Source organism: Pollutimonas bauzanensis, from assembly GCF_900129885.1.
Taxonomy (GTDB): Bacteria; Pseudomonadota; Gammaproteobacteria; order Burkholderiales; family Burkholderiaceae_B; genus Pollutimonas; species Pollutimonas bauzanensis.
In genome coordinates, this window is the sequence record NZ_FQXE01000012.1 from 55,438 (window position 1) to 112,115 (window position 56,678).

56 protein-coding genes (2 of these 56 only partly in view) are annotated in these 56,678 nt (G+C 63.0%); 19 read left to right on the forward strand and 37 right to left on the reverse strand.

From position 1 onward, the window contains the following. Positions 1–58: the 5' portion of a flagellar hook-basal body complex protein FliE gene (gene fliE, locus BUB23_RS19140; protein WP_073106313.1), read on the reverse strand. Its footprint begins 275 nt before the window's first position; only the first 58 of its 333 coding nucleotides appear in the window; its start codon is at positions 56–58; its stop codon lies off the left edge, out of view. 359 nt (positions 59–417) lie between these two features. Here fliE and fliF point away from each other — a divergent pair, with 359 nt between their 5' ends. The 13 genes from fliF (at position 418) to fliR (ending at position 11,659) form a co-directional block, all read left to right on the forward strand. Beyond that, positions 418–2,094, forward strand: a complete 1,677-nt coding sequence (gene fliF / locus BUB23_RS19145; RefSeq protein ID WP_073106316.1) for a flagellar basal-body MS-ring/collar protein FliF — start codon at positions 418–420, stop codon at positions 2,092–2,094. Next, positions 2,081–3,082, forward strand: a complete 1,002-nt coding sequence (gene fliG, locus BUB23_RS19150; protein ID WP_073106318.1) for a flagellar motor switch protein FliG — start codon at positions 2,081–2,083, stop codon at positions 3,080–3,082. Before fliF ends, fliG begins: the two co-directional genes overlap by 14 nt. Next, a complete protein-coding gene (fliH, locus tag BUB23_RS19155) occupies positions 3,075–3,815 on the forward strand; it encodes a flagellar assembly protein FliH (protein ID WP_073106320.1) in 741 nt (246 codons plus the stop codon). The genes fliG and fliH overlap by 8 nt, the downstream gene beginning before the upstream one ends. Further along, on the forward strand, positions 3,815–5,305 hold the full coding sequence (fliI, locus tag BUB23_RS19160; RefSeq protein ID WP_073106322.1) for a flagellar protein export ATPase FliI: 1,491 nt from the start codon (positions 3,815–3,817) through the stop codon (positions 5,303–5,305). Before fliH ends, fliI begins: the two co-directional genes overlap by 1 nt. Then, positions 5,298–5,747, forward strand: coding sequence for a flagellar export protein FliJ (gene fliJ, locus BUB23_RS19165; protein ID WP_073106325.1), 450 nt, complete (start codon positions 5,298–5,300; stop codon positions 5,745–5,747). The genes fliI and fliJ overlap by 8 nt, the downstream gene beginning before the upstream one ends. Before the next feature lie 12 nt (positions 5,748–5,759). After that, positions 5,760–7,160: a flagellar hook-length control protein FliK gene (locus tag BUB23_RS19170; RefSeq protein ID WP_084136133.1), complete on the forward strand. Its 1,401-nt coding sequence runs from the start codon at positions 5,760–5,762 to the stop codon at positions 7,158–7,160. Positions 7,161–7,335: 175 nt separating this feature from the next. Continuing rightward, entirely contained in the window at positions 7,336–7,836 is a 501-nt protein-coding gene (locus BUB23_RS19175) for a flagellar basal body-associated FliL family protein (protein ID WP_073106330.1), read from the forward strand. Then, positions 7,837–8,847, forward strand: a complete 1,011-nt coding sequence (gene fliM / locus BUB23_RS19180; RefSeq protein WP_073106332.1) for a flagellar motor switch protein FliM — start codon at positions 7,837–7,839, stop codon at positions 8,845–8,847. Next, positions 8,840–9,397, forward strand: a complete 558-nt coding sequence (gene fliN, locus BUB23_RS19185; protein WP_073106335.1) for a flagellar motor switch protein FliN — start codon at positions 8,840–8,842, stop codon at positions 9,395–9,397. The genes fliM and fliN overlap by 8 nt, the downstream gene beginning before the upstream one ends. 7 nt (positions 9,398–9,404) lie before the next feature. Continuing rightward, positions 9,405–9,737, forward strand: coding sequence for a flagellar biosynthetic protein FliO (gene fliO / locus BUB23_RS19190; RefSeq protein ID WP_073106338.1), 333 nt, complete (start codon positions 9,405–9,407; stop codon positions 9,735–9,737). A gap of 72 nt (positions 9,738–9,809) precedes the next feature. Then, a complete protein-coding gene (fliP, locus tag BUB23_RS19195) occupies positions 9,810–10,553 on the forward strand; it encodes a flagellar type III secretion system pore protein FliP (protein WP_073106604.1) in 744 nt (247 codons plus the stop codon). Between the two features lie 9 nt (positions 10,554–10,562). Next, complete coding sequence (gene fliQ / locus BUB23_RS19200) at positions 10,563–10,832, forward strand: flagellar biosynthesis protein FliQ (protein WP_073106341.1); 270 nt, start codon at positions 10,563–10,565, stop codon at positions 10,830–10,832. Positions 10,833–10,870: 38 nt separating this feature from the next. Continuing rightward, entirely contained in the window at positions 10,871–11,659 is a 789-nt protein-coding gene (gene fliR, locus BUB23_RS19205; protein WP_073106344.1) for a flagellar biosynthetic protein FliR, read from the forward strand. A gap of 99 nt (positions 11,660–11,758) precedes the next feature. Here fliR and BUB23_RS19210 read toward each other — a convergent pair whose 3' ends face one another. The 14 genes from BUB23_RS19210 to flgB all read right to left on the reverse strand — a co-directional run bounded on the left by BUB23_RS19210 (position 11,759) and on the right by flgB (position 26,661). Further along, the gene (locus BUB23_RS19210) at positions 11,759–13,486 is read right to left on the reverse strand and encodes a methyl-accepting chemotaxis protein (RefSeq protein WP_073106347.1); all 1,728 of its coding nucleotides are present in this window, start codon (positions 13,484–13,486) and stop codon (positions 11,759–11,761) included. Between the two features lie 74 nt (positions 13,487–13,560). Continuing rightward, a complete protein-coding gene (locus BUB23_RS19215; protein WP_073106350.1) occupies positions 13,561–14,112 on the reverse strand; it encodes a hypothetical protein in 552 nt (183 codons plus the stop codon). A gap of 1 nt (position 14,113) precedes the next feature. After that, a complete protein-coding gene (locus tag BUB23_RS19220) occupies positions 14,114–15,607 on the reverse strand; it encodes a methyl-accepting chemotaxis protein (protein WP_084136134.1) in 1,494 nt (497 codons plus the stop codon). 129 nt (positions 15,608–15,736) lie between these two features. Next, the gene (gene flgL / locus BUB23_RS27440) at positions 15,737–17,278 is read right to left on the reverse strand and encodes a flagellar hook-associated protein FlgL (RefSeq protein WP_073106352.1); all 1,542 of its coding nucleotides are present in this window, start codon (positions 17,276–17,278) and stop codon (positions 15,737–15,739) included. Positions 17,279–17,341: 63 nt separating this feature from the next. Then, a complete protein-coding gene (flgK, locus tag BUB23_RS19230) occupies positions 17,342–18,994 on the reverse strand; it encodes a flagellar hook-associated protein FlgK (RefSeq protein WP_073106354.1) in 1,653 nt (550 codons plus the stop codon). 104 nt (positions 18,995–19,098) lie between these two features. Beyond that, positions 19,099–20,082 carry a flagellar assembly peptidoglycan hydrolase FlgJ gene (gene flgJ / locus BUB23_RS19235; protein ID WP_073106357.1) on the reverse strand — a complete coding sequence of 328 codons (984 nt, stop codon included), beginning with the start codon at positions 20,080–20,082 and terminating at the stop codon, positions 19,099–19,101. Positions 20,083–20,091: 9 nt separating this feature from the next. Then, positions 20,092–21,159, reverse strand: coding sequence for a flagellar basal body P-ring protein FlgI (locus tag BUB23_RS19240; RefSeq protein ID WP_084136135.1), 1,068 nt, complete (start codon positions 21,157–21,159; stop codon positions 20,092–20,094). A gap of 78 nt (positions 21,160–21,237) precedes the next feature. Further along, positions 21,238–21,924 carry a flagellar basal body L-ring protein FlgH gene (locus BUB23_RS19245; protein WP_073106359.1) on the reverse strand — a complete coding sequence of 229 codons (687 nt, stop codon included), beginning with the start codon at positions 21,922–21,924 and terminating at the stop codon, positions 21,238–21,240. A 2-nt stretch (positions 21,925–21,926) separates the two neighbouring features. Next, a complete protein-coding gene (flgG, locus tag BUB23_RS19250) occupies positions 21,927–22,712 on the reverse strand; it encodes a flagellar basal-body rod protein FlgG (protein ID WP_073106361.1) in 786 nt (261 codons plus the stop codon). Between the two features lie 46 nt (positions 22,713–22,758). Next, entirely contained in the window at positions 22,759–23,505 is a 747-nt protein-coding gene (gene flgF, locus BUB23_RS19255) for a flagellar basal-body rod protein FlgF (protein ID WP_073106363.1), read from the reverse strand. 12 nt (positions 23,506–23,517) lie between these two features. Continuing rightward, positions 23,518–24,999, reverse strand: coding sequence for a flagellar hook-basal body complex protein (locus BUB23_RS19260; RefSeq protein ID WP_073106365.1), 1,482 nt, complete (start codon positions 24,997–24,999; stop codon positions 23,518–23,520). A gap of 73 nt (positions 25,000–25,072) precedes the next feature. Further along, positions 25,073–25,762, reverse strand: a complete 690-nt coding sequence (locus BUB23_RS19265) for a flagellar hook capping FlgD N-terminal domain-containing protein (protein WP_073106366.1) — start codon at positions 25,760–25,762, stop codon at positions 25,073–25,075. 42 nt (positions 25,763–25,804) lie between these two features. Next, positions 25,805–26,221 (reverse strand): flagellar basal body rod protein FlgC, encoded by a 417-nt coding sequence (gene flgC, locus BUB23_RS19270; protein ID WP_073106368.1) that lies wholly within the window; start codon positions 26,219–26,221, stop codon positions 25,805–25,807. A 32-nt stretch (positions 26,222–26,253) separates the two neighbouring features. Then, positions 26,254–26,661, reverse strand: a complete 408-nt coding sequence (gene flgB, locus BUB23_RS19275; RefSeq protein ID WP_073106369.1) for a flagellar basal body rod protein FlgB — start codon at positions 26,659–26,661, stop codon at positions 26,254–26,256. Positions 26,662–26,848: 187 nt separating this feature from the next. Between flgB and flgA the strand changes: the two genes are divergently transcribed. From flgA to BUB23_RS19290, 3 genes are all read left to right on the forward strand, one after another. Beyond that, entirely contained in the window at positions 26,849–27,559 is a 711-nt protein-coding gene (gene flgA, locus BUB23_RS19280; RefSeq protein ID WP_073106614.1) for a flagellar basal body P-ring formation chaperone FlgA, read from the forward strand. Between the two features lie 124 nt (positions 27,560–27,683). Next, on the forward strand, positions 27,684–27,974 hold the full coding sequence (gene flgM / locus BUB23_RS19285; protein WP_073106371.1) for a flagellar biosynthesis anti-sigma factor FlgM: 291 nt from the start codon (positions 27,684–27,686) through the stop codon (positions 27,972–27,974). 90 nt (positions 27,975–28,064) lie between these two features. Beyond that, on the forward strand, positions 28,065–28,541 hold the full coding sequence (locus BUB23_RS19290; RefSeq protein WP_073106374.1) for a flagella synthesis protein FlgN: 477 nt from the start codon (positions 28,065–28,067) through the stop codon (positions 28,539–28,541). 37 nt (positions 28,542–28,578) lie between these two features. On the opposite strand, the gene flhF is transcribed toward BUB23_RS19290, so the two are convergent. From flhF to flhD, 15 genes are all read right to left on the reverse strand, one after another. Continuing rightward, entirely contained in the window at positions 28,579–30,966 is a 2,388-nt protein-coding gene (gene flhF, locus BUB23_RS19295; RefSeq protein ID WP_073106376.1) for a flagellar biosynthesis GTPase FlhF, read from the reverse strand. After that, positions 30,963–33,077 carry a flagellar biosynthesis protein FlhA gene (gene flhA / locus BUB23_RS19300; RefSeq protein WP_073106378.1) on the reverse strand — a complete coding sequence of 705 codons (2,115 nt, stop codon included), beginning with the start codon at positions 33,075–33,077 and terminating at the stop codon, positions 30,963–30,965. The genes flhF and flhA overlap by 4 nt, the downstream gene beginning before the upstream one ends. Continuing rightward, a complete protein-coding gene (gene flhB, locus BUB23_RS19305; RefSeq protein ID WP_073106382.1) occupies positions 33,077–34,234 on the reverse strand; it encodes a flagellar biosynthesis protein FlhB in 1,158 nt (385 codons plus the stop codon). The genes flhA and flhB overlap by 1 nt, the downstream gene beginning before the upstream one ends. Before the next feature lie 121 nt (positions 34,235–34,355). Beyond that, positions 34,356–35,891: a methyl-accepting chemotaxis protein gene (locus BUB23_RS19310; protein WP_073106386.1), complete on the reverse strand. Its 1,536-nt coding sequence runs from the start codon at positions 35,889–35,891 to the stop codon at positions 34,356–34,358. A gap of 145 nt (positions 35,892–36,036) precedes the next feature. Then, positions 36,037–36,681, reverse strand: coding sequence for a protein phosphatase CheZ (gene cheZ / locus BUB23_RS19315; RefSeq protein WP_073106618.1), 645 nt, complete (start codon positions 36,679–36,681; stop codon positions 36,037–36,039). A gap of 11 nt (positions 36,682–36,692) precedes the next feature. Then, positions 36,693–37,082, reverse strand: coding sequence for a chemotaxis response regulator CheY (gene cheY, locus BUB23_RS19320; protein WP_073106390.1), 390 nt, complete (start codon positions 37,080–37,082; stop codon positions 36,693–36,695). Positions 37,083–37,127: 45 nt separating this feature from the next. Beyond that, the gene (locus BUB23_RS19325; RefSeq protein WP_073106394.1) at positions 37,128–38,180 is read right to left on the reverse strand and encodes a protein-glutamate methylesterase/protein-glutamine glutaminase; all 1,053 of its coding nucleotides are present in this window, start codon (positions 38,178–38,180) and stop codon (positions 37,128–37,130) included. A gap of 39 nt (positions 38,181–38,219) precedes the next feature. Next, positions 38,220–39,068, reverse strand: a complete 849-nt coding sequence (locus tag BUB23_RS19330) for a CheR family methyltransferase (protein ID WP_073106396.1) — start codon at positions 39,066–39,068, stop codon at positions 38,220–38,222. Positions 39,069–39,072: 4 nt separating this feature from the next. Next, the gene (locus tag BUB23_RS19335) at positions 39,073–40,812 is read right to left on the reverse strand and encodes a methyl-accepting chemotaxis protein (RefSeq protein ID WP_073106622.1); all 1,740 of its coding nucleotides are present in this window, start codon (positions 40,810–40,812) and stop codon (positions 39,073–39,075) included. Between the two features lie 55 nt (positions 40,813–40,867). Then, positions 40,868–41,368 carry a chemotaxis protein CheW gene (locus BUB23_RS19340; protein ID WP_073106399.1) on the reverse strand — a complete coding sequence of 167 codons (501 nt, stop codon included), beginning with the start codon at positions 41,366–41,368 and terminating at the stop codon, positions 40,868–40,870. Positions 41,369–41,395: 27 nt separating this feature from the next. Further along, complete coding sequence (gene cheA, locus BUB23_RS19345; protein WP_073106404.1) at positions 41,396–43,552, reverse strand: chemotaxis protein CheA; 2,157 nt, start codon at positions 43,550–43,552, stop codon at positions 41,396–41,398. A gap of 144 nt (positions 43,553–43,696) precedes the next feature. Further along, complete coding sequence (motB, locus tag BUB23_RS19350) at positions 43,697–44,635, reverse strand: flagellar motor protein MotB (protein ID WP_073106408.1); 939 nt, start codon at positions 44,633–44,635, stop codon at positions 43,697–43,699. Positions 44,636–44,646: 11 nt separating this feature from the next. Next, entirely contained in the window at positions 44,647–45,519 is an 873-nt protein-coding gene (gene motA / locus BUB23_RS19355; RefSeq protein WP_073106411.1) for a flagellar motor stator protein MotA, read from the reverse strand. 164 nt (positions 45,520–45,683) lie between these two features. Next, positions 45,684–46,355: a flagellar transcriptional regulator FlhC gene (gene flhC, locus BUB23_RS19360; protein ID WP_084136136.1), complete on the reverse strand. Its 672-nt coding sequence runs from the start codon at positions 46,353–46,355 to the stop codon at positions 45,684–45,686. A gap of 24 nt (positions 46,356–46,379) precedes the next feature. Then, on the reverse strand, positions 46,380–46,703 hold the full coding sequence (gene flhD / locus BUB23_RS19365) for a flagellar transcriptional regulator FlhD (RefSeq protein ID WP_073106415.1): 324 nt from the start codon (positions 46,701–46,703) through the stop codon (positions 46,380–46,382). 422 nt (positions 46,704–47,125) lie between these two features. Between flhD and BUB23_RS19370 the strand changes: the two genes are divergently transcribed. Beyond that, a complete protein-coding gene (locus BUB23_RS19370; protein ID WP_245801324.1) occupies positions 47,126–47,695 on the forward strand; it encodes a C40 family peptidase in 570 nt (189 codons plus the stop codon). Positions 47,696–47,725: 30 nt separating this feature from the next. Here BUB23_RS19370 and BUB23_RS19375 read toward each other — a convergent pair whose 3' ends face one another. From BUB23_RS19375 to BUB23_RS19405, 7 genes are all read right to left on the reverse strand, one after another. After that, positions 47,726–49,321 carry a glycerol-3-phosphate dehydrogenase/oxidase gene (locus BUB23_RS19375; protein ID WP_073106418.1) on the reverse strand — a complete coding sequence of 532 codons (1,596 nt, stop codon included), beginning with the start codon at positions 49,319–49,321 and terminating at the stop codon, positions 47,726–47,728. Positions 49,322–49,403: 82 nt separating this feature from the next. Then, positions 49,404–51,134 (reverse strand): ABC transporter substrate-binding protein, encoded by a 1,731-nt coding sequence (locus BUB23_RS19380; protein ID WP_073106423.1) that lies wholly within the window; start codon positions 51,132–51,134, stop codon positions 49,404–49,406. A gap of 95 nt (positions 51,135–51,229) precedes the next feature. Then, positions 51,230–51,538: a DUF2160 domain-containing protein gene (locus BUB23_RS19385; protein ID WP_073106427.1), complete on the reverse strand. Its 309-nt coding sequence runs from the start codon at positions 51,536–51,538 to the stop codon at positions 51,230–51,232. A 10-nt stretch (positions 51,539–51,548) separates the two neighbouring features. Then, on the reverse strand, positions 51,549–52,364 hold the full coding sequence (locus BUB23_RS19390) for a carbohydrate ABC transporter permease (protein ID WP_073106432.1): 816 nt from the start codon (positions 52,362–52,364) through the stop codon (positions 51,549–51,551). After that, positions 52,357–53,250 carry a carbohydrate ABC transporter permease gene (locus BUB23_RS19395; RefSeq protein WP_073106436.1) on the reverse strand — a complete coding sequence of 298 codons (894 nt, stop codon included), beginning with the start codon at positions 53,248–53,250 and terminating at the stop codon, positions 52,357–52,359. The genes BUB23_RS19390 and BUB23_RS19395 overlap by 8 nt, the downstream gene beginning before the upstream one ends. Before the next feature lie 61 nt (positions 53,251–53,311). After that, entirely contained in the window at positions 53,312–54,388 is a 1,077-nt protein-coding gene (locus BUB23_RS19400) for an ABC transporter ATP-binding protein (protein ID WP_073106438.1), read from the reverse strand. A gap of 1 nt (position 54,389) precedes the next feature. After that, positions 54,390–55,472, reverse strand: a complete 1,083-nt coding sequence (locus BUB23_RS19405) for an ABC transporter ATP-binding protein (protein ID WP_073106440.1) — start codon at positions 55,470–55,472, stop codon at positions 54,390–54,392. Positions 55,473–55,610: 138 nt separating this feature from the next. Here BUB23_RS19405 and BUB23_RS19410 point away from each other — a divergent pair, with 138 nt between their 5' ends. Together BUB23_RS19410 and glpK are read left to right on the forward strand one after the other, a co-directional pair. Further along, positions 55,611–56,375: a DeoR/GlpR family DNA-binding transcription regulator gene (locus BUB23_RS19410; protein ID WP_073106631.1), complete on the forward strand. Its 765-nt coding sequence runs from the start codon at positions 55,611–55,613 to the stop codon at positions 56,373–56,375. A gap of 30 nt (positions 56,376–56,405) precedes the next feature. Next, a protein-coding gene (glpK, locus tag BUB23_RS19415; protein ID WP_073106443.1) for a glycerol kinase GlpK crosses the window boundary here: on the forward strand, positions 56,406–56,678 show its 5' end (the start). Its footprint extends 1,221 nt past the window's final position; 273 of the gene's 1,494 nt are visible here — the first part of the coding sequence; its start codon is at positions 56,406–56,408; its stop codon lies beyond the right edge, outside the window.

A 56,678-nucleotide genomic window follows, 5' to 3' on the forward strand; every position in this document is an offset into this window, starting at 1 on the left:
CGACGGCCCGCATCTGCGACAGCATGCTTTCGATTGCAGATAGATTTTGTATAGCCATATGTATAGATCCAAACGCCTGGGATTTTCACGCCTGCCTAATGTAGCGAAAATCGCGCAGCGGCAAGCGCCGCATCAAGGCCCAAAACACCGGTCTTTTCCCGCAATAGCGCCACCGGGCTCAAAGGCTATAGTCACCGCTCGGGACCCACTGAAGGCGCGCCGTGGCGCGTCTTGTCCGCCACGCATTCCATAAGAGCTAAATAACACCCAAAAGCAGTGTTTTTCGACGCTTGCCTGTTTGGCTTTCCACGCAATAATTCACACTCCCTTATTTTTGTCTTGCCGCATGTACACCTTGCCAACTACCAGCTCGACGTTCTCGCCACGCCAGAACCATTACAGCGCTAGAGGTCGTCAATGAGCCAACCGGCTGATTTGTTGGCCCGCTTTCCGGCACTTGCAAAAATAGGCACCTGGTCCAAGCCCGTACAACTGGGCCTCGCCGCGGCGGCCGTGGCCATCGTTGCCGTGCTGTTGCTGTGGAGCCGGGCGCCGGACTATAAAGTCCTGTTCTCGAATCTCGAAGATCGCGATGGCGGCGCCATTGTCGCGGCGCTCACGCAGATGAACGTGCCCTACCAGCTGGCCTCCACGGGCAACGCCATACTGGTGCCCGCCGACAAGGTCCATGAGGCGCGCCTGCAACTGGCCCAGCAGGGCCTGCCGCGCAGCGGCGAAGCCGGTTTCGACCTGCTCGACAAAACCCGCTTCGGCGCCAGCCAGTTCACCGAACAAATCAACTACCAGCGGGCGCTGGAAGGCGAGATCGTCAGTTCGATCCAGGCCTTGCACGCCGTGCAGAGCGCCCGCCTGCACTTGGCCATACCGCGCGAATCCTTGTTCGTGCGCGATCGCCAGGCGCCCACCGCGTCCGTGCTGCTCACCCTCTACCCCGGCCGCAGCCTGAGCGACGCCCAGGTCGGCGCCATTACCTGGCTGGTCTCGTCCAGCGTTCCCAACCTGACGGCCGACAAGGTATCGGTCGTGGACCAGAATGGCCGCCTGCTGACGTCCCCCAGCGGCGAAGCCGGCGCCGACAGCAGCCGGCGCAACCTGGTCAACGATATCGAATCGCGCACCGTCCAGCGCATCCTGACATTGCTCAACCCCCTGGTCGGGTCGGGCAATGTGCGCGCGCAAGTCAGCGCCGATATGGACTTCTCGCAGCGTGAACAGACGTCGGAAGTCTACCGCCCCAACCAGAAGCCTGGCGACGCGGCGGTGCGCAGCGAGCAGACCAGCGCATCGGTGCAGAACAATGTATTGCCGCCGGAGGGCGTGCCAGGCGCATTGACCAACCAGCCTCCCGCCAATGCCACGGCGCCTATCGTCACCGCGCCGCCGGCGCCGGCGGCGAATCAGAATCCAGCCAATGCGGGCGCCAATGGCGCGCCCGGCAACCTGGCCACCGCTCCCGCCGGCACTAACGCGGCACAGAACGGCTCGGCCAGTTCCCGCAACGACGCCACGATCAACTATGAAGTAGACCGCACCATCAACCACGTCAAGGAACCGCTGGGCAAGCTGCGGCGCCTGTCGGCCGCGGTCGTGGTCAATTACCGCAGCAACGACGGCAAGCCTGAAGCCTTGCCGCCGGAAGAGCTCGCAAAACTCAACGATCTGGTCAAGCAGGCCATGGGCTATTCGGCCGAACGCGGCGATACCCTGAGCGTCGTCAACAGCGCCTTCAGCGACGACACGCCGCCTTCTCCGCCGGTCTGGGAAAACCCGGTCTACCTCGATTACGCCGTGCAGCTGGCCAAGTACCTGTTTATCGCTCTGCTGGTCTTGCTGGTGTGGCGCAAGCTCGTGCGGCCGATGATGGAAACAGCCGCCGAGGCGAAGGTCCAGACCGACGCCGAGGCCGCCGAGATCGCCACCAACCGCGAGCAGATGGCCGCGGCGGAACGGCGCGCATCGGAAATCAGCCGCTACGAAGACAATATGACTACGGCCCGCACCATGGCCGAAAAAGACCCGCGCGCCGTCGCCATGGTGCTGCGTTCATGGATGGAAAAAAATGGCAACCGCTGATCCCAACCTGGACCGCTGCGCAATCCTCATGATGTCACTGGGCGAGGACGCCGCGGCCGAAGTCTTCAAATACCTGAGCGCCCGCGAAGTGCAGATGGTGGGGTCGGCCATGGCCAACCTCAAGCAGGTCACGCGCGCCGACGTGGACGCCGTTCTGGAAGAGTTCCGCCAGGAAGCCGACCAGTTCATGGCCGTCACCCTGGGTTCGGACGAGTACATACGTTCCGTGCTCACCAAGGCCTTGGGCAACGACCGCGCCGCCGGCCTGATCGAGGACATACTGGAAGCCGGCGACAACGCCAATGGCATAGACGCGCTGAACTGGCTGGACGCCACCAGCGTGGCCGAACTGATCGCCGACGAACATCCCCAAATCATCGCCACGATACTGGTGCACCTGGAGCGCGACCGCGCCTCGGGCGTCCTGGCCCTGCTTACCGAGCGCCTGCGCAACGACGTCATGCTGCGCATCGCCACCTTCGGCGGCGTGCAGCCGGCCGCCCTGCATGAACTGACCGACGTGCTCAACAACATGCTGTCGGGCCAAGGCGCCAAGCGCAGCAAGATGGGCGGCGTGCGCACGGCCGCCGAAATACTCAACTTCATGAATTCGACGGAAGAAGAGGCCGTGGTGAGCAGCCTGCGCGAACTGGACGCCGACCTGGCGCAGCGCATCGTCGACGAAATGTTCGTCTTCGAGAATCTGGCCGAGATCGAAGACACCGCCATCCAGCTCATTCTCAAAGAAATCGACACCACCTCGCTGACTATCGCCCTGAAGGGAGCGCCCGAAGAGCTGCGCGAGAAGTTCTTCAAGAATATGTCCAACCGGGCCGCCGAAATGCTGCGCGACGATCTCGATGCGCAAGGGCCGGTGCGCATGTCCAAGGTCGAGGAAGAACAGAAGAACATTGTCCAGGTCGCCCGCAAACTGGCCGAGGCGGGTCAATTCACCCTGGGCAGTCTTGGAAACGACGAATATGTCTGACAAGCAGATTGGCAACTACCAGGAAGCCGATATGTGGAAGCGCTGGGAAATGACGTCGTTTGACGCTCCCGCGGCGCCTGTCAGGCAGGCGCCGGCGCAAAAGCCCGCGCCCAAGGCGGCCGATTTGTATGCCGAAGTCAAACGCCTGCGCAGCGCCGCGCAATTGAGCGGCCACGCCGAAGGCTATGCCCGCGGCCATGAGCAGGGTCTGGCGGCGGGCACCGAAGAAGGCCTCACGGCCGGGCATGAGCAAGGATACAAGGCCGGCTATGACGCGGGCCATGCCGCCGGACGCGAACGCGCCGAGCAGGAAGCCGGGCAGCTGCAATCCCTGGCCCGGGCCTGCGCCGACTCGCTCGCCTCGATAGAGGCGGAAATGGGCCAGGCCTTGATTTCCCTGTCCATCCGGATCGCCGAACAGGTTCTGCGCAGCACGCTGGATGCGCATCCTGAAAAAATACTGGACCTGGTGCGCGACATCACCCATCTGGACAGCAGCAAGGAAGCCATGCTCAAGCTGCGCGTCAATCCCGCCGACCTGGACCTGGTCGACCAGTACCTGCAGCATGACATCGGCGTCAACCATTGGCGGCTGCTGGCCGATGAATCCATCGAGCGCGGCGGCTGCCTGGCCGAAACCGTCCTGGGCAACATCGATGCGACGCTGCAGACCCGCTGGCAGCGCGTGACCTCGACGCTGGGGCATAAGCTTGCCGGCGCCAAGAAGGCCTGATGTCCAAGACGACCGAGCTCCTGGCCACCTCCACCGCCCGCTGGCAGGCCCAGCTTGAAGCGGGAGCGAGACGGGTCGCCGCGACCGAGTCCTGGCATGTCAGCGGCCGCATCACGCGGGCCACCGGTCTGGTCCTGGAAGCCACCGGCCTGCGCCTGGCCGTGGGCGCCGCCTGCAAAATAGAAATTTCTCCCGGCCGGGATTACTGGGCCGATGCCGAGGTGGTCGGCTTCCACGGCGATACCTTGTACCTGATGCCGCAAAGCGATATTTCAGGCCTGCCTCCGGGCGCCAGGGTGGTCCCCATCGAACCGGGCATCCAGAGCCATGTTCCGCTGCCCCGGCAGGCGCTCGACGAACTGGGGCCTCCGCCCATACTGTCGCGCCATCTGCCGGTCGGCGACGCGCTGCTGGGCCGCGTGCTGGACGGCGCGGGACGTCCGCTGGACGATCTGGGCCCCCTGACCCACATCGGCTCGGCGCCGCTGGGAGCGCAAATCATCAACCCCCTCTCTCGCGCGCCGGTGGACACCGTGCTGGACGTGGGCGTGCGCGCCATCAATGGCTTGCTCACGGTGGGGCGCGGCCAGCGCATGGGCCTGTTTGCCGGCTCCGGCGTCGGCAAAAGCGTGCTGCTGGGCATGATGGCCCGCTACACCAAGGCGGATGTGATCGTCGTCGGGCTCATCGGCGAACGGGGCCGCGAGGTCAAGGAATTCATCGAACACAACCTGGGCCCCGAGGGCCTCAAGCGCTCGGTCGTGGTCGCCGCCCCGGCCGATGTATCGCCGCTGCTGCGGCTGCAGGGCGCGGTATACGCCACCAAACTGGCGGAATACTTTCGCGACCAGGGCAGGCATGTGCTGTTGATCATGGACTCGCTGACCCGCTACGCCATGGCCCAACGGGAGATCGCCTTGGCGATAGGCGAGCCGCCCGCCACCAAAGGCTATCCGCCTTCGGTGTTCGCCAAGCTGCCGGCGCTGGTCGAACGCGCGGGCAATGGCGCCCCGATAGGCGACAAGCCCGCCGGATCGATTACCGCGTTCTATACGGTGCTGACCGAAGGCGACGACCAGCAGGACCCGATCGCCGACGCGGCGCGCGCCATCCTCGACGGCCACATCGTGCTGTCGCGCAGCCTGGCCGAATCGGGCCACTACCCTGCCATCGACATCGAGGCCTCGATTTCGCGTGTCATGTCCGCCATTGTGCCCAAAGAGCAGTTTGCCCTGGTGCACAAATTCAAGCAGATGCTGTCGCGCTATCAGCGCAACCACGACCTGATCGCGGTGGGCGCCTATACGCCGGGCAATGATCCGCAGATCGATCAGGCCATCGAAAAATACCCATGGCTGGAAGCCTATTTGCAGCAAGGCATTGAAATGCACGTCGATTACGCGGCGGCGACCGGCGAATTGCAGACACTACTGGGCCAGGGCGGCGAACCATCGCAAGCGTCCGCGCCGCAAGGAATGAACCATGGCTAGCGCATCTTCGCTGAACACCTTGATCGGGCTGTCCAAGGACGGCGCCGACAAGGCCGGCAAACAGCTTCAGTTGCTGACGGCCGAGCGCCAAAAGGCTGAAGCCCAGCTCTCGACCTTGCAGGTTTACCGCCAGGATTACGCGCAGCGCCTGCAGAAAGCCACCGAATCCGGGCTCTCGGCGTCGAACTACCACAACTTTAGGCAGTTTATCGCCACTTTGGATGAGGCGATTTTGCAGCAAAATAGAGTCGTCGTACAGATGGACGCCAAAATCGAGCAGGAGCGCCAGCAATGGTATGCCGAGAAGCGCCGCTTGAGCTCTTTTGAAGCGCTGCAAACGCGCCAGGCGCGCCAGCAGACTCTGCGCGACAACCGTAGCGAACAACTCGCCAGCGATGAAATCTCGGCGAATTTGTACCGCCGGGCACACCACTCTCACTGATCAGGGCCAGCCATGAACACACCGACGATTTCTGCTGCCTTGCCGGCTGCTCCCAGCAATCCGGGGCGCGCCCAAACGGGCGCCAGTGCCGAGGCCGATGCCGCCAGCCCGAGTTTTTCCACTGTATTGACGCGCCGGCAGGGCCAGCAGCCGGCGCAGGACGCCGCCGCGCCCGCCAAAGGCGCCGCAGCGGCAGGAGTCAAAGGCCAGTCCGACGCCAAACCCGGTGCCAAGCCGGGCGCCAAACCAGGCGCCGCTGACAGCGCCGACGAAGAGGCGCTGGCCCAATTGGCCGGCGAGCAAGGCTTGAGCCTGCCGCAAATCGCCTTGAATATAGCCGCCGAAGCCGCCCTCGCGGTAGCGGCGCAGCGGCCTGGCGCAGGCCGCGCCGCAGCGCCCGCCGCCGCGCCGGCGGCGGGCGCTGCCGGCGCCCCGCAGGGGCGCGACCTGCCCGGCGGTGATTTGCGCGCCGCGCTGGCCCGCGGCGCCGATGCCGGCCCGGCGCAGACCAAGGCCAGGACCGCGCCCGCGCAGGCGGGCAAAGATAGCCGGCCCCAGGCAGCCCCGCAGGCGCCCGATACCGCGGCTGCCGCCGGCGACAAGGCGGCGCCCCTGCCTTTGCCCGCGGGTTTTGTTCCGGTACAGTCCGCCGCGGCGCCGCATCAGACCGAACTCAACGCCCGCAAGACGGGCAGCCCGACCGGCGCAAGGCAAACCCAGCTTGCCGCCCAGGCTCAGCTGCGCGCAGCCGATGGCAATCCCGGCAAAGCGCCGGCGGCCGAATTCTCGGCCATCATGGCCGATGTCGCCGCCAGCAAGGCAAGCGCGTCGAGCGCCGCGCCCCAGGCCGACCTCAGCGCCGCCCAGGCCGGCTCCATCAGCGCCGCCGCCGGCGCGCCCGCAAACTCCACCCCGCTCCCGGGCAATATGGGCCCGGCCGTCAACAGCGGCGCGCAGCCGGCCCTGCCAGGCATCGCGACGCCCCTGCAAAGCCCGCAGTGGGCTTCCGACTTTGGACGCCAGTTTGTCTCCCTTACCCAGGGCGGCCACAATATGCCGCACACTGCGGAGCTGCGCCTGGATCCGCCCGAATTGGGGCCTCTGCGCATTTCCATCAATATCAGCGACAATGTGGCCCATGCCATTTTCACGTCGCCCCACGCCGCGGTGCGCCAGACGGTGGAAAACGCCCTGCCGCAGCTGCAGCAGTTGCTGGCCCAAGCGGGCATATCGCTGGGGCAAACCAGCGTCAGCGACCAGGGCCAGCCGGAACAGGCCTTCAACGAGTCGTTTGGCGCCAGCCGCAAATCCTCGATAGCCGCCACGGGCGGCGCGGCGGGAGCCGCCGACCTGTCGGCGCGTCCGGCGGCGCGGGGCCGCGCGCCCGACGCGCTGGTCGATACCTTTGCCTGACCAGGCCGGGCGCCCGCCCAAACCCCGGAGCTAACGAGTATTCATGGTCTTATTCGTCGCGATCACAAGTGTTGCGCTCGGGCACAATGGGATACTTTGAACAATAGTGCCCATCGGCACGCCCGCGCAGCGCACAATGGCAACTTCCTACAACCGATCCACTAGCCGACCGGCCATGGCAAAATCAGAACCCAATAAAATCCTCAAAGCGATCAAGACCCTGTTCCTGGTCGCGCTCATCATTGCCGCCAGCGTAGGCGCGACCTTTCTGTATTACCAGCAAACCGGTTTCGGGCTGGCCAACGCCGAGATCCCCGAAGAAGCCATCCCCGCGGCCAGGAAAGCGGCCGTGCAATTGCCCGCGCCTATCTTCACGCCGCTGGAGCCGTTTACCGTCACGGTGCGCAATGAGCAAACGCAACGCATCCTGTATGTGGCCATCACCTTGCGCATGACCGACGAAGCCTCGCGCCGCATGGTCACCGAATACATGCCGGAAGTGCGCGACCGGGTGCTGAGAAAGCTGGCCGAGCAGCAGCCCGACCGCGTGCAGACCCCGGAAGGGCGCCAGGCCCTGGTGCAGAGCCTCAGCGCCTCGCTGCAGGAGCCTTACCTGCCGCACAACAAGGGTCCCGATATCACCAGTGTGCTGTTTACCGCGTTCGTGGTTCAATAAATGTCATATCAAAGCCTTCTCTCGCAAGACGAAGTCGATGCACTGCTGGCCGGCGTAACCGGCGAAAGCAATGAAAAGACTCGCGAGGTCGAAGACCTGAGCGGCGTACGGCCTTACGACCTGAGTTCGCCCGACCGCGTGGTGCGCCACCGGATGCAGACGCTGGAGCTCATCAATGAGCGCTTCGCCCGCCGCCTGCGCTCGGTACTGCTGAGCTTCATGCGGCGCAATGCCGACATCACCGTCGGCACCATACGCATACAGAAATATTCCGAATTCGAACGCAATCTGCCGGTGCCCAGCAACCTGAACATGGTCACCATGAAGCCCTTGCGCGGGGCGGCGCTGTTCACCTTCGACCCCAACCTGGTATTCCTGGTCATCGACAGCCTGTTCGGCGGCCATGGCCGCTACAACACCCGGGTGGAAGGACGCGACTTCACCACCACCGAGCAGCGCATTATCCGGCGCCTGCTCAACCTGACGCTGGAAAGCTACGGCAGCGCGTGGGAACAGGTCTATCCGATCGAGTTCGAGTACATACGCTCGGAAATGCACACCAAGTTCGCCAGCATCAGCAGCGGCAATGAAATTGTCGTGGTGTCCTCATTCAATATAGAACTGGGCTCGTCCGGCGGCAACCTGAACATCTGCCTGCCCTATTCCATGATAGAGCCGGTGCGCGACCTGCTCACCCGGCCGCTGCAGGAAGCCAATGTCGGCGCCATCGATCAGCGCTGGATGCAGCAGTTGTCGCGCCAGGTGCGCAGCGCCGACGTAGAACTGGCTGCCGATTTCGCCCACATCCAGACCAGTATCGCCGAACTCATGAGGCTGCAGGTCAATGATATTCTGCCCGTTGAAATTTCGCCGGCCATCACCGCGCATGTGGGCGGCGTACCGGTAATGGAATGCAGCTATGGCACATTCAATGGCCGCTATGCCCTGCGCGTGAACAAGATACTGGCGAATTCCGAAACCGAACTCACACAAGCAAGAAAACATGACTGATCCCAACAAAGATCCCGCCCAAGACAAGGCCGCGTCCGACAGCGGCGACATCGACTGGGCGGCCGCGCTGTCCGAACAGGCCGCTCATACGGCGAGCTCGTCGACCCAGGCCGACGGCCTGGCCCAGGAGGTCGACGACTGGGCCAGCGCCCTGGCCGAACAGACCGCGACGCAAAACGCCGCCCCCGCCGCCGCGCCAGGGGCGCAGCCGGCCGCGCCCCTGGCCGCGAGCCCCGCGGCGCATGTGTTCCAGCCGCTGATCAATGCCGATATCGAAGGCAGCAGCGACATCGACATGATCATGGACATCCCCGTGCAATTGACGGTGGAACTCGGGCGCACGCGGCTGACCATCAAGAATATTCTGCAGCTTGGCCAGGGCTCGGTCGTGGAGCTGGACGGCCTGGCCGGAGAGCCGATGGATATCTTCGTCAACGGCTACCTCATCGCCCAGGGCGAGGTCGTGGTGGTTGATGAAAAATACGGCATACGGGTCACCGACATCGTGACTCCATCGGACCGCATCAGCCGGCTCAACAGCCGCCGTTGAACCGATCATGCACGAAGCCGACGTACTTCGCCTTGTCGTCAGCCTGACTTTCATCGTCATGCTGATACTGGCCGGCGCGTGGCTGACGCGCAGGGCCGGCTGGCTGCGCACCGGCGGCAACCAGTCCATCAGGGTGCTGGGCTCGCAGAGCCTGGGCGCCAAGGCGTATGTGGCGCTGGTCGAAGTCGAGGACGCCCGCTTGGTGCTGGGCATAACCAGCGGTCAGATATCCTTGCTGCATACTCTGCCGCCCGCGGATCCCGGCGCCTCTCCCCCGCAGGCCGGCGCTCCGGCGCGCGGTTTCGCCGCCATGCTGGGCAACGTCATGAAAGGCCGCTGAGTGCGCCTGCCTGTTGCCACCGCCATGAACCGCTTTCTTGCCCTGGCCCGCCGCGTCCTGGATGCGCCGGCCATGCAGGTGTGGATATTGCTGGGCATCTTCCTGCTGACCCTGTGCCTGCCCTCGGTCAGTTTTTCCCAGACGCTGCCCGCCATTACCTCCACCACGGGCGCCAACGGCAGCCAGACCTGGTCCTTGAGCATACAGACGCTGGTCATGCTGACCATGATGTCCTTCCTGCCCGCCATGCTCTTGATGATGACCGGCTTCACCCGCATCATCATTGTGCTGGGCCTGCTGCGCAACGCCATGGGAACCGGCGCCTCGCCTCCCAATTCGGTGCTGATCGGGCTGACGATGTTCCTGACCTTCTTTGCCATGGCGCCGGTCTTCGACCAGATATACGAGCAGGCCTACCAGCCGCTGAGCGCCGGGACCATTTCCTTCGAGCAGGCGCTGGACCGCGGCGTCAAGCCTTTGCATACTTTCATGCTGCGCCAGACGCGCGAAGCGGACCTGTCGCTGTTCGCCAATATGGCCAATGTGCCGGAAATGCAGGGCCCGGAAGAAGTGCCCTTGCGCATCCTCGTGCCGGCCTTTGTCACCAGCGAATTGAAGACGGCGTTCCAGATCGGCTTTACCATCTTCATTCCCTTCCTGATCATCGACCTCGTGATCGCCAGCGTGCTCATGGCATTGGGGATGATGATGGTGCCGCCGGTAACCATATCGCTGCCGTTCAAGCTGATGCTCTTTGTGCTGGCCGATGGCTGGCATTTGCTGCTGGGATCGCTGGCGAGAAGTTTTTATCAGTAAGGGGAAGGCATGAATTCCGAAACCGTCATGTCGATGACATATCTGGCCATGAAAGTGGCGCTGAGCATGGCCGGCCCCCTGCTGCTGGTGACCCTGGCGGTAGGCCTGCTCATCAGCATTTTCCAGGCCGCCACGCAGATCAATGAAATGACCTTGTCCTTCATTCCCAAGCTTCTGGCGGTGGGGGCGACACTGGTATTGCTAGGGCCCTGGCTCATCAGCACCATGGTCGACTACATGCGGAACCTGCTCTCGCAGATACCCGGCCTGGCGTCATAGCTCCCCGCAACCGGGACGACAGACGCCGATGAAACATCATGATTTCCGTTGACATCGACCAGCTCTACACCTGGATCAACGCCTTCCTGTGGCCTTTTTTCCGTATCCTCGCCCTGCTGGGCACGGCGCCGCTGCTGGGCGAGTCGTCCATCCCCACGCGCGTCAAGGTCGGTTTCGCCGCCATCATCGCCGTGGCGATCGCCCCCACCCTGGCACCCATGCCCGCCGTGCCTACTGCTTCTTTCGCGGGCATATGGATAGCCGTGCAGCAGGTCTTTATCGGCATGGCGCTGGGGCTGACCATGCGCATAGTGTTTGCCGCGGTGCAAACCGCGGGGGAATTCATCGGCCTGCAAATGGGTTTGTCGTTCGCTTCCTTCTTCGACCCGGCGACCGGCGCCAACACGGCCGTGCTGTCGCGCCTCATGAATGTGGTGGCGATGCTGGTCTTCATGGCGCTCAATGGCCACCTGCTGATGCTGGGCACTTTCGCGCACAGCTTCGACATCCTGCCCATAAGGATGGGAGCGCTGGACCCCAATGGCTGGGGCGTGCTGTTCGAATGGAGCTCGCAAGTCATGGTGTCGGGCATGCTGCTGGCGCTGCCCCTGATTATTGTGCTGCTCACCATCAATCTATCGCTGGGCATCCTGAACCGCACGGCGCAGCAATTATCCGTTTTCGCGGTCGGCTTTCCCATCAGCCTTCTGGTGGGGCTAACCTTGCTGGCGATAGTGCTGCCCCAGACCACCCCCTTCCTGTCGCGGCTGTTCGACGCGGGCTATGCCAGCATGGCCCGGCTGGTGCAGGCCCTGGCCGGCGCCTAGAATCATTGCGCGGCGGCGCTCGATTAAAAAGCTTCGGCGTCCGATATCGGACGCCGAAGCTTTTTTCATATGCCCGCCTGCGCGGGTGCAATCAGAGGATCAGGAATACGACCCTTGCAGGGCGTTGTAGCCCGCCGGGCCCGACACACCCGCGGCCTGCGCCGGCATGTCTATGACTTCATTGGCATTGATCTTGAAGACGGCCACGGCCTCGGTCAGACGCGTGGCCTGTTCCTGCAGGGAACCAGCGGCCGCCGCGGCCTCTTCCACCAGCGCGGCGTTTTGCTGCACGGCGCTATCCATTTCGGACACGGCCCGGTTCACTTGCTCGATGCCGTCCGACTGCTCGGTCGAGGCCGATGAAATTTCGCCCATGATGGTAGTGACGCCCTGGACCGAACCCACCACTTCCTGCATGATGTCGCCGGCCTGGCTGGCCTGCTTGGCACCGGATTGCACCTTGAGCAGCGATTCTTCGATCAAGACCTTGATTTCCTTGGCCGCCTGGGCGCTGCGCTGGGCCAGCGAGCGCACTTCGCCCGCCACCACGGCAAAGCCCTTGCCCTGCTCGCCCGCGCGAGCCGCTTCGACCGCGGCATTCAGGGCCAGGATATTGGTCTGGAAGGCGATGCCGTCGATGACGCTGACGATCTCCGACATCTTGGCCGAGCTGGTGGAGATTTCGTCCATGGTGGTAACCACCGCCGACACGGCCTTGCCGCCGCGCAGCGCCACTTCCGAAGCGCCCTTGGCGAGCTTGTCGGCCTGTGTGGCGTTGTCGGTGTTCTGGCGCACGGTGCTGGACAGCTCTTCCATGCTGGCCGCCGTTTCCTGCAAGGCCGCGGCCTGCTGCTCGGTGCGGCTGCTCAGGTCGGTGTTTCCCATGAAAATCTCACGCGAACCCAGGTTGATCTCCTCGACGCCCTGGCGCACGATGCTGACGGTGCGGGTCAGGCTTTCCTGCATGCGCCGCAAGGCCTCGTACAGCACGCCGATCTCGTTGCGCGACTTGACTTCTATGCGCTGGGTCAGGTCGCCGCCGGCGATGCGGTCGAAATGCGAGCCCGCCTGGACCAATTGCTTGACGACGACGCGGCCGAACACGATGCGCATGACTATCATCATCACGAAGCCTATCAGTATCGCGATGCCTATGGCCACCATGGCCTGCCGGAATTCGACCTCGGCCTGCACGAAGAACTCTTGCTGAAACTTGTCTATGTAATCGGTAAAGGTATTGATGGACGCTTGAAACGCTTCGCTGCGCGCGATGCCGAATTCGCTGTTCACGAAGTAGAAGGTCGTATAGTCGTTGCTGTCGAGCGCCTGCACCATGGGGTCGATGCCGTCATCCAGATAAGGCTGATAGGTGCTGACGATGCGGGTCGCCAGGCGGCGGCCGTCCACGGTCTCGGGCGTATTCTTGCGGAACTCGTTGAAGTCCATCTTCACGGACGCCAGTTGCCGGTTCGCCTCGTCCAGCATGGCCCGCGCGCTGGCCTGCAGCTTGGGGTCGTTATTGACCGCGGCCTCTTGCTGGAAGCGCGCGGCGCTCAATAGCGAAACCCGGGCGGCCATCATGTCGCTGCCGAGCCCGGCCACCCTGCGGCCGCGCTCATTCTGGCGTTCCATGCTGCGCACGCCTTCATAATTCTCGGACAGGAACCATGCCGCCATGCCGCCTACCGCAATGATCAGGACCATGAAGGTGGCCAGCACCAGCATCAGGATGGTGCTTACCTTGGCGTCGGCGAACCGGAAGCGGCCGCGGCTGGCGCGCTTCTTGCTCTTTTTATCGTTGGATGAGGACTGCATGGAATCAGACATAATTAGACCTGGATAGCGTTATGGATCTCGGCTCGGGAGACACGAGAGCGGCGAACATATGAAGCAAAGCGAAACTACTGCAGCAAGGGGTAGGACACCGCGGGTTTATACAGGGCGCCAGGGGTGGCGGCGCCTCGTGCCGGAACGGCATGTGGGCCGTCCGCGGGTATAGCGGCGGCGGCCGGGTATTGCACAGCGGCGCCCGCGGGCGCTGCGCCGCCGGACAGGGCGTTTGCCTGCGCCGCGGGAGTATCCACACGGTTTCCGGCGTCGAACATATCGGCGCGCGGAATATTGTCGCTCTTGACTATCCGTTCAAACCGGCCGTCCGGCCCGAAGGCCAGCCAGAGCTCCTGATTGAAGTAGACGGCATCGGTCACCAGGCTGGCCTTGTGCGACCAGCGCGCCATGGCGGAGCCGTCCTGCTGGCGGTAAGTGTCGGTGGGGTCGGATTTCAGCAGGCTGCTGGCCTCGGCCAGCGTGGTCCGGCCCGGCTCGATAAGGCGCAGCGCCGACGAATCAAAGGAACTGCCTGTCGTGCTGCAGGCCGCGAGGCCAAGACCGCAGGCAGCGGCGACCAATACGCCGCTGGATAATCTGCGCAACACGGCAAGAAAAGCCTTCATTTTAGAATTCGACCCAATCATCGTCGGTGGCCTGCATGCGTCCCGGCGCGTTGCCGGCTGGCTTGACCTTTATCGCATCCAGGCTGTCGCCGTTGGCGTTTACCGCCCCCGGCCGGGCGGCGCCCGGGCCTTTGGCGGCGGCCGGCGCCGTGCGCTGCTGCGCCTGTTTGCCAGGCGCGGCATTGCCGGTAGCGCCGCCGTGGCCGAGAGCGGCCGGCCGCGCGGCTGGCGCCTTGCCCTGGGCGGGCCGGCCGCCGGCCGGCGCATGGGACATGGCGGGGCGCTTGAGCGTGGATTTGATTTGCGTGGCGGCCACATCGATGACCTGGTTGTCCAGCGTCTTGAACACCGCCAGGACGCCGGTCACATTGGATACCTGCTCGCCCAGGCCGCTGGCCGACGACGCCGCTTCTTCGACCAGGACGGCGTTCTGCTGGGTGACCCGGTCCATCTGGTTTACCGCATGGTTGATCTGGTCTATGCCGGAGGCCTGCTCGGTCGTGGCGGCGGAAATCTCGCCCATGATGTCCGTGACGCGCGCCACGGACGAGACGATTTCCTGCATGGTGGAGCCGGCCCGTTCCACCTGGGTGGAGCCTTCGGTGACCTTTTTGACCGAATCCTCGATCAGGCCCTTGATTTCCTTGGCGGCCTGCGCGCTGCGCTGGGCCAGAGCGCGCACTTCGGACGCTACCACCGCGAAGCCTTTGCCCTGCTCGCCCGCGCGGGCCGCTTCCACCGCGGCGTTCAAGGCCAGGATATTGGTCTGGAAGGCAATGCTGTCGATCACGCCGACGATATCGGAGATTTTCCGCGAACTGGCGGAAATGGCCTGCATGGTGGTGACCACTTCACCCACCGCCTGGCCGCCGCGCTGGGCCACGTCCGAGGCGCTGGCGGCCAGCTGGTTGGCCTGCCTGGCGTTATCGGCATTCTGCTTCACCGTGCTGGCAAGCTGCTCCATGCTGGCTGCGGTCTGCTGCAAGGCGGCCGCCTGCTCTTCGGTGCGGCTGCTCAAATCGGTGTTGCCGGCCACGATATTCTGCGAGCCCGCGCTGATCTCGTTCATGCCGTAGCGCACCGTGCCCACGATGCGCCCCAGGCTGTCCTGCAGGCGCTTGAGCGCCACGTAAAGCACGCCGATCTCGTTCTCCGACGATACATCGATGCGCTGGGTCAAGTCGCCCGAAGCGATGTGGTCGAAGTAGGCGCCCACTTCTTTCAAGGGGCGCAGCACCGTGCGCGACAGCGTGAGATAGGCCCACAGCGCCAGCACGATGGCCAGCACGACCAGGCCGATGAGGACATAGCGCGACCGGTCTATGCCTTGCGTTACCGCGGCGCTGACGGCGTTCTTGTCGCCGGCCCCGGCGAGCTGGGAAAGGATGTCCTGCTGGCCGTACCAGCCCACCGCCACCGCCGCCAGCGTCAGCAGCGACAGCAACAGCACGACGATAAAAAGACTGGTCTTAAGTTGTAATTGCCTGAATAGCATTGCTGGTTCTCGCTTGTTGTCTCGGGCCGCGCGGACCATGAGCCTGGTATCCGCTGGCGGCGCTTATCTGTATACGTGTTGACTGTGACAGGAGGCGCCATCGAAAGACGCCCCCGCTGTTTTCTTGCATTAATTCGATGACATATTGAACAGGCCTATGCTCTGGATCTTCTTGAACGCCAGCGAGGCCGCTTCCAGCGCCGAAGTGCGCAATTGCAGCTGGGTGGTGGCGGTGTAGTAATCCACCTCTTCCAGCTTCGAGAGCTGCGAGCTGTAGCTCAAGGCGCGCATGCTGCCATTGGCGTCCAGCGCCTCGATTTCGTTGAGCCGCGAACCGACCGACGCGCGCACGGTAAGGACGTTGTTGTAGTTGACGTCCAGGCGCTGCATCGCGCTGGCCAGGATGTTCTGGAACTTGGCGGCGGCTACGGGATCGTCCTCCATAGGCGTCGCCAGGGCCGCGATGATGCTGTCCAGCGTGTCGAAAATATTCAGGTCGGTCTGGTTGCTGGAGTCCGCGGCGCGGACTTCGAACGTGTCCCCGTCCGCGGGGGTTCCGGCGACCTTGACCTGCATGCCGTAGGGAAGCTTGAGCACCCCGTTGGCATCGGCGCTGTACGATGGGTCGGTAGGCAGCACATTGCCGCCTGCGTCCTTCACTTCGACTTCGTAGCTGTCGGTGGCTTCGACATACTTGATGGTGAACACATTGCCGCTGTCGGCCAGCGCCGGGTCGACGGCTATGGGCGAGCTCATGGTGGCGGCATTGCTGTTGCCGGGAAGCGCCGTCGCCGCGTAAGCGGGCAGGCTTATCGGGTCCACCGTGAAGCTGTCGCCGGCTTCGGGCGCGCCGGAAAACTTGACCTGCACCCCGCCGGGCAGCGTCAATGACGTGTCCGTGCCCGGCGTATAGGTGCCGGTGACAGCCGGCAGCACGGCTGCGCCCGCCGGGTTTCTTACCTCGATCGTGTACTCGGTGGGGGACGTGAAGGTAATCTTGAAGGCATTGCCGATATTCACACCCTTGGCGTCGGTGATCGTCGCCGTGCTGATGAGGCCTGTTCCTATATTGCCTGCCGTATCGGCCTTGGTCAGATAGCCGCTGGTGCCCGGCGCGGGCCGGTTGAAAATGTCCGAACCCACGTCGCTGCCTGGTATCTGGCGGGTCTGGTCGGCCTGTATCTTGCGCTGCCCCGTGTCCCCCATGTAGACGATCCTGCCGCCCACTTCCTGGAAGGCGGCGGTGCCGCCCTGGGCGCCGGAGAAAAGATACTGGCCGCTGCCATCGGTGCTGTTGGCCAGTCCCAGCAGGTTGCTGCGCGCGCTGATCAGCACATTGCTCAAGGTCGCGCGGTCGGCGTCGGACAGCGTGCCATTGCCCGCCTCCACCAGCCGCGTCTTCACATCCTGCATCAGGGTGGTCACCGAATTCAGGGCGTTCTCCGCCGTCCCCAGATTGGTCTTGGCGACATCGCGGTTGGCGGCGAAGCGCGCGTTCAGCGACTGCGACTGGCTGATGTTGATGGCCTGCGCCGCGGCCAGAGGGTCATCGGCCGGCGTCACCATGCGCTGCCCGCTGGCCACCTGCTGATACAAATGCATCAGGTCGGATTGCTGAGCATTGATGGAATTAAGTCCCGTCTGGAAAAACAGGGTGGAACTAATACGCATGGCGAAAATCCTGAAAAATGGAGCTCAAACTAAAGGGTTGCTTGCACCAGCCGCACGAGCAGCTTAAGTGCGCAGGCCCAGCAAGGTGTCGAACAAGTTCGAACTGACTTCGATCAGCCTGGCCGCAGCGCTGTACTGCTCCGTGTAGCGGGTCAGGTTGACATATTCCTCGTCCAGGTTCACGCCTGACACCGCCTGCTGCGCCGCAAAATTCTGCTGGATCAGCGCCGCCTGCGCCTTGGCCGCCGTGGCATTCTGCTGCGTCTGCACACCGACCTTGTTGACGATCTGCGAGTAGGCTTCGTTCAGGCTCATGGTGCCGTTGCCCAATACCTTGTCGGTCTGCAGCTTGGCCAGCGCGAGCGCGACGTCGCCGTTGGCGGTGCCGGTATCCACGCCCGCCGCGGCTATCTTGGCGGGATCGTTGATGGCCAGCGACAATCCGCCGGCCGCCGCGCGCGTGGGCTGGACCAGCCAGGAATCGCCCTGGGCCGCGGCGCCCGCCGACAGGTCGAACGTGAGCCCGTCAAGAGTGGCCTTGCCGTCGGCATTAGGCTTGAGCGCGGTGATCGTGCCATTCGGTATGCTGGTGGCAATGTAGTTCGCGCCGTCGTATTCGATACGGTAATCCTGGCCGCTCAGTTGATTGACGTCCTGGAATTCCACTCCGATCACCGCCGAGCCGGCATTTTTCGCGCCGGGTATGGGCGTGATCGGCCGCAGCGCGAAAAAGGCGCCGCCGGGAACGCCGTTCAGGTCTTCGCCGGTCGCATGGATGCCGTTGACCGCCGTGGCCAAGCCCGCGGCCAGGCGCCCCAGGCTGTTCTGCACCGCATCCAGCGAGTCGCGGCGATAGGTGATCAAGCCGCCTAGGGTCCCTCCCTTGATGGAGGACTCGCTCATTTCCACCGTCAGCTTCTTGCCGCCGCTGCCTACCGCGGTGTAGGAGATCACCGTGCGGGAAGGGTCGGCCGCCGATGGCTGGGCGACCAGGGGGAACACCGTGTCGCCGCCCAGCAAGACCTGGCCGTTACCCACGGTGAGGTTGAAATTGCCGTTTTGTTCGAGGACCTTGACATCCACCAGTTGGCTCAATTCGGACACCAGTTGGTCGCGTTGATCGAGCAGATCGTTGGGTTCGTGATTGGAGCTGGTGGCGCGCGCCGTGGTGATCTGATTGTTGAGGTCGCGCACGCGCTCTACATAGCTGTTGATCTGCGTGACGGTCGTCGTGATTTGCGTATTGATATTGCTGCGCTGGCTGTCCAGGAAGGCATTGGCGTCGTTGATTTGCGACACCAGACTGGAGGCGCGGCCCAGCAATTCCTGGCGCGCGGCGCTATCGGCCGGGGCCGTGGCCACCGCTTGTACGCCATCGAAAAACTTTTGCAGGGCGGGCGTGATGCCCACGGTGCGATCGGCGAACAGATTGTTGACCTGCGAAATCTCATTGCCGTAGGAAACCAGCGCCGCGCCGTTGGACTGGGCGTTGACCAGTTGCCTGGCCAGGAAGCCATCATAGGACCGCTGCACCGTGACCGCCTGGACCCCGCGGCCGATATACCCCACGCCCGTGCTGGTGGCGCCGGCGGTCTGCACCAGGACCGACTGGCGGTTGAAGCCGTCGGTGGCGGCGTTGTTGATGTTGTGGCCGGCTGTCTGCAAGCGGTTCTGCGCCGCGTTCAAGCCAGATAGACCCAGGTTGGCTAAATTCATGAAGGATTCCGCTTTTAGTCAGGCTGATGCAAGCATCCACCCGTATATCAAGACTATGTACCGCATTAACGACAGCAAACCCGAAAGGTTTAGCCCTTCAGGTTTCAAATTCCCCGCTTGGGCCCCGTGTCGAAATAGCTCATAATGGAAATCAGTTTTTCCGCGTAAGCCGGATCCGTGGCATAGCCGGCCGCCTGAATCTTGTGGGCGGCTTCCTCGGCGGACGGCGCGGCCACTACATCGCTATAGCGCTTGTTCTGTCCGATCAGGCGCGCATAGTCGGCAAAGGATTCGGCGTATGACTCATAGGCGCGAAATGGCTGCACTACCTTGCGCGCGACGCCGTCTTCGTATTCGGTCGTCGTGATGTTGGCCACCTTGCCTTTCCAGTTGGGGCTGGCCTTGATGCCGAACAGGTTATAGGTGTTCGTGCCGTCCTCGCGCAGGATTTCACGCCGGCCCCAACCCGATTCGAGCGCCGCCTGGCTCAGTATCAGCTTGGCCGGCACGCCACTTTCGCCGGCGGCCAGTTTGGCGGCGTCGGACATCTTCGCCACGAAATCCTGTATATGCCCGGGCGCGCCCCGGATGGCGGAATAAATCTTTTCGCCCAGCGGGTTCCTGGTCAGCAGGTCTATCAGGCCGGAAATCGACGAGGCGTCGTTGCGGCGGTCTTCGCCTATGCGCGAACGCAGGCCCGGCAGACGCGAGGCGGCCAGTTCGGGCATGCCGGCCTTGCCGTCCGGCGCGTCGCCGCCACCGCCCTGATTGCCCCGGATCTGGTTGAGCAAGGCTTGCGCCAGGCCGATACCGGGATCGGCCAACTGCAAGGACATTTGTTCGTCGCCCATGCTTTGCGCCAGGCGCGTCTGCTGGCTGTCGAATACCGTCGGGCTGGCCGACTGGCGCGCCTGCTTGAGCATTTGCTGTATGAACAAGGCCTCGAATTGGCGCGCGACCTCTTTCTGCTTTTCGACCGGCGCATCGGCGCCGGCGCTCACGCCCCGCTTCAGGCTGTTCAGGCCGCTGAAATCCAGCGATGACGCGGTGGTGTTGCCGGGGCGGGGGGTATAGTGCACGAGAGACATGATCGACCCCTAGATGATTTCCAGGTCGGCGCGCAAGGCGCCGGCGCTCTTCAGGTTCTGGAGGATGGACAACAAGTCTTGCGGCGTGGCGCCCAGGGCGTTCAGCGCCTTGACGACATCGGCCAGGTTGGCGCTGGTGCGCACGCGCTGCACGCCGCCCTTGTCCGATTTCATTTCGATCTGGGTGTTCTGGGTGACGACGGTCTGGCCGCCGCCGAATGGGGTGTCGGGCTGGTTGACCTGCGCTTCCTGGCTGATGACGACGGACAGATTGCCGTAGGCAATGGCCGCCTCGTCTATCGTGACGGTGCGATTCATCACCACCGAGCCGGTGCGGGCGTTGATGACGACCTTGGCGCGGGCCGGCGGCAGGCTGACCTGGAGGTTCTCGACCTGCGACAGAAACGCCGCCTGGGCGGCCGGATCCTGCGGGCCGCGCAGTTGCACCACGCGGCCGTCCAGCGCCGTCGCGGTATTCGCGCCGAATCGCGTGTTCAGGGCCGCGACCATGCTCTGCGCGGCGCCGAAGTCGGTGGTGTTCAATTCCAGGTTGACGATGCCGTCGCGCGCGTAAGTGGTGGGCACGCTGCGCTCGATGATGGCGCCATTGGAGATGATGCCGCCGTTGAGCTGGTTGACCTGCACGCTGGAGCCGCCGGCCGAGGCGCCCGCCCCGCCGACCAGCAGATTGCCCTGGGCGATGGCATATACCTGGCCATTGGCGCCCTTCATGGGCGTCATCAGCAGGGTGCCGCCGCGCAGGCTCTTGGCATTGCCCATGGACGACACCACCACATCGACGGTCTGGCCCGGCTGGGCGAAGGCCGGCAGCCTGGCGGTCACCATCGCGGCGGCCACGTTCTTGACCTGCATATTGGTGCCCTGCGGCACGGTCACGCCCAGCTGCGACAGCATATTGGTCAGGCTTTGCTGGGTGAAAGGCGTCTGGCGGACCTGATCGCCGCTGCCGTCCAGGCCCACGACCAGGCCATAGCCGATCAACTGGTTGGCGCGCACGCCCTGTATGGAAGCCAGGTCCTTGATTCTTTCGGCTTGCGCAGTGCTTAAAGCCAACATGCACAGCGCGCCAAATACCAGCCGTCGGCCTGGCCTGCCCAGTACGCTGAAAAGAGAGAGAATCAAACCGGTACCCTGTTAGAACGGAGAAACATTCAGGAAGAAACGTTGCAGCCAGCCCATGGTCTGCACTTCATCCATGGTGCCTTTGCTGCGGAATTCGATGCGGGCGTCCGCCACCTGGGTGGAAGAAACGGTGTTCGATCCAGTGACCGAACGGGGATCGACCACGCCCGAAAAACGGATGTGCTCGCTGCCGCGATTGATGGCTATCTGCTTGTCGCCGGCGATCTGGAGATTGCCGTTGGGCAACACGCCCACGACGGTGGTCGTCAAGGTGCCCGAGAAGGTATTGTCGGCCCGGGTCGAACCCTTGCCGTCGGACGCGTTGGCGCCGGTGATATCGAAGTTCTGCTTGGCGCCCACTTCCGAGGGCAATATGGCGGGGGCCAGCCCTACGCCGAACGAACCGCTGCCGCTGCGGTCCGTCGTGGTCTGGACATTCTTGGCCGCATTGGTCTTTTCCTGTATGACGACGGTGACGATGTCGCCCACATTGCGCGGACGCCGGTCCTCGAACAGCGGATAGTTGCCATAGGCGGTCGGCTGGTAAATGGAACCGTTGGCCTGCGCCGCGGGCATGGGCGCGGGCGGCGGCGCCGCGGTCAAGGGGCCGGTCACGATGGGCTCGGGCGGCACCAGCGCGCAGCCCGACACCAGGGCCGCGGACAGGCAAAGCAAAAAATGGCTGAAGCGTTTCAACATTGTCAAAGCTGGGTCAGGCGCGCCAGCATCTGGTCGGAGGTCTGGATGGCCTTGCTGTTCATTTCATAGGCGCGCTGCGTGGTGATCATGTTGACCAGTTCTTCGGCGACGTTGACGTTGGAGGTTTCCGTGTACTGCTGCAGGACCAGGCCAGCGCCATCCAGCCCGGGCTGGGCGAAATTGGCCGGGCCCGAGGCGTCGGTTTCCACATACAGGTTCTCGCCGGCGCTTTGCAGGCCGGTGGGGTTGACGAAGGTGCTCAACTGCAGCTGGCCGATCTGAACATTCGTGCCGGCCGCGCCGGGCTGGGTAACCGATACCGTGCCGTCGCGGGCTATCGTGATGGTCAGCGCGTTGTCCGGAATATTGATGGGCGGCTGGATGGGATAGCCGCCGGCGGTGACCAGTTGGCCGTTCTGGTCGACCTGCATGCTGCCGTCGCGCGTGTAGGCAAAAGTGCCGTCAGGCATTTCGACCTGCAGAAAGCCCTTGCCCTGGATCGCGATATCCAGGTCGGTGCCGGTGTTCTTCAGGTCGCCCTGGGTATGAATGCGCTCGGTCGCCACAGTGCGCACGCCCGTGCCGATCTGCAGCCCCGAAGGCAGCTGGTTGGCGGCGCCCACCTGCGCGCCCGGCTGGCGTATGGTCTGGTACATCAGGTCCTCGAACACGGCGCGGCCGCGCTTGAAGCCCGTGGTATTGACGTTGGCCAGGTTGTTGGAAATCACATCCATATTGGTCTGTTGCGATTCCAGACCGGTTTTGGCTATCCACAGGGAACGAATCATTTTATTTCCTTGACGCGCAGGCCCGGGCCTGCGTCGAATTCAGGCCTTAGCCGTTGGACGATAGTATGGAATTGGCGCGCTCGGCATTGGTGCTGGCGTCTTGAATGACCTTCATTTGCATCTCGAAGCGGCGCGCATTGGCGATCATGCCTACCATGGCTTCCGCCGGATTGACATTGCTTTTCTCGACGAAGCCCGAGATCATGCGCACTTGCGGATCGGCCTGCGCCGCCTCGCCGCCGGCCGTCCGGAACAAGCCGTCGTCGCCGCGCACCATCGTCGCGGCGGGCGGATTCACCAGCTTGAGCTGACCCAGCAACTGGATGTCGCTCGGCCGGTCGCCCGCGCCCAGCGCGGTGATTTGCCCGTCGCCGGAAAACGTCACGCTGCCGCGGTCGGGGATCTCCACCGGCGCCCCGTCGGTCGACAGGACCGGCAAACCCTGTTGCGTAACCAGCAGGCCCTGCTGGTTGACGGCCAGTTCGCCGGCGCGCGTATAGGCTTCGCCCTGCGGCGTCTGCACGCTGAACCAGCCTTCGCCCGTCACGGCAAGGTCGAGCGCATGGCCGGTCTCGGCCATGACGCCCTGCCCGAAGTTGCTGCCCGGCGTCGTGGCCACCGTGGCCACGCGCGTGGGCAGGCCAACCTGGCTCACCAGCGGCACCGATCGGTACATCGCCATCTGCTCGCGAAAACCGGTGGTGCCGACATTGGCCATGTTGTTGCTGATGACGGCCTGCTGCTCCAGCACCCGCGCGGCGCCGCCGGCGGCGGTATAGATGATGCGGTCCATTTACGCGTCGGCCTAGCGCAGGTTGATCAAGGTCTGCAAGACCTGATCCTGGGTCTTGATGGTTTGCGCATTGGCCTGGTAGGTGCGCTGCGCGATGATCATGTTCACCAGTTCCTGGCTCATGTCGACGTTGGAATCCTCCACCGACTGGCCCTTGATGGAAGCCAGGCCGTTGCTGCCGGGGCGGCCCACGATGGGCTGGCCGGAAGCCGAGGTTTCCGCCCAGGCATTGCCGCCCACGGGCTGCAGGCCTTGCAGATTATTGAAGTCGGCCAGGGCCAGATAGCCCATCTGCAGGGTTTCGCCGTTGCTGTAGCTGGCGACCATCGCGCCGTCGGCGGCGATCGACATGCTGGCGTATTCGCCCGTGGCATAGCCGTTGGGCAGGCGGCTGGCCGAGAAATCGCCGCCGAACTGCGTGGTGCCGGCATAATTGATGGCGATCTGCAGTGGATCCGCCGGCGTATTGAAACCGCCGGGCTTGGCATAGCCCAGGGTGACCGGCCCCGTGGGCGACGTGAGCCGGCCGCTGGAGTCGAAAGTCATATTGATGGCGCTGCCGGCCGGATCGGTGTCCACCACTTCGCCGTCGAGGCGGTAGTGGACCTCCCAGGAACTGTCGGTTCCGGTGGTCCCTTCGCGCTTGACGAAATATTGCGTCAGTTGATGCGCATTGCCCAGGGAGTCGTAGACCGTCGTGGGAAGCTGGTGCGTATAGCTGCCGGGGACGTCCGGATCGAAGGCTACGGCGGTGACGGGGGCGACATACCCAATATTATCCGGCCCTGCGGCAAACGCCGTGGTGCTGGGCGCGCCGTCCGCGCCGATAGTCACAGCCTGACCGGAGGTTCCGGTCGTATAGGAACCGGCAGGAGGAAAGTCCGCCGGATCTGCAGGATCCCCCGCAGCATCCGTCCAGACGACATCTCCTGCAACTATCTTATAGTGATAATTGACAGTTGCGGGGGTGGTATCCGTCAATGCCACGACACCTATTGTTTCGGGTACATCGGTACCCGGTATCACATCCGAATTCGCATTGACGTTGGCCACCATTCCTATGGAACTCGTCGCTTGCGGCGCGATGTTGCCCACCGGCACCTTGATGGGCACCAGGGTATTGCCGCCGTCGGCGTAGCCGGTCAGGCGCTGGCCCTGCGCATTGACCACGTAATTGTCCTTGTCCGGGAAGAACTGGCCGTTGCGCGTATAGAGCACATTGCCGCTGGTATCGACCACCCGGAACAGGCCCTTGGCGCCGTCGACGGCGATGTCGAACTGGTTGCCCGTGGTGGAAACCGTGCCTATGGTGAAGCGCTGGTTGATGCCCGACACGCTGACGCCCAGGCCGACGCGCGAATTGGCGTAGACGTCGGCGAACGTGGCCGTGCCGGCCTTGAAGCCCACCGTGCCGGAGTTGGCGATATTGTTGCCGATGACATCCAGATTCTGCGATGCGGCGTTCAAGCCGCTCAAACCCTGTCCGAAACCCATGATTAACCTCGTTTGCTTTTAACTGTGTGAGTGATGCGGCGCGCCGAATCGCTGCCGCGCAAAGCTGCCGCAACTACATGATCTTGCGCAGGTCCAGCAGGGAATACTTGCCCGCCAGGCCCAGGTCCAGCACCAGCCCGTTCGATGTGTACGCCACGCTGCCGACCTTGCCGTAGGTCAGCGCATCGGCCGAAACCGGCGCGCCCTTGGCGTCGCTGGCCGCGACCGATATGGTGTAGGAGCCGTCGGGCATCGGGACGCCCAGGTCGTCCTTGCCGTCCCACTCGACCGATATGACGCCGACTTCCTGGGAGCCCAGGTCTATCTTGCGCACGGCCTTGCCGGTGGAATCCAGGACGCTGACGATCACGCTGGGAGCGGGCGAAATGACATCCACGCCGAAAGGCGTGGCCACCTTGCCGCCGGACTCGTCCGTGCCCAGCTTGATCTTGGTGCCGGGCACCAGCACTTCCTTGCCGATCAGGCCGGCGGCCTGCATGGACTGCGACACATCCATCTGCCCCGACAAGGCCAGCAGCGTATTGTTCAGCTGCGTGATGCCATTGACCGTGGAAAGCTGCGCCATCTGCGACGTCACCTCGGCGTTGTCCATGGGATTGAGGGGATCCTGATTCTGCAGCTGGGTGACCAGCAGCGTCAGGAACCTGTCCTGGGTATCGCTCATCAGGTTGTTGGTATTGGCGCTGGCGTTGGCCAGGGCCGCCGCCGAGGCGCTGTCGGTCGAGTTGTTGACTGTTGTCACGCTGGAACTCCGTAAAGGATGTTAGCCATGGGCCGCGAGGCCTTATTGGCCTATCGACAAGGTACGCATCATCAGGCTCTTGGCCGTATTGATGACTTCCACATTGGCCTGGTAGGACCGCGAAGCCGAGATCATGTTGACGGTCTCCGCCACCACGTCCACATTGGGCATCGTCACATAGCCGTCGGCATTGGCTAGCGGGTTCTTCGGGTCGTACTGCAGGCGCGCGGGCGCGCTGCTTTCCACGACCCCCGCCACCTTCACGCCGCCCACCGACTGCGAATACGCCTGGCCCGGAGCCGGATTCATCTGGAATATCACCTGGCGGGCGCGATACGGCTGGCTATCCGGGCCGGCAACGCTATCGGCATTGGCCAGATTGCTTGCCGTCACGTTCATGCGCTGGGACTGCGCCGTAAGCGCCGAGCCGGCAATCTCGAAAATACTCATCGTGGACATGGACTTTCCTGTTTATTTATGATGGCCGCGGTTTATTGCTGCAATGCCGCCATCATGGATTTGATGCGCGATGAAATGATGGTCAGGTCGGTCTGGTAATGCATGGTGTTGTCGGCGAACTGCACGCGCTCGACGTCCATGTCGACCGTATTGCCGTCCATGCTGGGCTGCAGCGGCTGGCGGTACAGCAATGTGGCAGGGTCGGGCGTGACGGCCTTGGCCGGAATGTGCCGCGCCGAGGTCAGCGCAAGCTGCGTATCGGGCAGGCGCATGGCCTCGCCCATAGCGTCTTTCAAGGCCGAGCTAAAATCAAAGTCGCGCGACTTGTAGTTGGGCGTATCGGCATTGGCGATATTGGCGGCCAATACTTCCTGCCTATGCTGGCGCAAATTAATCGCTTTTTGATAAAAGCCCAAGTCTTCGCCGATCCGATCGATCATCTGCCATTCACCAGGTAATAATGAGGCCTGCTATGGATGTCCGCAGGCACTGGACCAACATGGCGGGCTCTCCGCTCACATAGCAGCATAGTAATGTGGGGCCCCATGGCCTAAAGTATGAAATAAGCCACTATTTATCATCCAATTCCCGGGATGCCGCGACACCGCCTTCTATAGAATGTGGCCTATGCTCAAGTTTTCCGCCATCCCTACCCTGCTCGCCGCCGGCCTGCTGGCAGGCGCCGCGTGCGCCGCCCCGGCCGGCGCCGCCCTGCCGGCGCAGGACCCCGCGCAGGTCGCCGACGTGGTCGAACGCTTTCTGGCCGGACAGGCCGGCAGCTACCCTGGCGCCGCCCATATTATCGTCGAAGCTCCCCGCATCGACCGGCAGGCCGCCTGCGACCAACTGCAGGCTTTCCTGCCCAGCGGCCAGCGGCTGCGGTCGCGGATGACGGTCGGCGTGCGCTGCATGGCGCCCGAGGCCTGGACCAGCTATGTGCAGGCGAACCTGAGCATCCAGGGTTTTTATTATGTCGCCAACCACAATATTCAGGCCGGCGACACGCTGACGCTCAGCGATCTGACAGGCCGCGAAGGCGATTTGCTGCGTTTGAACGGCGGGGTGGTGTTCGATCCCAGTCAGGCCATAGGCTACATCGCCGCGCAGCGCATTCCGGCGGGCGGCATCGTCAAATCCAGCGCGCTGCGCAACCCCGATTCCATACAGCGCGGGCAGAAGGTGCGCACTGAAGCGCGCGGCCCGGGTTTCGTGGCGACCGGCGAAGGCCAGGCCATGCAGGGCGGCGCGCCGGGCACGCAAATACAGGTAAAATCCAGTTCGGGGCAAATCGTGAGCGGGACGGTGCTCAACTCGAATACCGTGCAAGTCATGATGTAACAAGGCGCGGGCCAGCGCAAGATTCCGTAAAATTGGGCGATAAAGCTAAAGTTTCCGGAAGCGCGGCCGTAAAAAGATACACGAAGGCCGTACACTATTTGCCAGGCTTTACCCGGAGACCCCCTTGAAAATCACCTCACCCCCTATAAATAGTCCCGCTAGAAGCAGCGTTGCCGGCTCGCGGACTGACGGCGTGAACAGTGCAAGCGCGCCGGCGGCCTCCGCGGGCGGCAAGGGCGCCGTCGACCTCAGCGCCACGGCCCGCCATTTATCCAATTTGCAGAACAGCGACAACGATGTCAATGTCGCCCGCGTCAACGAAATTCGCGACGCCCTGGCCTCGGGACAGCTGAAAATCGATCCCAGCCGCATCGCCGACGGGCTGATTGCCAGTGTGCGCGATTTGCTGAAGTAAGCAAGCGCCGCCTGCGCCCGCAGAAGCGCCGTGGTCCAGTCAGCCGGCTCATGCATCCATAGCGCCGCGCCTAATGAAGATTATTGCCATATGAACAACGCCGTCTTGCAATTGCAGAAGTGTCTGGACCATGAAGTGGATCTGATCCAGGGATTTATTTCCGTGCTGGAAGCCGAAGCCCACGCGCTGATCGAGGCGGGCGACACCGACGCCTTGAGCGCGTCCACCGAAAACAAAAACCGGTATGCCGACCAGTTGATGTCGGTGGCCGACGAGCGCCAGGGCCTGCTGGCTCAACTGGGCTACAGCGATGACAGGGCCGGCCTGGACGCGGCCGCGCATGACCACCCCGCGCTGCTGTCGTCCAGCGAGGCCTTGCTGGAAAAGGCGCGGGCGGCTGCCGAATTGAATGCGTCCAACGGTGTCGTCATCGACACTTTCCTCGCGCATAACCAGCAGGCGCTCGACGCCTTGCGCAGCCTTGCCGGCGCCAGCAGTCTGTACGATGCCAGCGGCCGCACGCCGCGGGGCGGCAAAGGCGTCTCGAAGAATTTCAAGGCGGGTTGAGGGCGGGAGGCGGCTTGTCCGCCGACATCGTTTCCTGCTATGCCGCCACCATCTCTTTCAGCGCAAACAGCTTCAGCAGGGCCGGCATGGCCGCCACCGACGGCAGGCCGGGCTTGCCCGTGAGGCTGGCGCCCACCTTGCGGCCCAGCTCGGCCTTGGGATCCTGCTTGTATTGCCATGCCGCCATGCCCAGCTGCGCGGCGGCCAACGCCTTCTTTTGCAACGACTGCGCATCATCGCGCGCGGCCAATAACTGCCATGCCCGCGCCGCATAACGCAATCCTTGCCTGGCTTCCGAGCGCGCCACCAGCCAGGCGGCCAGCGCCTCGGACGCGACCGTCAGATCAAACATATTGCTCAGGCCATGCAAAGTCTTTACCGTTGCGCCATCCGCGCGATTCACGATACGCACGGAAATCAACTGCAGCATCAGCGTATCCTGCTGCCTCGCAACGACTTCGACCGTCGCGCTGGCCATCCACAACACCACGTCCTCGGCCGCCAGGCCGGCGACTTCAGCCAAGGCCTCGGCATAGGCCGGTTTGACCACAGGGCGGTGGTTCAGCGTCTTGGCAAGCGCGCCGACCGTCGTCGCGCAGGAATCGAACTCGATGCGGGTAGTGGCCGCGCATTGCGCCAGCCATGCCACGTCCAGCTCGGATATCCTGCGCCACAAGGCCTGGCTGCCGCCTTCGAACAAATGGACCAAAGGCAGCCTGGACTGATGCTCCTCCAGCCATTGAATCTGCCGGAGCAAGGCCTCGCCGGCCGTCGGGGCCGCCTGGGCGCTTGCGCCGCAGGAAGACTGCCAGCCATCGGCGAAGCTCAAGTGCTGCACCGGCGAAGTCAAGGCCACGGCATTGTCGGCAAACAACAGGCTGGCCCGCATATGCCCGCGACCATCGGCCGCGGATTTCAGCGCCACCTGGTCGTGCATCGCCAATACGTGCTTATAGCCCTTGTCTGACAAATCGCTCTGGGCGGTGCGCAGCATGTGGTCGATGGTAGCGGCAAGCGAAGCCTCATCCTGCTTTGCCGCCGTATAGCCGCGCCACAGATCGTAAGCCTCGGAACTGGCCGTTTGATCATCCACATAGGCGCAGGCCGCATCCAGGTCCTGCATGGACAAGCCGGCGCCGGCTTCGGGAGCCATCGACAGCAGGCCCGGCAGCAGGCGCTTGCGCCGGCTTTCAGCCGCGGCCGCCAGGGTGTCGTCCTGCGGGGCCTTGGACAGCGACATCAGCGCCGCGAAATCCGCCTCGGTGGGCGCATACAGCGCGCGGCTCTGCTGATTGTGCACCAGGGCCTGGTCGACCAGTTCCGCGGCCGGCAAAAAGACCAGGTTCTCCGGCACTTTCTGGCCGTTGGATACATAGTGGATGGGCAACTGATAGCGTATGGCCGTATCCAGCGCCGCGCCCAGGCGGCTGGCTTCGTCGACCTTGGTGATGATGCAGCCTTTCAAGGGCGAGCCGCCGTCGTTGCAATACGTGCGGGCCACTTCATCGAGCGTATCGCCATGGCTGGACGCATTCAGCACCAGCAGCCGGTTCACCTGCCGCCCCGCGCCGGCCAGCATGGCCGCCTGCTCGGAGATATAGCGGTCGCGCTGGCTGATGCCCACATTGTCGACAAGTATGGTCTGATCGGCGCGTATCCCCTGCATGACCTGCCGCAGCTCGACGACATCCTGCACGACATGCACGGGCACGCGCATGATCTCGCCGTAGATTTTCAACTGCTCGTGCGCGCCGATACGGTAGGTGTCGGTGGTCAGCAGCACCAGGCTATCGGGGCCGGCGCGCTTTACGCAGCGCGCCGCAAGCTTGGCGATGGTGGTGGTTTTCCCCACGCCGGTGGGGCCTACCAGTGCCAGCGCCAGGCCCGGCGCCCACAATTCGTCTTCGCTGGCCAGCACCGGCAAATGCGTCGTCAGCTCGTTGCGCGCCCACTGGAAAGCCGCCTTTGCGGACAGATGTTCGGGCAGGCGCTTGAGCATGGCGCGCAGCAGCGCGGTGCTGAATCCATAGCCCAGCAGGGTCTGGAACAGCGAGACCGCCTGCGGCGCCTTGCGCAGCTGATTGCCCCACAGCAATTCGTCGATACGGGTTTCCAGCGCGCCGCGCATCGCGCCTATGGCGCTCATGACGTCCGTGCCGGGTTCCGGCGCGGCCAGGCCCGCGGGCGCCGGCTGAGCCGCATGCTGCACGCGTGGCGCCGCCGGCCTGGCGCCGGGCGCGGCGGGGAAGCCGTCGGGCATGGCGGGCAGGCCCGCGGCCGGAACGGACGTCGGGTCGGTGGCGAGGATCTCCACGCCGCCATTGACGCGCCGATTCGACACGATCAGGGCGTCGGGCCCCAGTGCCAGGCGCACCTGCCGCAATGCTTCGCGATTGGTGCTGCCAAAAAATCGGCTTATATTCACGCCGCGGCCCCTCCTATTACAGCTGTTACGCGCAAGATGCGCTCATCGGGTATTTCAGCATTGGAAAGCACGCCGATCTGCGGGAAGTGGTGCCGCAAGAACCGGGACAAGGAAGCCCGCAGCATCGGCGGCACCACCAGCACGGTCGCATCGCCATTGGCTTCCTGGATCTGCACGGCCCGCTGAGCGTCATTCAGGACGCTTTCGGCCAGGCCGGGCTCCAGCGCGCCGCTGGTGCTCAAGGCCTGCGTCAATACCCGTTCAAGCCTGGGTTCCAGGCCGATGACGCGCAGCTCGGTATCCCCTGGGAACCATTGCTGGGTAATCGCGCGGCCCAGGCCCACCCGGGTAAAGGCCAGCAGTTCGCTGGCGTCGGGACCCGTGCCGCCGGGATTCAGCGCGGCCAGGCGCGGGGCGTGCTCGGACAAGGTTTCGATTATGCTGCGCATATCGCGTATGGGCACTTCCTCGGCAAGCAGGCCGCGCAGCAGCTTCTGCAAAAGCGTGAGGCTGACCGTCTTGGGCACCAGGTCTTCGACCAGCTTGGGCGCTTCGCGGCCCACATGGTCGAGCAGCGCCTGGACTTCCTGGCGGCCCAGCAACTGGCCGCCATAGCGATGCATCAGGTGATTCAGGTGCGTGGCGATGACGGTGCCCGCGTCGACCACGGTGTAGCCGGCGATCTGCGCCTGCTCGCGCAAGGCCACGTCTATCCACACCGCGGGCAGCCCGAAGGCCGGATCGGTGGTGATCGTGCCGGGCAGCTTCATGGTGACGCCGCCCGGGTCTATGGCCAGCCACTGCCCCGGGGTGGCCACGCCGCGGCCCACTTCCACGCCCGAGAGCAGAATGCGGTAATCATTGGGCTTGAGCTCCAGATTGTCGCGGATATGCACGACCGGCGGCAGGAAGCCCACGTCCTGCGCGAATTTCTTGCGCAGGCTGCGGATACGGTGCAGCAATTCCCCGTTCTGCGCATGATCCACCAGGGATATCAGGCGATAGCCCACTTCCAGGCCCAGGGGATCGACCAGGGCCACGTCCTCCCAGGTCGCCTCGGCGGCGGCCGCCTCGACGGCCGCCTGGACTTTCTGCGGCTCCTGGGCCTGAGCGGCTTTTTCAGCCTGCTGGCGCTTGAGCACTATCCAGCCGCCGCCGGCCAGCGCCGCCGCCAGCAACAGGAAGGCGACGTGCGGCATATTGGGGATGAGCCCCATGGCGGCCATGATGCCGGCCGTGATGAACAGCACATTCGGATTGGCGAACAGCTGGCTGACCATTTGCTGGCCGACATCCTGGTCGGTCGCCACGCGCGACACCACCACGCCGGCGGCGGTCGATATCACCAGCGCGGGGATCTGCGCCACCAGGCCGTCGCCTATGGTAAGCAGGGTATACACCCGGCCGGCTTCGCCGAAGGCCAGATCGTGCTGTCCCACCCCGATGATCAGGCCGCCGATGATGTTGATGATCATGATCAGCAGGCCCGCCACGGCATCGCCGCGCACGAATTTGCTGGCGCCATCCATGGAGCCGTAGAACTCGGCTTCCTGCGCGACTTCCAGGCGCCGGCGGCGGGCTTCTTCCTCGCCCACCAGGCCGGCGTTCAGGTCGGCGTCGATCGCCATCTGCTTGCCCGGCATGGCGTCCAGCGTAAAGCGCGCGCCCACTTCGGCGATACGCCCGGCGCCTTTGGTGATCACCACGAAGTTGATGATGACCAGGATCACGAACACGATGATGCCGACGGTGAAATTGCCGCCGACCAGGAAGTGGCCGAAAGCCTCGATGACCTGGCCCGCCGCGTCGGGGCCTTTGTGGCCATGCAGCAGCACGACCCGGGTCGATGCCACGTTCAGCGACAGGCGCAGCAGCGTCGCGAACAGCAGCACCGCCGGAAAGGCGGCAAAGTCCAGCGGCTTCTTGGTGAACATGGCCACCAGCAATATCATCACCGACAGCGAGATATTGAAAGTGAACAGCAAATCCAGGATGAATGGCGGCAGCGGCAGGATCATCATGCCGAGCACCATGAGGATCAGCACCGGGCCGGCCATCAAGCGGGCATGCTGCGCGCCGTTGTTTTTGAGTAAAGCTAGAAAACTGTTCATTATGCGTTTGTCGCAACCTTATGTTTGCCCTCGGGATCCAGCTCTGGCGGGACCGCCAAGCGGGAAGGCTTCTGCGGTTCGCTCCCCGTTCCCATATTCCAGCTGCGCAATTGAAACACCCATGCCAGCACTTCGGCCACGGCCGAATACAGCTCGGCCGGAATTTCGTGGCCCAGTTCCACGTTGTGGTACAGGGCGCGCGCCAGGGGCGGCGCGCTAAGCATGGGTATCTTGTGTTCCGCCGCGATACTGCGCACCCTGGCCGCCACCAGGCCGGAACCTTTGGCCACCACCCGCGGCGCCCCGCCCTGCCCGTCCTTGTATGCCAGGGCCACCGCGTAATGCGTCGGGTTGGTGACGATGACGTCGGCGTTCGGCACTTCGGCCATCATGCGCCGGCGCGACATGGCGCGCTGTTGCTGGCGTATGCGCCCCTTAACATGGGGATCGCCGTCGCTTTCCTTGTGCTCCTGCTTGACGTCCTGCTTGGACATGCGCATTTTCTTGAAATGGCTGAACAGTTGCCAGGGCGCATCGATTATCACGATCAGGAACAAGGCCGACACAATCAGGGAACAGCACAGGGCCACCAGGCCCAGGCCCGCCGCCAGGGCTTCGGTGGGCGTGGCATGCATCAGCGACAGCATCTGGTCGCGATAATGCCAGATGACCATGCCGCCCACGGTGCCTATCACTCCCGCCTTGGCCAGCGTCTTGATGAGCTCCACAACGGTCTGGGCGGAAAACATCCGCTTCACGCCCTTGAGCACGTTGAGCCTTTCGAACTTGGGCTCCAGCGCCTTGGTGGAAAACATGAAGCCGCCCAGCAGCGCGGATGAAAAAATCGCCACCGCCACCAGCAGGGTGAATAGCGGCGCCAGGAGCAACAGGGCCTGCAAGGCCGAATTGCCCGCCACCGACAGCATCACGTTCGTGTCCTGCCCGACACGCAAATCAAACCACAAGCCGGCGCGCAGGACGCCGTCCAGGCCCTGGTAGATGCGCGCGCCGCCGAACCATAGCATCGCCACGCCAGCCGCCAACAACAGAAAAGTGTTGAGCTCGCGTGAACGTACGACCTGGCCTTCTTCCCGCGCCTTTTCCTGGCGCCGCGGAGAGGCGGGTTCGGTTTTTTCGAGGTCGCTGTCCTCTGCCATTCAATCTATAAAAAACGCGGTGGGTACGGAGAAATTCGATCAGACACGATTCTAGACGACCCCTGCGCAAGCGAATGGCCGAGCAAGCCCACTAAATGCGCTCAATTCGCGCGCCTGCGGGTCAGTGCACTTCCGGCTTGCCCGCGCCCGCCGACACCATTTCCTCGAAGCGCGCGTAGTCCACCCCTATGCGCACCGCGCCCCAGCGGCTGTTGTCGATATCCAGCGGAATCGACAGATCGGTGACGATTTCGCCGGTGTCGCGCGTATAGGTCTGGCACAGGACGCCCGCCGCGTTCTTGACGGCGCCCTGGCACACCGGATCGTCGAAGATGCGCTTGTTGCGCACATGCCGGGTATCGTGATCGAGGTCGCCCGTGGGCGCGCGCGAATACCTGCTGTTGTGGCTGGGGCAATAGCCGCTATTATCGACCAGCAGCGTGTAGAACCCGCCGGGGAGCTGGTCCAGCACGTAATCGAGTATCTGCGTCAGCTGCCGCTCGATGGCGCCGTCGTAGGCGGTGTGGTAGCGCGGCGGATTGCTGTCGGCGATGCGGCGATAGTGATGGTCGAAGATATCCACGCCCTGGCCATGGGCCTGCAGCAACAGTTTCGTGCACGCCGCGCTCATCGATTCCAGGGCATGGACCAGCGAATCGAACGGCGTGTTGCCGGTGCGCAGCGCCGCCAGCATTTCCTGCAGGCGCTCGGACTTGGCGCGCACCGCCATGACCTGGTCGTCCATGGTCAGCATGCGCTGCTCCACCTGCGAGCTCAGGGTGGCAATGCGGGCTATGGCGCGATTCATTTCCTGGTTGGTCAGGTTGACCTGCGACACCGTGCCTACGACCTCGTTCATCTGGCCGTCCATGCGCTCGAATTCCCTGACGAACTGATCGAAGCTGACCGTGAACTGGTTGACCATCCGGTCCGATGAGCTCATGTCCAGGTGGATCTGGTCGGTCTTGCCGCGCGTGTCGGCAACCAGGCCGAGAATTTCGCTGGTGTGCTTGACGATTTCGCCGGTGGCGGAATTGACTCTTTCGGCCAGTTTGCCGACTTCGCTGGCCACCACGGCAAAGCCTCTGCCGGCATCCCCGGCGCGGGCGGCCTCGACGCCGGCGTTCAAAGCCAGCAGGTGGGTCTGCAGGGCAATGTCCTTGATCAGCCGGCTGGTATCCTCGACCGACAGCGCGCGCTGGCTGAGCTGCGACACCACGCCGGAGAAGACTTCCATTTGCGCCGCGACCCGCGTCACCCGCTGGTGCAGCTCATTGAGCTGCTGCAGGGTGTCGTGGGCGACCTGCGTCTGCGCGTGGAAAGTGGCGGCGATATCGTTGACCGATACCGATGTCTGCTCGGACATGGCGGCGATTTGCCCGCCGCGCGTGGCCAGGCCTTCGGCCTCGGCGGCCTGCTCGCGCGCCATATCGCGGCAGGCCAGGGTTTGCGTCTGCAGCCTGGCGGTATTGAGCGAAATATCTATGCTGGCCTGGCGCATGGCGACGAAGCGTTCGCGCAGGCCGGCCAGAAACCTGGTCAAGGGCCAGGCTAGCGGGCTGAGCGTCCAGGCCCGGTCCGACAAAGTTGCCTCCCCGCGGCTCAAGCGCCCGAGTAAACGCGACACGCCCACAGTACGCCCGGATTTCTGTTTCATGCTTGCCTCCCAGCTCTATCGTGTTTTTATCTTTTATCAGCCCACCTTCGAATGTGTATCGGGTGGCCCCGCCGTGACAATACCACCTCCTTGCGGCAACGGCACGATATCCCTGGAAGGACGCGCGCCATATTATTGTTATTGATCAGAAACCCAGGCTGTCGAGCAGGTCGTCGACCTGGTCCTGGCTGGTGACGACGTCGATCTTGCCCGTCGGATTGACTTCGGGGCCATTGAGCAGCGAGGCCGCTTCCTCGCGGCGCTCCTGGGGCACGCTGTCTATCAATACCTGGACCAGCTCGGTTTCAATCGCGCTGACGACGCCCAGCATCTTCATGATGACCTGGCCGGTCAGGTCTTGAAAGTCCTGGGCCATGATGATGTCCAGCAGGTTGCTTTGCGAGGTCTGCGTCTTTTCGGGAATGTCCTTGAGCAGGGCGCGGGTGTCGAACACCAGTTCGCGGGCCTGGTCGAGCTCGACGGGATGGTCGAACCAGCTTTGCCAGCGCGCGTCCAGCGCCTTGGCGTCGCGCTGCATGCTTTCCTGCAGCGGCTGGGTCTGCTCGGCGGCGTTCAACACCCGGTTGGCCGCCTGCTCGGTCATGCGCGCCACGTAATGCAGGCGATCGCGGGCATCAGGAATGGCGTGCGCGGCATCCTTGATGGCCTGGTCCAGGCCCAGTTCGCGCATGCTTTCGCGCAGCATGCGCGTCAGCGATGCGATACGGTGTATCAAATCCACGGGCTGATCGTCCGTGTTTGGTGCCAAAGGAGTCTCCGCGATATTCATTTCCAGCTCCTTCATGCGCCAAGCTTATCGAAAATCTTGTTCAGCTTTTCTTCCAGCGTCGCCGCGGTAAAAGGCTTTACCACATAGCCATTCGCGCCAGCCTGGGCGGCGGCGATGATGTTTTCCTTCTTGGCTTCGGCCGTGACCATCAGCACCGGCAGCTTGGCCAATGCGGGGTCCGCGCGGATATGCTGCAGCATGACCAGCCCGTCCATATTCGGCATATTCCAGTCGGACACGACGAATTCGAAATTGCCGTTGCGCAATTTTTCGAGGCCCATGGCGCCGTCCTCGGCCTCGTCCACGTTCTCGAACCCCAGGTCTTTAAGCAGGTTCTTGATGATCCGGCGCATCGTCGGAAAATCATCAACAACCAGGATTTTCATGGTTTTCTGTACCACTTAACACGCTCCAAAATAATAAATAGCTAGCAATCTTCGGGGACTTCAGACCCGGTGGCCATACGAGCCAGCGCTGGCAAGAATGCGCTCGCTGATTTCCGACAATGGCACTGCGCTGTCGGCCGCGCCGATATGCAGCGCTTCGCGCGGCATGCCGAATACAACGCAGCTGGCTTCATCCTGGGCGAAGGTGATGGCGCCCGCCTGCTTCATGGCAAGCAGGCCCAGCGCGCCATCTTTGCCCATCCCCGTCAGGATCACGCCCACCGCGTTCTTGCCGGCGACCTGAGCCGCCGAATGGAACAACACATCGACCGAAGGACGATGCCGGTTTACCGGATCAGTATATTCAAGCTTCACCACATAATTGGCCCCCGAGCGGGCGAGCTTCATGTGGGCCACACCGCCCGGCGCCAGGTAGACATGGCCGGGCAGCACACGCTGGCCGTCCTCGGCCTCGTGCACTTCGACGGCGCAGAGATTATCCAGGCGTTGCACAAAAGAGCGCGTGAAACCCGCGGGCATATGCTGAGTAATCATAATCGCGGGGCTGTTGGCCGGCAAGGGCTCGAGCACCTGGCGTATGGCTTCGGTCCCCCCCGTGGAGGCGCCAATCAGCACCAGTTTCTCGGTGGTGGAGAACACATGGGTGAGCCGCCGTATCGGGGCCGCGCTGGCGCTTGGCGCCTGGCGGGGCCGCGACGTGGCGGCGGCGCGTATCTTGTCGGCGATCAGGTCACTGTATTCCATCAAGCCGTCGCGCAGACCGAGCTTGGGCTTGGTGACGAAATCGACGGCGCCGAGTTCGAGCGCGCGCAAGGTGACTTCCGAATTGCGCTCGGTCAGCGACGACACCATCACCACGGGCATGGGCCGCAAGCGCATCAGGCGTTCGAGGAAATCCAGCCCATCCATGCGCGGCATTTCCACATCGAGCGTAAGGACGTCCGGATTATGCTGCTTGATCAGTTCGCGCGCGACCAGCGGGTCGGGAGCCGAAGCCACGACCTCCATATCGGGTTGGCTGTTGATGATTTCGGTCATCAGACCGCGGACCAGCGCCGAATCGTCAACACACAGGACACGAATTTTCTTCATTGTTATGCAATTCAATAAAATCGGCGATGGCGTCTTGCGTTACCGCTCTGCAAGCTCGTACACCGTCTGGCCCTGCAGGCGGAAAGCCTGGGTCAGATAAGTAAAATTTTCGGAATGGCCCGCAAACAGCAGGCCACCGGGCTTCAAGACGGGCGCGAAACGCTCCAGGATGCGCGTCTGGGTCGGCTTGTCGAAATAAATCATGGTGTTGCGGCAGAATATCGCGTCGAATTTGCGGTCGGTCGGCCAATTGGCCGACAGCAGGTTGAAGGTATCGAATTCGATCATGTCGCGGATGCTGGGCTTGGCGCGCACCATGCCCGCGTGGCGCCCGGTTCCGCGCTGAAAGTATTTTTTGAGATAGTCCTCGGGCACCGGCTGCGCCCGCTCCAGCGAATAGACGCCTTCCCGGGCGCGCTCGATGGCGCGCGTATCGATATCGGTGGCCAGTATCGACACCCCGACATCAGGCTGCGGACACGATTCGCGCAGGGTCATGGCGATGGTGTAGGGCTCTTCGCCGGTCGAGGCCGCGCAGCACCATACCGAGAACGGCTTCTTGCGGGTCTGGGCGAACTTGGCCAGGATATCGAAATGATGCTGCTCGCGAAAAAAGGCCGTGTGATTGATCGTGAACGCGTTGACAAAAGCTTCCCATTCGGGCGAATGGGCATTCTGCTCGAGGTGATCCAGATATTCTTTTACACTGCGCAAGCCCATGCCCTTGGTGCGCAGGCCCAGGGTGCGGGCCACCATTTCATGTTTGTGGGTGCCAATCACGATACCGGCTCTGGCGCGCAGAATGCGCGCCGACCGCTCAAGGTCATGCTGCCCGACCTCGGCGAGGACGGGCATGGTGAAGATAGATGTTGCTTGTGGCAGAGACATGCTTTCAGGTACGCGCTAACGCTCCAAGAGATTGTGCCTGGCCCGGCGATTCCAAACTAGGATCCGGGCCCGACCTGGAATGTCTCAGCTGGGCGGCCGCTACATCGATAACTTCGTTGGTATTGATTTTGAAGACGGCGACGGCATCGGTAAGGCGCGTGGCCTGGTCCTGCAGGGAGCCGGCGGCCGCCGCGGCCTCTTCCACCAGCGCCGCGTTCTGCTGCACTACGCCATCCATTTCGGCCACGGCCCGGTTCACCTGCTCGATGCCGTCGGACTGTTCGTGAGAGGCCGATGAAATTTCGCCCATGATGGTGGTGACGCCCTGCACCGAACCCACCACTTCCTGCATGATCTGGCCCGCCTGGCTGGCCTGCTGCGAGCCAGCCTGGACCTTGGCCAGGGATTCCTCGATCTGCTCCTTGATTTCCTTGGCCGCCTGGGCGCTGCGCTGGGCCAGCGAACGCACCTCGCCGGCCACCACGGCAAAGCCCCTGCCCTGCTCGCCCACCCGGGCGGCTTCGACCGCGGCATTCAGGGCCAGGATGTTGGTCTGGAAGGCGATGCCGTCGATGACGCTGACGATTTCCGACATCTTGGCCGAACTGGCGGAGATCTCGTCCATGGTGGCGACCACGACGGATACGGCCTGCCCGCCGCGCACCGCCACGTCGGACGCGCTTTTGGCAAGCTTGTCCGCCTGCTCGGCGTTGTCGGTATTCTGGCGCACGGTGCTGGCCAGTTCTTCCATGCTGGCCGCCGTTTCCTGCAAGGCCGCGGCCTGCTGCTCGGTGCGGCTGCTCAGGTCGGTGTTGCCCATGAATATTTCATGCGCGCCCAGGTTGATTTCCTCGACCCCCTGGCGCACGGCGCTTACCGTGCGGGTCAGGCTGTCCTGCATGCGCCGCATGGACTCGTACAGCAGGCCGATTTCGTTGCGCGACATCACATCGACGCGCTGCGTCAGGTCGCCGCCGGCGATGCGGTCGAAATGCGTGCCCGCGAGCCGCAAGGGGCGCAGCACCATGCGGCTGAGGAAAGCATAGGTGACCAGGGAAATGATCACGCACACCAGCATGGCGGCGGAAACCAGCTGGATCACCAGTTCGTACTGGCTGGCCTCTTTCTGGTAGGCCTGATCGATGATGCGCTGCTGGTAGGCGGACAGGCTGTTGAGCGAACTGTACAGATCCTCTTCCAGGAAGGCCGTCGTGCCGCCCAGGAAAGCGTGGTATTCCTTGATGTCGCCCTTGGCGAGCATGTCGAACACGGGAAGGACGCCGCCATCCATCAGCGTGGTATAGCCATCGACCACGCGCGCATAGCGGCTTTCGGGGTCGGCCACGCTCTTGATGAGATCCCGGTAGACGGCAAAGCCCGAAAGCGACTTGTCGTATTCTTTGCGGGCCGTGTCCAGCAGCGCGAGCGATTCGTCGCTCAGGGCCGTGGCCGCCGCGCCGCCCCATTCCGCGGCAATCGCATTGGCCTGCTGGTCGCTGTTGACGACAAAGCTGGCGACGACGCGGCCCAGTATGGTTTGCACATTCTTGTAGCCGTCTATGGCCTGGTACAGGGCGGCGCCCAGACGCTGGTTCTGGACGATGTTCTGCAGCGACTGATTATTGGCACGCAAGGACAAAACACCCAGGGCGGCGCCGGCAACCAGCATGATTAAAAAGAAAACCAGCACCAGGATCAGGCTGCTGCGGATTTTCATGTTGGAAAACAGCGATATCTTGCGCATACTGCATTGCCTCATGTTATCGATATGCTCGGCGCGCAGCGCGCCCGGGCCGCCGCTATGCCGCGGCGCTTTCAACCAGTGCCATTTCTTCGCTGGTCATCAGTTTTTCGATGTCCACCAGAATGAGCATGCGCTCGCCCAAGGTGCCGATGCCGGTCAGGTATTCGGTGGAAAAGGCCGTGCCGAACTGCGGCGCGGCGCTGATCTGCGAGGGCTGCAGCATCAGGACGTCGGACACGCCGTCGACGACGACGCCGACCACGCGGGTCTTCAGATTGAGAATCACCACCACGGTCTGGTGGTTGTATTCCACCGTTTCAAGATTGAACTTGATGCGCATGTCCACGATGGGAACGATAATGCCGCGCAGATTGGTGACGCCTTTGACGAACGAAGGCACATTGGCGATCCGTGTCACGCTCTGGCTGTCGTAGCCGCGGATTTCCTGCACCTTCAGGATGTCGATGCCGTACTCTTGCGCCGCCAGCGTGAAAACCAGGAATTCCTGCCCGGTGGTATCGACCGGTTCGGCATTGGACTCGAATTTGTTGAACATTGTTTTCTCCGAAACTTTAAAGAGGCGTTATATCGTTGTTTTGTCGCGCGTGAAACGCATCAGGGCAAAGACGTCGACAATCAGCGCAACACTGCCATCGCCCAGGATAGTGGCGGCGGAAACACCCGGTATTTTTCGATAATTGGATTCAAGGTTTTTGACCACGACCTGATGCTGCCCTATCAGATGATCGACCAGCAGGGCAAAGCGGACATCCTGAGCCTGCAGCACGACGGCGATCGACTTCGTGATGTCGGTCTCGGCGCCATCGACCGCGAACACCGTGTGCAAGGCCACGATGGGCAGGTACTCGCCACGCACCTGCAGCACATGCTCGGTCTCGGAAATGGAGCGTATCTGGTCCGGCGACGGCTGCATGGACTCGGTGACATGGCTGAGCGGCAGGATGAAGGTTTCTTCGCCCACGCGCACCGACATGCCATCGAGGATGGCCAGCGTCAGCGGCAGCACGATGCGCGTCGACGTGCCCTTGCCGGCGCGCGAGGACAGCTGTATGTGGCCGCCCATGCCCTGGATATTGCGCCGCACGACATCCATGCCCACGCCGCGGCCCGAGATATCGGTGACCTTCTCGGCGGTGGAAAAGCCCGGCGCGAAAATAAGCTGCCAGAGTTCCTCGTCGGGCGTGTTCTCGGTGACGGCCATGCCTTGCGACATGGCTTTCTTCAGGATGCGCTCGCGGCTCAGGCCGGCGCCGTCGTCCGTCACTTCGATCACGATCTGGCCGCCGTGATGCTGCGCCGACAGCAGTAAATTGCCCTCCGGGCTCTTGCCGGATTCGACGCGCTTCTCGGGCGACTCGATGCCATGGTCGATGCTGTTGCGCACCAGATGCGTGAGCGGATCGATGATGCGCTCGATCAGGCTCTTGTCGAGTTCGGTTGCCTGGCCCTGGGTGGTCAGCTTGATTTGCTTGCCCATCTTGGCCGCGCTTTCGCGGACCACGCGCGGAAAGCGGCTGAAGACGTAGTCCATGGGCATCATGCGTATCGACATGACCGCTTCCTGCAAATCGCGGGCATTGCGATCGAGCTGCTCTATGCCGTTGAGCAGCCGGTCATGCAGGACCGGGTCGAGGGTCGATGCGGTCTGCACCAGCATGGCCTGTGTGATGACCAGTTCGCCCACCAGATTGATGATCTGGTCGACCTTTTCCACGCCCACCCGTATGGTGCTGCTGTTGGACGCGCCGGCCGGCGCGGGCGCCTTGCCGTCGGCTTTGGCCGCCGCGGCCGGTGCCGGCGCCGCCGGCGCTGGAGCCGCCGGGGCCTCGGCCGCCGGGGCGGCAGGAGCCTGAACTGGCGCGGCCTGAACTGGCGCGGCCTGAACGGCCGCCGCCGGGGCGGCGGGAGCCGGTGCCGGTGCCGGCGGCGCCACGGCGGCGGCGGCCGCAGCGGCGGCGGGCAAGGCCTCGGGGGCGATATTGACCTGATCGGCGTTGACGATGAAGCAGCACACCGCCTCGAGATCGTCGGCCGAGGCGGTCGTCTTCAGCCAGATCGACAGCGTATTGGCCGTGCTTTCCTGGTGCAGCACATCGCCCAGCAAGGCCATTTCGGCCGACAGGGCCAGGGCATCCTTGGGATCCAGGGCCGTGACCCGCACATGCAAGGGCAGGCCGGCCGTCGCGGCGGCCGGCGCCGCGACAGCAGGGGCGGCGGCCGGGCCGGGCGCTGGCGCCGCCGAAACAGGCGCTGGCTCGGCGGCCGCGGGAGCGGCGGCAACCGGCGCTGCGGCGGCGGGCGGTTCGCCGGCTACGCCCTTCTGTTCGATCGCCAGCTCGCGCAACTGGGCGCAAATGCGTTCGTAAGCGGCGAGATTGGGTTCCTGTGAGTTGCGATAAGCCGCCACTTGCTCTGTCAACACATCTTTGGTTTCCAAGAAAAGGTCAATCATGTCCTTGCGCAGGGACATTTCGCCCCGGCGTATCAGATCCAGCAGATTCTCAAGCAGGTGAGTGGTGTCGGCCAGATGGCCGAAACAGCCGAACGTGCCGGCCCCACCCTTGATGGAGTGAGCCGCCCGGAAGATCGCATTGAGTTCATCGATATCCGGGTTGGAGAGATCCAGGCCGAGCAGCAAGCGCTCCATATCGGCCAGCAACTCATCGGCTTCGTCAAAAAAAGTCTCGAAAAACTGGCTCAAGTCGACGCCCGCACTCATGATCGCTTCCTTTTACTGTAGAGCTGTGTCATCTGGATATCCCGCTTTCCGACCTGGTTTATTGGTGAAGCAATGCACGCCGGCGCGGCGCAAAGGCCAGACATGCCGCAGCCGCCGGACTGGCCGCGGCGCCTGCCCGGGCCGTTATGGCTGGGCAGGCGTAGCCGGCAAAACAGGCATGCCGGGCACATTGATCTGCGGCCCTGGCGCCGGTTCCATTATGTCTTTCAAATCGAAAGCGGTCGTGCCGGATGCATCTTGTTCGTCCATGCGCCGTTCAGCACGGCGATTCAGCACAACAATGCTGATACGTCTGTTAACGGCAGCCGTGGGATTATCTTTAATCAGGCTGACCGACGAGGACAGGCCCAGAATGCGCCTGACCTTGGCCTCGCTCATGCCGCCGGCGACCAGTTCCTTGCGCGCGGCATTGGCCCGGTCGGCGGAAAGCTCCCAGTTGCTGTACTCGCGCTCGCCGGTGGCATACTGAACCGCATCGGTATGGCCCGTAACGCTCAGGCGATTGGGCATCTTGTTGAACATAGGCCCGAGTTCGCGCAGGATATCGCGCATATAGGGCTGCACCTGCGCGCTGCCGGTCGTGAACATCGGCCGGTTGTACTTATCGATGATCTGGACGCGCAAGCCGTCGGGCGTCATGTCCAGCAGCAACTGCGGCCGGAACTGCCGCAGGACGGGATCGGTCTCGATCAGTTGCTCAAGCTCGGCTTTCAGATTCTCCAGCCGCTGCACGTCGCGCAAATCACCCTCGGTGTGCACATCGCCGCGCGATGGAATCAAATTCACATTGGGAATGACGCTGGGCGAGCCGCCCGGCACCACCGTGCTGCCGCTATCGTTCTTCGGCCCGCCGGTGATGGCTTCCATGAGCGGCATGCGGAAATACTCGGCGATGGCCTGCAAGTCTTTCTGCGGCACCAGCGACAACAGCCACATGACCAGGAAAAAGGCCATCATGGCGGTCATGAAATCGGCGTAGGCGATTTTCCAGCTGCCGCCATGCGGCACTTCATGGCGCGGGCGCCTGCGTCGGATAACGATCCGCGGCTCGGATTTCTTCATAAAGCTGCCCGCTACGCCTTCTTGCCGGGTGCCCGGGTTTGCCGCACATGGTCTTCAAGCTCCATGAACGAGGGACGCACGTGCGAATAAAGCACTTTGCGGCCGAATTCGACGGCGAGTTGCGGGGGGTAGCCGTTCATGCTGGCCAGCAGGGTGACCTTGATGCATTCCAGCACTTTCACCGAGGCGATGGAGCGCCGCTCGATGGATGCGGCCACCGGCGCCACGAAGCCGTAGGCCAGCAGAATGCCCAGGAAGGTTCCCACCATGGCTTTCGAAATCAGGTCGGCCAGGATGGCGGGCGGCTGGTCCACGGAGGCCAGCGCCTTGATCACGCCCAGCACGGCGGCCACGATGCCGAATGCCGGCAAGGCGTCGGCAACGGCCCGCAAGGAAATGGCGGGCACGTTGCGTTCATGGTGGTGGGCCTCGATTTCCTGGTCCATCAGGGCTTCGATTTCGTATGAGCTCATATTGCCGCTGATCATGAGGCGCAGGTAGTCGGTGATGAATTCCATCAGGCTCGAATCGCGCAGGACTTGCGGGTATTCGGTGAAAATCGGGCTGGTCTCGGGTTCTTCGATGTCGGATTCGATGGACATCAGGCCGTCGCGCCGCGCCTTGTTCAGCAGCACGTACATCAGAGCCATGAGCTCCATGTACAAATCCTTGCTGTAGGGGTTCTTCTTGAGGATGAGGGGAAACGCCGCATACAGCATCTTGATCGACTTGCCGCTGTTCGAGGCAAGGTAGGCCCCCAGCGCGGAGCCGGCGATCAGCACGAACTCGAAGGGTTGATACAAGGCGCCCATATGTCCGCCCAAGGCAACGAAGCTGCCAAAAACCGAGGCAAAAACAATTACAAATCCAAGCAGAATAAACACGGATACGCCCTAGATAAACACATGATGCATATGATCCCTGCTTTCGGCCGCACAAAAGCGCCCGTCAACGGGTGTTTTTGAGCCTAAATCCCGGCTCTGGCAAAAAAATCCGCCGCGGAATTCCGTGGCGGAGCACTATGGAAACGAGCCGGCACGAACCGCCGTCACCCCGATACGGGCAGCGATACCGAGGACCGTGGCGGGCGTTTCGGAACAGCGGGAGCCTTTGCCGGTGCCGCCTTGGCGCTTGCCAGGGCGGCGTTGACGGCCTTGAGCGGAATCAGCGGCTTGACGGCGGCGGCCGCATGCGCGCGGGTTTTGCCGGCGCGTGGCGGCGGACGGCAGATCGCGCATATGAAGCCTTTTTGCGGATCGTGGGCGTGAGCCACGAAGCCGCCCTTGCAGCGTTCGCAATACGACAGTTGCACCATGCTGCTGTCGAAAAAACGGATCAGCATCCAGGCCCGGGTGAAGCTGAGCACCGGTTCGCCCGAGGGCTCGTCGGCGCGGCCGGCCGAGGCCTGCTCGAGGTACAGCCGATAGGCTTCGACCAGGGCGCGCGACTTCTTGGCCGGCGTGTGGCTATCCATATAGCGGTAAACGCTGTAGAACACGCTGGAATGTATGTTGGGGAGCCAGGTCATGAACCAGTCGACCGAAAAAGGCAGCATGCCCTTGGGAGGCGAACACCCTTTCACTTCGCGGTACAGCCGCGCCAGGCGATCGTAGCTCAAGCCGGTTTCAGCCTGCAGCACCTGCAGGCGCGCGCCCAGTGTGATCATTTCCGAGGCCAGAAGTATTTCTTCGGCTTCCTTGGCCACGCTTTTTATTGCCATGATTTATGCTTTTCGGCCGTATCGCTATGCTGATTGCGTAGCGGCGCGCTGCGCCAGCAATATGGTGGAGTGCGCCTGCTGCAGCACGCCGCCGAGCACATCCTGGGTGAGCGAGGACAGCAAATCGTAGTCATTGAGGCGGAATCCGCAGATCAAAGAGCTGGAACCGGCCAGCTTTACCAACTGTGCCGGCGACAGGCGCAGGACTATGTCGGCGACATCCGTGTCGAAACCAAGGCGAAACATGCCTGCGGCATAGTTTTCGCGCAACAAACGTTGAGCCAGCATCAAGTAAGACAAATTGACTTCTTTAATGTCGCTTAATGACGAGTTGTCCGTTACGGGCATTACGCCCTCCTTGTTAGAGTCCGCTTTCTTGCAGGAAACAAATGGACTCGTAGCGAGTCCGGGAAGAAATACGTTTGTTTATTCAAACCGCTCTATGTAACGCCAGCTTTGCCAAAGTTCACGCATGTAACTTACATAAAACACTGCAACTCTGTCTCAACTATGTCGTTTACGAATAAACCGTAAAGCGATAGTATCAAATATCACTATAAATTTACATGACGTAAGTCAGAGGTTACAAAATATAAGTCTCAAAATATAAGACTGGTTACATACTTGTGTCATAAATACCAGCTTTCAATTTTTCCCGGGACAGCGTGAAAACGGCTAAAGAACGTGCTCTGTCATATATACCGCGATACAGCGCTGTGTGCATTTGTATACGCCTGCCGCGTGTAGCGGCTGAGCGCAATGGCCGAGCGATGGCTATTGTATCTGTGCTTGATTACAACAATAATGTCGGCATGATGATGAAAGCCCCCGCGCCGCCCCGGTCCGTGTACAGGCATCTGCTGCTCGCCGCGGCGGTATCGTCGATGCTGGCGGGATGCGCCGGCCCCGGCCGGCAGCATGGAAGCGCCGCATTTCGCCACACCATCGTGGTGGATCCGGCGCAGCGCACCGAGGTCGTCCTTACCGCCATGGCGCTATTGGAGTCGCCCTACCGGTACGGCGGCACGCATCCCGGCGGGGGTTTCGACTGCAGCGGCCTGGTGGCCTATGTATTTGGCAATGCGGCCAGCCAGCCGCTGCCGCACAACACGGCGCAAATCGCCGAGCTGAGCCGGCCGATATCGAAAAGGCAGCTCAAGGCGGGGGATTTCGTGTTCTTCAATACGCTGAACCGCCCTTTTTCGCATATGGGTATATATATAGGAGACGAGCGCTTCATCAATGCGCCGTCCAGCGGCGGCCAGGTGCGGATAGACTCGCTGCATAATCCGTATTTCGCCAAGCGCTTCGAGTCGGCCCGCACGCTGTTCGGCTCGTAGGCCGGGGGCCACCCGTCACCGGCCGCGCCATCACGCGGGCAGGCGCAGGTAATGCTCCGCAAGCCGCAGGAAGGCGTCGAGCTGCGGATCGACGCCGGTTTCCTCCCGCATGATGGCGGCGGCCGCGGGAGCCAGTTCGGCGGCCAGGCGGGCGTCCAGGAAAAGCAGGCGGGAACGCCTGGCCAGGACGTCTTCCACGGTGCGCGCATATTCATAGCGCGCGGCGAAGCGCAGCATGGCCACGCTCAAGCCGGGCGCCAGCTCCATGTCGGCGCCGGGCAAGGCCTCTACCCATTGCGCCTCGGTGCCATAGGCGTCGAGGCCCGGGGCGCTGGCCAGCGAGGCGCGGCCCGAGCCATCGGCTGCGGCGCCCAGCAGCAGGAAGTCGCTGGTCTCGGAAAGCGGCAGGCGCGGCAGCAAAGCGCTTTCGACGCATTTGTCGAGGACGTCCTCGGCCATGGCCCGATAAGTCGTCCATTTGCCGCCCGTGACGGTGACCAGCCCGCTGGGGCTGACCAGGACGGTGTGCTCCCGGCTGATTTTCTTGGTGCTGCCGCCCTCGTTCTGCGGCGGACGCACCAGCGGGCGCAGGCCCACCCAGATGCTCTTGACATCGCTGCGCCGGGGGGCGCGGCTCAAATACTTGGCGGCCTCTCCAAGTATGAATTCCACATCCTCGGCGAAGGCGTCCGGTTCGCGCGCAAGATCGCGCCGCGGCGTGTCGGTGGTGCCGAGTATGACCTTGCCCAGCCACGGCACGGCAAACAGCACCCGGCCGTCCTGCGTCTTGGGCACCAGCATGGCATGGTCGCCCGGCAGGAATTCCCGGTCCACCACCAAATGCACGCCCTGGCTGGGCGCGACCATGGCTTGCGTGCTGCGGCCAGTGGCGGCGCCATCCATCTGGCGGATTTCATCCACCCACACGCCTGTCGCGTTGACCACGCATTTGGCCATCACGGTATAGGACGCGTCCGTTTCGCTGTCCTGGCAGCGCAGGCCGGCCACCCTGCCCTGCTCATGGATGAGTTCCGTGACCGGGCAGTAGTTCAGCAGCAAAGCGCCCTGCGAGGCGGCCGTCCGCGCCAGGGTCACGGCCAGGCGGGCGTCGTCGAACTGGCCGTCCCAATACTTCACCCCCCCTTTCAGGCCCTGGGCCTTGATCCCGGGCAGGCACTGGCGCGTCTCGCCGGCATTGAGGAATTCGGTGGACCCGAGGCCGGCCTTCCCTGCGAGGGCGTCGTACATTTTCAGGCCGATGCCGTAAAACGGCGTTTCCCAGCATTTGTAGCCGGGCATCACAAATGGCAGGGGGCGGGCCAGATGCGGGGCGTTGTGCAACAAGGTGCTGCGCTCATGCAGGGCTTCGCGCACCAGGGCGATATTGCCCTGCGCCAGATAGCGCACGCCCCCATGCACCAGCTTGGTGGCGCGCGACGACGTGCCTTTGGCAAAGTCGTGCGACTCCAGCAGCGCCACCGACAGCCCGCGCAAGGCCGCATCCAGGGCCACGCCCAGGCCGCTGGCGCCGCCGCCGATAATCGCCAGATCGACCTGGCCCAGGCCCGCGAGCGCCGCCAAATGCCGCGCCCGGTCGGACGTCTGGGGGGAAACTATAGTTGTCATATAAGGAGGACCAGTGAATTCAAAACGGCTTATGGATGGCCGGGACGGGTCCGGGCCATCCATAAGTGTAAAACAGCCGGCCCTAGCGCACCCGGCCCGCCTTCCATGCGCTGAGCAAGGCGTCGTAGGCGACGGTCTCGCCCTTGGGGCTTTCATTGGCCAGCTTCTTCCATGGCGCTTCCTTGTCGCTCAGCCACTTGGACGGATCGCTCTTGGGATTGAGCTTGGGCGCGCAATGGCTCATGCCGGCGCGCTCCAGGCGGGCCATGACCGCGTCCATTTCGGTGGCCAGGGTGTCCATGGCCTGCTGCGGCGTCTTTTCCGCGGTGATGGCCGTGGCCACGTTCTTCCACCACAACTGCGCCAGCTTGGGATAATCGGGGACATTGGTGCCGGTGGGCGTCCATGCGACCCGCGCGGGGCTGCGGTAGAACTCGATCAGCCCGCCGTACTTGTCGGCATTTTTCGTGAAGTATTCACTGTGGATGTCGCTGTCGCGTATAAAGGTCAGGCCGACGATGGACTTCTTGAGCGATGCGGTCTTGGATGTCACGAACTGGGCATACAGCCAGGCCGCGGCCACTTTCTTGGGATCATGGTTCTTGAAGAAGCTCCATGAACCCACGTCCTGGTAGCCGTTCTGCATGCCGTCTTTCCAGTATGGGCCATGCGGCGCGGGCGCCATGCGCCATTTGGGGGTGCCGTCGTCGTTCACCACGGGCAGGCCTTTTTTGGTCATATCGGCGGTGAAGGCCGTGTACCAGAAAATCTGCTGCGCAATATGCCCCTGGGCCGGAACCGGGCCCGACTCGCTGAATGTCATGCCTTGCGCCTCTTTGGGCGCGTATTTCTTCATCCAGTCTATGTACTTGGTCAAGGCATAGACCGCGGCGGGCGAGTTGGTCGCCCCGCCGCGCGATACGGAAGCGCCCACCGGCGTGCATTTGTCGTCGGCGACGCGTATGCCCCATTCGTCGACGGGCATCCCGTTGGGGGTGCCTTTATCCGCGGTGCCGGCCATGGACAGCCACGCGTCGGTAAAACGCCATCCCAGCGAGGGGTCCTTCTTGCCGTAATCCATATGGCCGTATATGGTCTTGCCGTCCAGGGTCTTGACGTCGTTGGTGAAGAAATTGGCGATATCTTCGTAGGCGGTCCAGTTCACCGGCACGCCCAGCTCGTAGCCATATTTGGCCTTGAATTTGTCTTTCAGGTCCTGGCGGGCGAACAGGTCGGCGCGGAACCAGTACAGGTTGGCGAACTGCTGGTCGGGCAATTGATAGAGCTTGCCGTCGGGGGCCGTGGTGAACGAGGTGCCGATGAAGTCCTTGACGTCCAGGCCGGGGTTGGTCCATTGCTTGCCGTCGCCGTTCATGTAATCGGTCAGCGAGAGCATCTCGCCGTAGCGGTAATGGGTGCCGATCAGGTCGGAATCGGAAATCCAGCCATCGTAAATGGATTTGCCCGATTGCATGGAGGTCTGGAGTTTTTCGACGACGTCGCCTTCCTGGATGATGTCGTGATTGACCTTGATGCCGGTAATTTCGGCAAACGCCCTGGCCAGCGTCTTGGACTCATACTCGTGCGTCGTGATGGTTTCGGATACGACCGAGACTTCGTTGACGCCCTGCTCCTTGAGCTTCTTGGCCGCATCAATAAACCATTTCATTTCAGCCATCTGCTGGTCCTTGCTCAGAGTCGATGGCTGGAATTCGTTATCTATCCATTTCCGGGCTTCGGCTTCGCCGGCGTATGCCTGGCCGGATAGCAGGCAGGTTACGGCAAACGCCAGTGCGGTACGACGAAATAACATTGCTGTCTCCTCGGTAGAACATGTCCCCGCTTTATCTTCCCGCCGCGCCGATCCGGGGGATAGTCAAATCGCGCGACAACAGCCGCCCAACATCGCTAGCCCTTGCGCAGGATGAGCGCCAGGACCAGCATGGACACGACAAAACTGATCCACACACTGGGCTCCTGCTCCAGGCCGAGCCACTCGGCCAGTTTTTCGCTCAGGCCCAAAAAACCCAGATTGATATACGCGGCGATCAGCAGGCCGATGAACAGGCGGTCGCCGCGCGTCGTGGCTATCGGCAGGAAGCCCTTGCGCAAGGTGGTGGGGCGCCGCAGCTCCCATACCGTCATGCCCGCCAGCATCAGCCCAATGCAGATGAAGAACACCGCGGTGGGCAAAGTCCAAACCATCCAGTCCAGCATGCTGCCTCCTTTACACTCGGCCCATTGCAAAACCCTTGGCGATATAGTGCCGGACGAACCAGATGACGACGGCGCCCGGGATGATGGTGAGCGTGCCCGCCGCCGCGAGCGTGGCCCAGTCCATGCCCGAGGCGGAGACCGTCCGGGTCATGGTGGCGACGATGGGCTTGGCGTTCACGCTGGTCAGCGTGCGGGCCAGCAGCAGCTCCACCCAGCTGAACATGAAGCAGAAGAAAGCCGCCACGCCGACTCCCGCCTTGATCAGCGGCAGGAATATCGTCAGGAAGAAGCGCGGGAAACCGTAGCCGTCGATATAGGCGGTCTCGTCGATTTCGCGCGGGATGCCGCTCATGAAGCCTTCGAGTATCCATACGGCCAGCGGCACGTTGAACACCAGGTGGGCCAGGGCGACGGCCCAGTAGGTATCCATCAGGCCCAGGGTCGAATACAGCTGGAAGAACGGCAGCAGGAAGACCGCCGGGGGCGTCATGCGGTTGGTCAGCAGCCAGAAGAACACGTGCTTGTCGCCCAGGAACTGATAGCGCGAAAAGGCGTAGGCGGCGGGCAATGCCACGGTGATGGAAATGACCGTGTTCAGCACTACATAGATCAGGCTGTTGATGTAGCCGCTGTACCAGGACGAATCAGTGAAGATGGTTATATAGTTGTCCCAGGTGAAATTCTGCGGCCAGAGCGAAAAGCTGGACAGGATGCCTTCGTTGGTCTTGAAGCTCATGTTGATCATCCAGTAGATGGGCAGCATGGCGAACAGCAAATACAGCGCGAGGAAGATCGTGCGCTTGCGAAACCGCCGGGTCTCATTCATGGCCGGACTCCTTGTCCTGCGTGCCCACCCGCAGCATCCAGTTGTACAAAATGAAGCACAGCAGCAGGATGATCAGGAAGTAGATCAGTGAAAAGGCCGCCGCCGGGCCCAGGTCGAACTGCCCTACCGCTTTTTGCGTCAGGTACTGGCTCAGAAAGGTGGTGGCATCGCCCGGGCCGCCGCCGGTCAGCACGAAGGGCTCGGTGTAGATCATGAAGCTGTCCATGAAGCGCAAGAGCACCGCGATCATCAGCACGCCGCGCATTTTCGGCAGCTGTATATACCGGAACACCGCGAACTTGCTGGCGCCGTCTATGCTGGCCGCCTGGTAGTAGGCGCCGGGTATCGAGCGCAAGCCCGCGTAGGCGAGCAAGGCGACCAGTGGCGTCCAGTGCCATACGTCCATCAGCAGCACGGTCAGCCAGGCTTGGGTGGGATTGCTGGCATAGCTGTATTCGATTCCCATCAGCAGCAAGGCATGGCCCATCAGGCCGATGTCGGCGCGCCCGAAGATCTGCCAGATCGTGCCCACCACGTTCCAGGGAATCAGCAGGGACAGGGCCACCAGCACCAGCACCGCCGAGGACTTCCACCCCGTGGACGGCATGGACAAGGCCAGCAGCACGCCCAGCGGGATTTCCAGCGCGAGGACCGACAGCGAAAACACCAACTGGCGCAGCAGCGCGGCATGCAGGTCCTGGTCGCGCATGACGGCGCTGAACCATTCCGTGCCGACGAACACCGTGCGGGTCGGCGAGATGACATCCTGGACGGAATAGTTCACCACGGTCATCAGCGGCAGCACGGCGGAGAACGCCACGCACAAGACCACGGGCAGGATCAGCCACCAGGCCTTTTGATTGACGGGCTTCACATACAGGCTCATGCGGACGCTCCCGGCTTGCCGGCGGGCGCGGGCGCTGCCTGCGTATCGACGCGATGCTGGTTCATGCGATGAGCTCCTCGTTGCGGTAAAAGCAGGAATGCGGTCCAAGCACCGCAAGCCCCGTGGCGGCGCCGTGTTCCGGCAAGTCGTGCTCCAGGCCCAGGCGCGCGCGCACCAGGTGCTGGCCCACCCGCGCCGTCAATAATTGATAGGTGCCGACGTTCTGCACCTTTTCCACGGTCGCCGCCACGACCCCCGGCTGGCCGGGCGCCGCCAGGCGCGTATATTCGGGACGTATCCCCAATTTGAGCTGGCCAGCGGCCAGTTGCATGCCCGCGGGCAGCGCGACCGGCTGACCGCCCAGCAGGGCCATGCCGCCGGCGGCTTCGATAGGCAGGATATTCATGCCCGGCGAGCCGATGAAGTGGCCCACGAAAGTGTGCGCCGGGCGCTCGAACAAGGCTTCGGGCGTGCCCACCTGCACCACCTTGCCGCGCGACATCACCATGATCTCTTCGGCAAAGGTCAGGGCTTCGACCTGGTCGTGCGTCACGTAAATCAGGGTGAGCTTGAGTTCATGATGGATCTGCTTGAGCTTGCGGCGCAATTGCCATTTGAGCTGCGGGTCGATGACGGTCAGCGGCTCGTCGAACAGCACCGCCGATACGTCGGACCGCACCAGCCCGCGGCCCAGCGAGATTTTCTGCTTGGCGTCGGCCGGCAGGCCGGCGGCGCGCTGGTCGAGTTGATGGCTCAATTCGAGCATTTCCGCAATCTGCCCGACGCGCGCCTTGATCTGCGCCGCGGGAATTTTGCGGTTGCGCAGCGGAAAGGCCAGGTTTTCGCCCACGGTCATCGTGTCGTAGACCACCGGAAACTGGAAGACCTGGGCGATATTGCGTTGCTGCGGCGTATCCCGGGTCTTGTCGGCGCCGTCGAAGCGCACGCTGCCCTGGGACGGAACCAGCAAGCCCGAAATGATGTTCAGCATAGTGGTTTTGCCGCAACCCGACGGGCCCAGCAAGGCGTAGGCCCCGCCGTCCCGGAATGTCATCTTCAGAGGCAGCAGGGCGTAGTCCTCGTCGCCTTGCGGATGCGCTGCATAGGAATGCGACAGATCGAGGTCGATGCGGGCCATGTCAATGCGTCCTTGCCTGCGGCGGCGCAAGCAGCAAATCGCCGGCCGCGTCGAATACAAAAGCCGTGGACGGCGTAAAGTACAAGGCCAGCGCGGCGCCTATCTCGAAATGGTGCACGCCGGTCACCTGGGCGACCAGGCCCCCTATGCCGGAGCCCAGATGGACGAAGGTGTCGGAGCCGGAGATCTCCGCCAGCTGCACCTTGCCGTGCAGCGCGATATCGCCTTCGCGGCACTGCAAGCGCAGAGAACTGGCGCGTATGCCCACCGTGATATCGGCCGCGCCCGCCGCGGCGGCTTCCGGCAGAACCAGCGGCACCGGCACCTGGCCGGCCAGCTGGACACCGCCCGCCGCGCGCGCCGCCTTGATGAAATTCATGGGGGGATCGCTGAAAGCGCTGGCCACGCGGATCGAGCTTGGAAAATTGAAGACCTCGATCGCGGGGCCGTACTGCAACAGCTCGCCGCGATCCAGCACAGCCGTATAGCCGCCCAGCAGCAAGGCCTCGCCGGGCTCGGTCGTGGCATAGACTATCGTCGAGTCGCCCGCCGCAAACAACTGGCCCAGCTCTTCCCGCAATTCTTCGCGCAGCTTGTAATCCAGGTTGACCAGAGGCTCATCCAGCAGGATGAGCGGCGCATTCTTCACCAGGGCGCGGGCCAGCGCCACGCGCTGCTGCTGGCCGCCCGACAGCTCGGCCGGCAGGCGATCCAGGAACATGCCGATATGCAGCTTTTCGGCCAGGGCCTGGACGCGTTCGCCTATGTTCTTTTCGCCGCGCAGCTTCAATGGCGAAGCGATGTTCTGCCTTACGGTCAGCGAGGGGTAGTTGATGAATTGCTGATACACCATGGCCACATTGCGTTCGCGCACCGGGCGGCCGGTCACGTCGCGCTCATCGACCAGCACCTTGCCGCCGCTGGGGGCGTCCAGTCCGCCCATGATGCGCATCAGGCTGGTCTTGCCGGCCTGCGTGGCCCCAAGCAATACCGTTACCGCGCCGCTTTGCGGACGCAGGCTCATTTCATAGAGCCAGGTCTCGCTTCCCACCTTCTTGCTGATGCCGTCCAGCGCCAACTGCATGGTGATGTGTCTCCATTTCTGGTTCTATTTGGCGCATTATTGTTCGTTTACTATATATTTACCCTTGATGAAAACCCTAGGATCGATTCCTTTTGTTTCGATGTACATTTCTTTTGTCTTATCAATGAAGCGCGCAGCATGAATCCGAATCCTCGCCAGCTCAAGCTCCTGCAGCATGTGCATGAGCGCCATTCCAGCACTGTCGACGAACTGGCGACCCGATTGAGCGTAACGGTGCAGACCGTCAGGCGCGACGTGCAGCGCCTGTCGGAGGCTGGCCTGCTGGCGCGCTTTCATGGCGGCGTGCGCCTGCCCAATTCCACCATCGAAAACATCGCCCATCACCAGCGCGAGAACCTGCACGCCGAGGGCAAGCGCCGCATTGCCGAAACCGTGGCGCGGGCCGTGCCCAATGATTGTTCCTTATTGATCAATATCGGCACGACCACCGAGGCAATCGCCAAGGCGCTGATGCAGCACACCGGCTTGCGCGTCATCACCAACAACATCAATGTGGCCGCCATACTGAGCCGCAACCAGAACAGCGAAGTGATAGTGGCGGGCGGCGTGGTGCGCCCGCGCGACCACGGCATCGTGGGCGAAGCGACGGTGGATTTCATACGCCAGTTCAAGGTCGATATTGCCTTGATCGGCATATCCGGCATCGAGGCGGACGGGTCGCTGCGCGATTTCGACTATCGCGAAGTCAAAGTATCGCAGGCTATCATCTCGCATGCGCGCGAAGTATGGCTGGCCGCCGACGCCAGCAAATTCAACCGGCCCGCCATGGTCCGCGTGGCGCATCTGGGGCAGATCGACCGCCTTTTCACCGATGCCGCGCCGCCGGAGCCGTTTCCCGACCTGCTGGCCCATGCCCAGGTGCGCTGCGACATCGCCATCTGATACGAATCCGCCCGAAATCTCCGAGCCGCCATGACTTATATACTCGCCCTCGATCAAGGAACCTCCAGCACGCGCAGCATTGTCTTCGACAAGCCCGGGCGCATCGTCGCGCTGGCGCAAAGGGAACTCACCCAGATCTATCCCGAACCGGGCTGGGTCGAGCACGACCCGGTGGAAATCTGGCAAACCCAGCTGGCCACAGCCCGCGAAGCCATCGCCAAGGCCGGCCTGCGGGCCGGCGACATCACCGCCCTGGGCATTACCAATCAGCGCGAAACCACGCTGGTCTGGAACCGCAAGACC

What these genes read in the sequence shown, in the direction of transcription:
- BUB23_RS19405 (WP_073106440.1), bottom strand. Translation starts at nt 55,472, where the DNA reads ATGCAGTTGGCGCTGGACGGCATCAGCAAGAAGGTGGGAAGCGAGACC.
- flhC (WP_084136136.1), bottom strand. Translation starts at nt 46,355, where the DNA reads ATGGCAATAAAAAGCGTGGCCAAGGAAGCCGAAGAAATACTTCTGGCC.
- BUB23_RS19400 (WP_073106438.1), bottom strand. Translation starts at nt 54,388, where the DNA reads ATGGCCCGCATCGACCTCGATCTGTCGCATTCCTATGCAGCGCATCCG.
- BUB23_RS19385 (WP_073106427.1), bottom strand. Translation starts at nt 51,538, where the DNA reads ATGCTGGACTGGATGGTTTGGACTTTGCCCACCGCGGTGTTCTTCATC.
- BUB23_RS19210 (WP_073106347.1), bottom strand. Translation starts at nt 13,486, where the DNA reads ATGTCTGATTCCATGCAGTCCTCATCCAACGATAAAAAGAGCAAGAAG.
- motB (WP_073106408.1), bottom strand. Translation starts at nt 44,635, where the DNA reads ATGAAGAAATCCGAGCCGCGGATCGTTATCCGACGCAGGCGCCCGCGC.
- BUB23_RS19410 (WP_073106631.1), top strand. Translation starts at nt 55,611, where the DNA reads ATGAATCCGAATCCTCGCCAGCTCAAGCTCCTGCAGCATGTGCATGAG.
- flhA (WP_073106378.1), bottom strand. Translation starts at nt 33,077, where the DNA reads ATGAACAGTTTTCTAGCTTTACTCAAAAACAACGGCGCGCAGCATGCC.
- fliQ (WP_073106341.1), top strand. Translation starts at nt 10,563, where the DNA reads ATGAATTCCGAAACCGTCATGTCGATGACATATCTGGCCATGAAAGTG.
- fliJ (WP_073106325.1), top strand. Translation starts at nt 5,298, where the DNA reads ATGGCTAGCGCATCTTCGCTGAACACCTTGATCGGGCTGTCCAAGGAC.
- flgJ (WP_073106357.1), bottom strand. Translation starts at nt 20,082, where the DNA reads ATGTCTCTCGTGCACTATACCCCCCGCCCCGGCAACACCACCGCGTCA.
- cheZ (WP_073106618.1), bottom strand. Translation starts at nt 36,681, where the DNA reads ATGAATATCGCGGAGACTCCTTTGGCACCAAACACGGACGATCAGCCC.
- BUB23_RS19390 (WP_073106432.1), bottom strand. Translation starts at nt 52,364, where the DNA reads ATGAATGAGACCCGGCGGTTTCGCAAGCGCACGATCTTCCTCGCGCTG.
- flgB (WP_073106369.1), bottom strand. Translation starts at nt 26,661, where the DNA reads ATGATCGATCGGATCGGCGAAGACTTGGGCTTTTATCAAAAAGCGATT.
- BUB23_RS19290 (WP_073106374.1), top strand. Translation starts at nt 28,065, where the DNA reads ATGAACAACGCCGTCTTGCAATTGCAGAAGTGTCTGGACCATGAAGTG.
- BUB23_RS19335 (WP_073106622.1), bottom strand. Translation starts at nt 40,812, where the DNA reads ATGCGCAAGATATCGCTGTTTTCCAACATGAAAATCCGCAGCAGCCTG.
- flgA (WP_073106614.1), top strand. Translation starts at nt 26,849, where the DNA reads ATGCTCAAGTTTTCCGCCATCCCTACCCTGCTCGCCGCCGGCCTGCTG.
- BUB23_RS19175 (WP_073106330.1), top strand. Translation starts at nt 7,336, where the DNA reads ATGGCAAAATCAGAACCCAATAAAATCCTCAAAGCGATCAAGACCCTG.
- BUB23_RS19370 (WP_245801324.1), top strand. Translation starts at nt 47,126, where the DNA reads ATGGCTATTGTATCTGTGCTTGATTACAACAATAATGTCGGCATGATG.
- cheA (WP_073106404.1), bottom strand. Translation starts at nt 43,552, where the DNA reads ATGAGTGCGGGCGTCGACTTGAGCCAGTTTTTCGAGACTTTTTTTGAC.
- BUB23_RS19325 (WP_073106394.1), bottom strand. Translation starts at nt 38,180, where the DNA reads ATGAAGAAAATTCGTGTCCTGTGTGTTGACGATTCGGCGCTGGTCCGC.
- BUB23_RS19170 (WP_084136133.1), top strand. Translation starts at nt 5,760, where the DNA reads ATGAACACACCGACGATTTCTGCTGCCTTGCCGGCTGCTCCCAGCAAT.
- BUB23_RS19375 (WP_073106418.1), bottom strand. Translation starts at nt 49,321, where the DNA reads ATGACAACTATAGTTTCCCCCCAGACGTCCGACCGGGCGCGGCATTTG.
- BUB23_RS19215 (WP_073106350.1), bottom strand. Translation starts at nt 14,112, where the DNA reads ATGAAGGCTTTTCTTGCCGTGTTGCGCAGATTATCCAGCGGCGTATTG.
- BUB23_RS19380 (WP_073106423.1), bottom strand. Translation starts at nt 51,134, where the DNA reads ATGTTATTTCGTCGTACCGCACTGGCGTTTGCCGTAACCTGCCTGCTA.
- BUB23_RS19395 (WP_073106436.1), bottom strand. Translation starts at nt 53,250, where the DNA reads ATGAGCCTGTATGTGAAGCCCGTCAATCAAAAGGCCTGGTGGCTGATC.
- BUB23_RS19310 (WP_073106386.1), bottom strand. Translation starts at nt 35,891, where the DNA reads ATGAAACAGAAATCCGGGCGTACTGTGGGCGTGTCGCGTTTACTCGGG.
- fliI (WP_073106322.1), top strand. Translation starts at nt 3,815, where the DNA reads ATGTCCAAGACGACCGAGCTCCTGGCCACCTCCACCGCCCGCTGGCAG.
- fliO (WP_073106338.1), top strand. Translation starts at nt 9,405, where the DNA reads ATGCACGAAGCCGACGTACTTCGCCTTGTCGTCAGCCTGACTTTCATC.
- fliR (WP_073106344.1), top strand. Translation starts at nt 10,871, where the DNA reads ATGATTTCCGTTGACATCGACCAGCTCTACACCTGGATCAACGCCTTC.
- BUB23_RS19330 (WP_073106396.1), bottom strand. Translation starts at nt 39,068, where the DNA reads ATGTCTCTGCCACAAGCAACATCTATCTTCACCATGCCCGTCCTCGCC.
- flhD (WP_073106415.1), bottom strand. Translation starts at nt 46,703, where the DNA reads ATGCCCGTAACGGACAACTCGTCATTAAGCGACATTAAAGAAGTCAAT.
- fliH (WP_073106320.1), top strand. Translation starts at nt 3,075, where the DNA reads ATGTCTGACAAGCAGATTGGCAACTACCAGGAAGCCGATATGTGGAAG.
- BUB23_RS19220 (WP_084136134.1), bottom strand. Translation starts at nt 15,607, where the DNA reads ATGCTATTCAGGCAATTACAACTTAAGACCAGTCTTTTTATCGTCGTG.
- flgK (WP_073106354.1), bottom strand. Translation starts at nt 18,994, where the DNA reads ATGAATTTAGCCAACCTGGGTCTATCTGGCTTGAACGCGGCGCAGAAC.
- fliN (WP_073106335.1), top strand. Translation starts at nt 8,840, where the DNA reads ATGACTGATCCCAACAAAGATCCCGCCCAAGACAAGGCCGCGTCCGAC.
- BUB23_RS19340 (WP_073106399.1), bottom strand. Translation starts at nt 41,368, where the DNA reads ATGTTCAACAAATTCGAGTCCAATGCCGAACCGGTCGATACCACCGGG.
- flgF (WP_073106363.1), bottom strand. Translation starts at nt 23,505, where the DNA reads ATGGACCGCATCATCTATACCGCCGCCGGCGGCGCCGCGCGGGTGCTG.
- BUB23_RS19240 (WP_084136135.1), bottom strand. Translation starts at nt 21,159, where the DNA reads ATGTTGGCTTTAAGCACTGCGCAAGCCGAAAGAATCAAGGACCTGGCT.
- fliM (WP_073106332.1), top strand. Translation starts at nt 7,837, where the DNA reads ATGTCATATCAAAGCCTTCTCTCGCAAGACGAAGTCGATGCACTGCTG.
- flgL (WP_073106352.1), bottom strand. Translation starts at nt 17,278, where the DNA reads ATGCGTATTAGTTCCACCCTGTTTTTCCAGACGGGACTTAATTCCATC.
- flgC (WP_073106368.1), bottom strand. Translation starts at nt 26,221, where the DNA reads ATGTCCACGATGAGTATTTTCGAGATTGCCGGCTCGGCGCTTACGGCG.
- flgG (WP_073106361.1), bottom strand. Translation starts at nt 22,712, where the DNA reads ATGATTCGTTCCCTGTGGATAGCCAAAACCGGTCTGGAATCGCAACAG.
- fliF (WP_073106316.1), top strand. Translation starts at nt 418, where the DNA reads ATGAGCCAACCGGCTGATTTGTTGGCCCGCTTTCCGGCACTTGCAAAA.
- BUB23_RS19260 (WP_073106365.1), bottom strand. Translation starts at nt 24,999, where the DNA reads ATGGGTTTCGGACAGGGTTTGAGCGGCTTGAACGCCGCATCGCAGAAT.
- fliG (WP_073106318.1), top strand. Translation starts at nt 2,081, where the DNA reads ATGGCAACCGCTGATCCCAACCTGGACCGCTGCGCAATCCTCATGATG.
- flhB (WP_073106382.1), bottom strand. Translation starts at nt 34,234, where the DNA reads ATGGCAGAGGACAGCGACCTCGAAAAAACCGAACCCGCCTCTCCGCGG.
- BUB23_RS19245 (WP_073106359.1), bottom strand. Translation starts at nt 21,924, where the DNA reads ATGTTGAAACGCTTCAGCCATTTTTTGCTTTGCCTGTCCGCGGCCCTG.
- fliP (WP_073106604.1), top strand. Translation starts at nt 9,810, where the DNA reads ATGCAGGTGTGGATATTGCTGGGCATCTTCCTGCTGACCCTGTGCCTG.